Below are 55,875 nucleotides of genomic sequence, written 5' to 3' on the forward strand. Positions count from 1 at the left end.
TCCCCTCCAATTGCGCGCTTATTCAAAAGCGATCACCGCGCTCTAAGCAACCCTATTGCGACGCTTCTATGCCCAGCACATCCATCAGCGGGCCAAGATAGGCCTCGTAGCGCCGCCATTTCTCGACCGAGCTGCGATAGATCGGCTGCCGCACCTGCGTGATGCTCGCGGTTTTCACCCGACGCTTGGTCTGGTGGAAATTCAGGCAGGCCTCTTCCCATGGCAGATCACAATGCGCGAGCATGGCGCGGATATTGACCTCGGGATCTGCAACCATGGATTCATAATCCACAGTCAGGTAAGCGCCCTCGGGCAAAACCTTTTCCCAATGCGCCATCAGGCGTTGATACCCAAGGAAAAAGCGCCCCTGTTCGACCAGATCATAGCTTTGCAATTGGCTACGATCGAAATGGCGCGTGAAACAGGACAGGCAGATGTCCATCGCGCTGCGGCGTGTGTGAATGACCTTGGCATTCGGAAACAGAGCATGAATGACACCCAGCATGTGAAAATTGGCGGGCATCTTGTCGGTGACATGTGCGCTGTCCGGATCAACCGTGGCCAGCTTTTGCAGATAGGCCGTCAGCCGCTCTGCGATCTGAGCAGGCGTCATAGTGCGCAGGTTGGCGGGAAACCCGCCCTGCCCTTCCATCCCAAAGAGATGCTGCAGGTCGCCAAGTTCTCCAGCCCCGCTGACGGTGGAATGGCTGGCCAGAATGGTTTCCGTCATCGTCGTGCCAGAGCGCGGCATGCCCAGCACGAACATCGGCCGCAGGCTTGGATTGGCATAGGCGCGCAGGCTGTCGATGAACGCGGGCGTAAAGGTTGCGATAATTTCATCGACTTTGCGATCATAGGCATCGGCGTCATAGCTGATCGTGCCGCGTTTCAGTCGGGCCGCTTCGGCATATTGCGTGAAGGCCTCGTCGTAGCGTTTCAGCCCGTCATAGATGTCCCCCATGGCAAAGCGGTACGCCACTTGCCTTTGAACGGACATCTCTGAGGCCTCTGGCAACACCGCTTCCAGCGCCTGAAAGACCGCATCGTCCTCACTCTTGATCTTGGACACGCGGCTTAGGCCGACAAGTGCCGAGGTATCCTCCGGTTCAATCTCCAATGCCCTTTCAAAATAGGTCCGCGCGGTTTCACTCTCGCCATCCTCTAGCGCAAGCTGCGCGAGACCTTGCAAAGACGGCGTGAAATCAGGCGTCTGCTCCAGGGCTTTGTGATACCAGGCCGCGGTCTCCTGAGAGCTGCCGAGCTTGCTCACGGCAACCCCCATCTGGTGCAGCGCAAGGTCCGACGTCCCGTCGCACTCCAACGCCTTGGCCGCCATCCGCCGCGCCAGCTCTGGCTGGTTCTTTTCGACCATCACCTGAGACATGCCGGTGTAATTCCGCAGCTCCTCCGGGCTCTGCTGGATCGCACGCTGAAACGCGCGTTCAGCGGCATCCAATTCGCTGCGCGCCAGATGAATGCGCCCCTGACAGCGCAGGCCTTCCGCGTGGTTGGGATCCACCGAAAACAAGCTGGCCAGCGTAGACTGCGCCTCGGCCAGATTGTCGATCTCGATATAAAGCGTCGCCAGGTTCGCGAGCGTCTCTGCATTCTCCGGCTGAACTTCCAGCGCGCGGCGGTAGTAGCTGACGGCGGTGTCTGGGTCTTTTTCGTCCCGCGCGATACTGCCCAGATTGTTCAGAGACGCCAGATGGCGCGGCGCATGTTCCAAGGCTGTGTGATGCAACTCTTTCGCGCGATCCAAGTCACCCGCGTCGTAATGGGCAATGCCAAGGTTCGCGATCAAAGTGACAGTAGGAGACCCCTGCGCGAGGCCTGCTTCCCCGATCTGGATCGCCTCCTCCGTCTCGCCCGCTTGGCGGAACGTCTCGACCGCATTGGCACAGATTTCAGCATCCTTGGGGGCCGCTTTGACGGCCTCTCTAAGGGACGCCAGCGCGACCTCGGTCTGCCCCAAACGATAGGCCGCCAGCCCCTTGAGCTGAAGCGCCACCGCATGGGCAGGCAGTTTCGCCAAGATCTGATCACTCAGGTAGACAACGGCATTGAACTCCCCACGCTGAAAGTTCTGAACCGAAAGCGCAACCGCATCCTGTAGGGAAAGCTGTTTGGAGGTTGTGGGGGTGGTCATGGGTCGCCTCGGCTGCCTTAAAGTCATGGCCCGCAATCTGGCATTTTCCACGGTCAAGCTCCAGATCCTGCGCCCTATGGCGCCCAAATTCCGCCTATAAACATTTGAATTAACTCATAAACTTTCGGCCTAAATTGCCGTTTCACGCGAAACGAGTAATTGAATTCCCCTCTCGCACCCTTAGGCAGGGTTCTAGCGGATACCTAGCGGCTCGAAGACACGCGCCCAGGCTTTTGAGGAACGACAACAAATGAATAATAACCAACATCGGCATTCCGGCGGGCGCGTTACAAAGTGGAAAGGCAAGGTCGCAAGTATTGCACCGGCTTTGATGCTTGGGTCTGTATCGATCATTGCACTGTCCTCACCGGGCATCGCAGCCCCGTTTGGCGATGTCGACATTACCATCGCCGCCAATAATCCGATCACAGACAACCCGGTTTCCACCGCCATCATCGATATCAATGTTGCCGACTATACTAAGACACTCACGGTGGACGGCAATTTGACGGGCGTAGGAAACGGGGCCGCCATTGATTTTCAGCAAGACCTTTCAGGCACTGCGACAGTCAATGGCGATCTTTCCATGTCGGCCACTGGTACAGCCATCGGCGTCGACGTTCAGGGAGACGTGAAAGGCACGCTCACCAACACCGGCACGATCACAATGGACGTTTCCCATTCGGCCAGCAGCTCCGCCTATGCCGCAGGCCTGCGCGCCGCAAACGTCTCGGGGTCTCTGACCAATTCAGGTTCTCTTAGCATTCTTAGCTCCAGCACACTCAGCGCGACGGCTTCGGGCATCTATGCGAATACGGTTAACGCCGGCGGTACCGTCAACAACTCTGGCTCAATCGCTGTCGGAGCCTCTGCCTCAAGCAGCGCCGACGCCACTGGCCTCGGCTTCACAACCGTTAATGGTACTGTCCAAAACAGTGGCGAAATCATCGTCGGAGCCCTTGCGAGCTTTGCTTCTGCCACAGGTATTTACGCATCAACGATAGGCGCTACAGGTAGCCTTACCAATTCAGGCAACATCGCAGTGGCGGCCTCGGGGTCGTCCGCAAACGCCTACGGTATTCGGGCAACTGGAACCCTCAGCGGCCAGCTGTCGAATTCCGGGAACATCATCGCCGTCGGCTTGGCGTCCTCTTCCGCAAACGCCTACGGTATGCGTCTGGGCAGCATCGCGGGCGGAGCTTCCGTGACCAACTCTGGGGACATTATTGTTGGCGCTTTGGGAAGCACGGCGACAGGCTATGGCATCAGAGCGGGCGACACGGACGGCACCTTCAAAAACACCGGCACGATCCAGGTCGGCGCGGGTGGAACCTATTCATCTGCATCTGCCTATGGCATTCGTTTGGGCGAAATCGGCCGGACCAGCGCCAATGCATCCGTTGAAAACACGGGCGACATCACGGTCTACGCGGGTGGAAGTGCTGGAGGCTTCGGCTACGGTTTACAGATCGACCACGTCCACGGCACGTCAAAGGTCACGAATACCGGGAACCTTCTGATCACATTGACAGGCGACACGAGCGGTTGGGCAACTGGTGTTTCAGGTCGCACTTTGCAGGACAGTTCAAACTTTACAAACACAGGCGACATTACGATCACCGGCACCACGAAAAACCCAACCAGCGCGACCTGTACTGCCCCTTCACCAAGGCTTTGCCAAGGAAACCTGGGCGGTTCGGGAATGTACTTCGGCGGAACCAGTGTGGCTACCCCTAGCGGTATCAGTTTCCAAGCCGTTGAATCGGGCGCGAGCTTTAGCAACACAGGCAACATCACATTGTCCTTCGCAGGCCAAGGCCTGGCCGACGTGTCTTCCTACGGTATCTACGTGGCCGATACGCTCGGGACATTCAAAAACTCAGGCGACATCACTCTCAGTGCATCCGCACAGTCTGGCAGCGCCGATGCTACGGGCCTGAGCCTCGGCTTTATGCGCACGGGCGCAAGCGGTGAAAACTCGGGCAACATCACGATTTCCGTGAGTGCCGTCACCTCCGAAGTGAGCGCCAGCGGGCTTTACTTGCGGGGCGTTGAAACAGGGGCCAGCTTTGTCAACACAGGCAACATCTCGATTAATGCGACGTCGACGTCGGACTCAGCGAGTGGCACCGGTATTGGAGCGGGCGATGTGGCACAGGGCGGCACGTTCAGCAATTCCGGCAATATCACGGTCAAAGCCCATGCAGGTGGTACGGCTGGAGCCGAAGGCCTCTATCTTTCTGACATCGGCGGCACAGCGACGAACTCCGGCAACATCAGCCTTGACGTCAAAGCCGGGTCTTCCACCGCAAGTGCGCTGGGGCTCTACGTGCGCAGCATTACGTCCACAGGGGTCGTCGAAACCTCTGGCATCATCACCGTCAAAGCAGATGCAGTCACCTATTCTGGCTCTGCAGAAGGTCTGAGCGTTCTGTTTTTGGACGGCACAATGACCAACTCCGGCGACATTTCGGTCTCCGCAACAGCAAACTCATCGGCATATGCCTATGGTATGGATATAAACCGCATCGGCGGCACCATGAACTCAAACGGTAATATTACTGTCTCGGCCAATGGTGGCACAGCAGGAAGCACCGTCGAAGCGATTGGCATTCGTGTGCAAGACCACACAGGCACGCTCAACGTCACCGGAGACATCCTCGTCAGCGGCAATGGCACGAATTATGGCATTCACCTCGGCACCGGCTCTGGCACGCTGAACCTTGAAAGCAGCGCAAATATCGACGGAACGATCCGCGTGGCAGATCACACGGTCAACATGACCCATGTCGGCGAGGCCGCTGTCTATCGGTTTGAAGATGCCAATATCGATCCATCAACCGGCGGTGGGTTCGCGACGGCCACAAGCAACGCGAATTGGATCTGGGTGACGACCGCCGAAGGCACCGCCGCGCCGACTTATGCGGCCGTCAACACCACAGATTTCTCCAGCGGCACTAGCACGACCCAACTGGCGGGCGCGATCGGAGATACTCTGGCCGCGGAACTGGCAGAGCTGTCCACCGGCGAAACCACACGCTTGGACCTGACCGCTTCGGCGCAGCGTATTCAAGGCTATGCGGGCGCGTCTCTGTCGACCTTCAAAAGCGCTTCAACGGATGTGAATATGGGCCTCATTCAAGGTGGCTCGATGATGACATCGCAAAGCGGCAACCGCTTTGGCCTTGGGCTGAGCGTCATTGACTATAACGGGCGCGACGGCAGCACGGCTCTGGACGCACGCGGCGCGGCGCTGAGCGCGACTTATCTGGCGACGTTGGGCGGCATGGATCTTGGGTTCGGTCTCAGCTATGGCGCAATCCAGACAGACTCGGCGCGGACCGTGGGCGGCAGCCCCGATGCGCTTGCAAGTTTCGGCGGCGATTTCGCGACAGCGAGCTTCTCGGCCAGCCGGGAATTTGATGTTGGCGGCGAAGGCGTTCTGACAGGCTTTGGCAAGGCCCTTGTCGGTCAGCAAAAGGTGGATGGCTACACAGAGACAGGCTCTCTGGCCAATGCAACCGTTGGCGCGCAGACCGTGAACTTCCACCAATATAGCCTCGGTGCAGAATACCGTGTGCCACAGCCTGATGGCGTATTCACTGCCTCCGTCGAAGCGGTTCGCACGGAATCCTCGAATGCAGGCGGCTTCCAGCTGAGCGTGCTTGGCTCTGGCCTCACTGGTGGCGCGACCTCGGTCAGCGATACCTACGCCAAAGTCAGCTTCGGCCTCGATCAGGATATGGCGAACGGAGGCCTGCTGTCGCTGGGCATGGCGACCACTTTCTTTGGCGACACGACACAACAGTCTGTATCCGCGAAATATACCTTCGATTTCTAAGACCACACCACGCGACAAAAGAAGGGCGTCGGATGTTTCCGGCGCCCTTTTTATTTTGGGGCCTAAGCCCCCTGCCCCACGACCAGAAAAATCAGCGTCGCCAGTCCCCACAGCAGCATCTGGTAATGCGTGTTCTGCGCGCCCTCATGGCAGAACCAATAGCAAAACCAATTGCCCGCAATCAGGAACCCCGCCCAGATCGTCGTGAAGCTCATAACACCCAAGAGCGCAAAAACAGGCGCCGTTTCTGTACCCAGAAACAAGCTGATCGCACCGGTCCAGAGCAGAACCGTCGCCAAGAGTTCCGCGCTGACAATCAGGTAAAACAACCCGTGCTGCACCCGCTTGTTCGCAATCCGTCTATGCTGGACGTCCGCATAGACCTCGGGATAGACCTCTCGAAGGCGCGCCAGATCCAACACCTCGCTTGTGAACACGCGGTTGATGTCCGGATGGCGGATGTTCTCGTAAACTCCAATCGTCAGCCAAGCCGCCAGAAAGCTCACAGCCAGCGCCTGACAGAGGGTCAGAAACGTCGCAAAGTCGATCACAGCTCACCCCCGTCGCTTGAAAGGCGCATGTCTGTCACGCCATCGCTGTCGGTCATGGAACAACAGATGCTGGACAGGGTGCGTGGCTGCTCATAAGGCCAGGGCGTGCCCCGATGCAGCACGGCGCGCTGGTCCCAGATCAGAACGTCGCCTACGTCCCAGCTATGGGAATATGTGAAGGCGGGTTGGGTGCAAAATTCCATCAGCTCGTCCAACAGTGCCACAGATTCTGCGTCGCTCAGGCCATCCACTTTATAGGCGTGCGACGCGATATAGAGCGACTCTTGCCCATTCACCGGATTGGTCCAGACGGACTTCCAATGGGTTGCAGGCCATTTGTGAAACATCGGGTGTTTGGCCAGCTCTGGCGAGATTTTGGCGCGTGATACGGAATAATGATGCCAGATCCCACGGTCCTGAATGCGCGACTTCAGATCTTGCGGCATCGCGGCCCAAGCTGCACGGGTCGAGGCCAGCTCGGTCGCGCCTCCCTCAGTTGTCACCACCCGTGCGGTCAGAATATTTGTCAGCGCCGGGGTCGGCATGAAGGTGCTGTCAGAATGCCAGAGAAAGTTTGATTCCAGATGCAGCTTATGCATCCCGTCGTCCCCCTTCAGGGAACTGTCCGAGGCGACATTGGTGACTTTGGGGATCTCAAAGACCTCGCCTTTCTTGCGCTCGTCCGCCTTGCGATCCTCAATCGGCCCAAAGGCCAGAGCCAGTTCCATATGCGCCGCATCATCGAAATCCTGCCGCCGGAACAACAGAGCGGAATGTTCCTCAAACAAGGCACGCAGATCGCCGAAATGCCCCGAAGACACCACGTCCTTAAGCGCGATTCCCGAGACTTCTACACCGAAAGACGGCGTCAGTGGTTTGGTTTGAAACTGGGTCATTCTGAGGCCTCCACGGATTTGGCTTCGATCTCTTCGGGGCTGAGGTCTTTGACGATGGGCCAGGCCACGGACTTGGCGCTGTTCAAAAGCCCCTTTGGATCCATGCGTTTCTTCCACGCCAGATGGCTGTAGTCCGCGCTATGCAAGCCGCCCCGTTCCACAAGATTACTATGGGCGTCATAGACCGCAAAGCCGTGGCGTTCATAAAGCGCATTCAGCTCCGCCAGACGCTCGGGCGTCGAATACCATATGATCGGCAGGTCGATCGACACGACCTCTCCGTTCAGGCGATAGAACTCGTGATGCGTCCAGACCTCTTCGCCAAGGTCCTGCCGCAACCGCGCAATCGCCGCGGCATCGCTGGCCACAGGCACGCCGATTTGCTGATAGGTCGCGCTGCGATCTGATTTCAGCACCTGAAGCGTGGTGTGGTTGTAGCAGAACTCAAAGGCATGCGGGATCGACTTGGACTCGCGCTCGGTGTCGTCCATGGCAAGGTCGACCACGCCTCCGCCTGCTTCGGCCATCTGGGTGAAGGTGGCCAGATCTTCACGCGGCACATAGCTGACGACTAACTCTTTGCCCGCCCGCACATGACCTTTCAGGCGTGGGAAGTAATCCACGATCCGCGCATCGACGACGCTGACAAGCTTGGGTGCGATATGGTCTGTTGTCGCCAAAGCGTAGGCTGTCGCGTAGGCGGTCTCATAATCCTCGAATGTTACCATAGCGGCGATCCAATCGCGGGTTGGCACAGTACGAAGCGTGACTTCGGTGATGACGCCGTTCAGCCCCCAGGCATGGTGGATCTTCATCACGTCAGTCCCAGTAAACACGCGTTCTTGGGGGCTGGCCTCGACGCTCATCGCCGACAGAGCCATCAGGTTCCCCGCTTCGCGCAAAGCGCCCGTCGCCAGCGACCCGATCCCGACGGACCCCCCCGCCACAAATCCGCCAATGGTGGCGATGTCCTTGGTAGAGGGGAACATGGCCATTTCCTGCCCCGTCGCCAAAAGGGCCTCGTTGATGTCCTTCATCAAAGCGCCCGCCTGCACGCGCACAAAGCCCTCTCCGATCTCTAGGATTTCGGACATTCTGGTCATATCGAGGATCAACCCGCCCTCAACCGGAACCGCCTGCCCGTAGTTCCCAGTGCCGCCGCCACGAATGACAACCGGCACCTCGGCGGCAAAGGCTTCGCTCAGGCAGTGTGCCAGCTCTTGGGTGGTCTTCGGAAGCGCCACCAGATCTCCAAAGCACCGCTTGAGCTGGTCATTCAGGATCGGGCTGTACCAAAAGAAATCGCGAGAGCGTTTCTTGATCAGGACAGGCTCGTCAATCACTTCAACAGGCGCGAGCCTTTGGGCGAAGGCGGCCCAGTCAATCGTCGTTTTTCCAGATATGGAACTCATGTCTTAGCTCCTTTGAGGGCATCGCGCAAAGGCGCGGGTGTGGTGTGTGATGTGATGAAATTCGCAACAGAAGCCACGTCATAGATCAGCAGATCCTTGACGTCCGTCTGATCGATCCAGCTTGGGCTAAATCCCATCGCTTGCTCTGAAGTTGTTGTTATCATTGGAAGATAACTCCCAAACGGCGGATCCAGATGCGCGACAGACACGGCAAGGTCCAGCGCCGAGCGCGGATCAAACCGCCCCAGAGGAAAGAACGCATCCTCGACATTGTCTGTACCGACCACAACCGGCACACCGCCGGCTTGCAAGGCCCGCACGGGGGCCATGCCGCGCCCCATAGGATCTCCCCGCCCCTGCAAATAGAGGTTGGTCGTTGGCAAAACCGCAATCGTGATCCCAGCCCGCGCCAGCTTGTCGATGATGCGCGCGCGATCTGCTTCGGGTTTGGTGGCGAGGTTGCAGGCATGCCCGCAGAGAACCGGCCGATCCAGCCGAAATGTCAAAGCAGCATCGGCGATCAATTCTAGCCCGTGAAAGCTGGCGTCCAGGGTTTCATCCACGTGGAAATCCAGAGCCAGATCATGGTCCTTCGCCACAGCAAAGGCATTCTCAATCCCCTGCGCCTGCTCGGCTTGCCCAAACACAAACGCCCCGAGAACCTTGGAAGAGGCAGCACAGACCCGCGCAATGGCGTCGGCTGCTGCCCGGTCGGCCAGATCCTCAATCGATACCAAAGGCGCGAGCTGAATCTCGGCTTGGCCGCGAAACGCCTCGGCAACCTCGGCCAAAACGTGCCATGCCAGGGGCGGCGTGGCTGCATCCGGGCCATAGGACCAATCGACGTGGGTTCGCAGCCTGCGGCAGCCAGAGGCCAAAAGGTTGCCCACCGCACGTGTCGAACGTTGGCGGATATCCCCTGCGGTCCATCCAGCCCGATCCAGCGCCTGTGCCTCAATCGCGGCACTCAGGTCGCCGCCTTGGTAGGACAGGCGAGAGAAAGTGAAACACTTGTCCAAGTGGACGTGACATTCTGCCAGAGGCGGCATCACCAAGCGGGGTGGATGCGTCTGTGTGGGCTCGGTCAGCCCGATGATCCGCCCGTTTCGGACCGTGAGGTCTCCGTTCAGGCAATCGCCGACGGACTGGCCGCCCAGCCGGTCAGGATCGCGCAACAGGCTTTTCGGCAAGAGCGCGTTGGCGAAACTCAGAGCCTCAGTCATCTTGGGCCTTGCGATGATCGAAACGGGCAAAATTCGCGAGGAAGTCGGCAAAGCCCTTGCCCGCACTGTCCAGCAACGCCTGCCCTTTTTCCGCCGTCGCCGCAGCCGCGTTCCCACAGGCGCCGCTGTCAGACAGATCCCCGATGATCCAGCCTGGCCGCGCGGGCTGGCCCGCCAGACCGATCTGCGGATGACTCTCCGCCCAACCCTCCATCGCAGGGCGGAAGTCCTGTGCTTTGCGCATGTCCACCAGATGCGGTTTTAGCGCGAGCATCGGAGATGTCTCACTGTCGCCCGCGTGGATGTCATGTGCGAGGGATGCCTGATCAATCACGCCCTCATAGTCCGCAAAGCCAAACCACGAGGCGTGCACCACAATCATATCATGCGCGATGCGCAGATCCCGCGCGATGATCTCAAGAACCGCCGTATTGCCGCCGTGCCCGTTAAACAGCACGAGCCGCCGCACCCCTGCGCGTGCCAGCGACGCGCCAATATCGCGCAACACCGCCATCAGAGTGTCCGCCGTCAGGCTGAGCGTGCCGGGAAAGCGGTCATGCTCGCCGGATTTGGTCACAGTGAGGGCTGGCAGCACCAGAACGTTCTGCGCAGGGTTAAGCGCGGTTAGCATCCGCGAAGCCACCCCTGTGATCAGATCCGTGTCGACAGAGACCGGCAGATGCGGCCCATGTTGCTCGGTCGCACCAATCGGCAGGACCGCCACCAGATCCTCTGGCAGGTCCGCAAAATCCGGGGCCTTCAGGTCAGCCCAATAGCCCTGCACACTCATGGGGCGGCCCGAAAGCTGGCAGCAAAATAAATCCGGAGATCCGGCACGTGGTCACGCGTCTTCATATCGTCCTCCTTGACGAAAAAGATATTGCGTGGCCCTTTGGAAGCATCCGTGCCAGAGATGCGCCAAGGCTGACAAAAACGCAGCAAAGGGGCAAGAGGAAATTTCAAAGAGGCCTAAACGATATGAAAAGCCTGGTTCCGTCCAACATCCGCCCTCCCTTTGCCCGTTATGCGCATGGGGTCGAAATTCCTGCGGGCTGGCGGATCGTTCAGACCTCTGGCCAGCTCGGGATAACGGCTGAGGATGACATTCCAGAAGATGCGTTTGATCAGGCCGTGATCTGTTTTGAAAACATCCGCGCCATTCTGAAAGAGGCGGGTATGACCCCGGGAGACGTGGCGCATATCTCAGCCTATGTCACCGACCGCGCTCATATGGCGGGATATATGCAGGCCCGAGATCAATTCAAGGCAGATGTCGAGCGTTTGCCCAGTTCCACACTCTTGATTGTCTCGGGATTCACCCGCCCAGAGTTCAAGGTCGAAGTCGAGGTTCTGGCGGCCGCGCCTTAGAACACGCGATTTCTCGCCGCGTGATTTGCGCCAAAACCTTTGATATATAAGGAAAAATGGTGCCCCCACACGGACTCGAACCGCGGACCCACTGATTACAAATCAGTTGCTCTACCAGCTGAGCTATAGGGGCACTGGAGCGTCGTTTAATCAAAGCTTTCCGCCGACGCAAGAGGGATTTATCACGATCCGTCACAAGAGTTGACGAGACCCAAGTTGACAGCTGTCAACCGCAGGGCTTCAAGCAGCCTCCCCTGCCCTATGGCCGGTATCCGGCAGCAAGGCACGCAGCATGGGCCAGACGTGGAACTCTCCGCTTTCGGCGCGTTTCGTCAGATGGCGCAGATAGCCGCCTGGGTTTCGGATCGTATCGATCTTTTGCAGCATACAGGCCAGCGTTAAAGCCGCCTGATCCGCGCCCATGATCCGCATGGCACGCTGCCAGACCTCTGAGGTGATTCCCATCATCCCGTGCAATCGATGCGCGGTTTCGACCAGATCGTGGTTATGCGCCAGCCCTTCGATGGCATATGGCAAGATATCTGGGCAGGCTTGCTTGATCACCCCAATCGGGACGTTGGTTGGGGCCGCAGGTTTTTCATCCTGCGCTGTTTTCTCTGCGATTTCAGATTCTAATTTATTTTTATTTGAATTCTGTATGTGCCGCTCATTTTGATCGTCACAGGCGCTCGTTTCTTCTGGTTTTGGGGGTGTCGGTGTCAGGATATCCGTCAATTCATCCACAGAGGCGCTGAGGGCCTCACAGAGAGCATTTAGCTGGTCGACCCCGAGCTTGCGGCGCAATTGGGCTTGAGAGGCGTTGAGGGCGGCCTCCAGGGCCTCCCACGGACCTTCAATGCCGTTGAGCTTGGCAAATTCCAAAAGCTTCCAGGCGTCGCGTTTCAGCAGCATGGCTTTTTCGCGCAGAGCATGGATCTCTTCGGCGCGGTGATGCGCGTCTTGCGCGGCCATCGCGATCCGGTCTGCGTTTTGTACCAGAGGGGTTAGATCGAACCCAAAGGCGCGGGTGATGTCTTTGCCGCGACGCACTGCATAGCGTTTGCCGTTCGGGCTGTCGTGGCGCGCAATCAGTCCGGCTTTCACGAGGAGAGCCAGATTTCGACGCAGCGTGCTTTCGGGCATGCCATGGGCGCGGGTGGCGAGCGTTCGGTTGGATGGGAAGACCACAAGGCCGTCTGTGCCCAGCTCTGCCGATTTGTGAAAACTTAACAGGGCTTGCAGTACCACAAGGGCAGACCGGTTCAGGCCAAAGTCCTGCGCGGCCGTCGTCAGGTTTCGCAGAACCTCCCATTTGTTCACGAGGGGTAGGGGGCGATCCTCGCGCATCTGGGCGACCTGTTTCATCAGGCCAGCCGTCACCGGCTGCCGCCCGAAAGGCGTCATTGTCAAAGCTTCCATAAATTTTCACGAGACAAAGATTTTTTGCCCGTCGGAGTCCGACGCCTGTTGACAGCTGTCAACGCGGGGCACTAGATTCGGAGGTGCTAAAACACGAATTAGGGCCTCTTGGGATTGATCCTCAGCGATTACTTTCCGAGGGGCTTTAATTTTTCTCCGTCTTGGTCGTGCCTCCGTTCTGCTCGTTGCTCATCCAAAGGGGCAAGGGGGTCCCCTGCCCTATTCTCCAGTCTGATTTTTCCAGCTCTGGTGAATCTCCGTCAGGTTGTCCGCTAGCCAGCGATCAAAGCCGCCGTCTGCTTTCAACGTCATCGTCATTTTGCCGCCAGCCCATTTCGCGGTGGCAAGCTCTGCGCCGCTCTCGTCCTTGACCGTGGCGGCTTCGATCTTGGGGGCCGTCTTCGGTTTCCTCATCCGGGCTTCAAGCGATTCAAGCAGCGCTTTGAAGCGGTGGTCCGAGGACATTTCGGCGTCGATCAGGCCAATCGCGTCCTCAGCCGCAACGCTGGTGCGATCCATCGCGTCTTTCAGCGCGAGCCAGCGATCTCGACCCACAGAGGGGGCAGGGCCGATGGCCTCGATCAAAGCCACAGGGATCACATCCGCCACCGACAACATCCGAGAGATCACGGTCTTGTCCACATGCAGCGCGTCGCCGATGACTTTGCGGTCATAGCCACCGTCCCGCATCTGACGGGCGAAATTCGCGCGTTCGATGAAGGTCAGGTCCTTGCGGGCGGTGTTCTCTTGGCCTTGGGCAAGGATCAACGCGCGGTCGTCCAGATCGCGGATCAGCGCTTTGACCTGCAGCCCCAGCTCTTTGATCGCGCGCAGACGGCGGCGGCCATAGACGACCTGATAGCGTTCCGGATAATTCGGGTTCGGGCGCAGAAGCACCGGCACTTGCTGACCATACTCGCGGATCGACTCCACGAGGGCGGCATGATCCGCGTCATCCTCTTCCAACCGGTCCGCAACACCGGCAGCATCCACCATCCGAGGATCGACCTCGATCACCGAGCGCGCTTTCAACTCTTGGATCGACTGAGACACCGCCCCAATCGCCCCCTTGGTATATTTCGGCGTCGCCGTTGTCTTCGCTGGCGCGGGCGCGTCGCCCTTGGCCTCATCCATCAGACCTTGCAACAGGTTCTTCCGTGCCATCAGCTACGCCCCCATGCTTGCTGCACCAGCGCTTCGATCTCGCCATTCACCGCGTTCAGGCTTTCCATCGCGCGGTCATAGGTGCTGCGTGTGAACTGAGATTTCTCGACCTCGTAGAGGGTCTGCTTGGTGATCCCCGCATCCGAGATCGCGGTGGATTTCAACACCGGATGGTTCAACACGTGATCGCCAAACATCGAGCGCATGAAGCTCACCATCTGGTTCTGCGGCCCATCACCGGGCTCGTATCGCGTCACCACATAGCGCATCCAGTCATACGACATGTCTCCGCCAGCCTCGGCCACAACCCCCAAAAGGTTAGATGTCATCAAGAGGAACTGGCACATGGACATCACATCCAGCATTTGCGGATGGACGGTCACAAGAACGGCAGTGGCGGCACTTAATGCGCTCATGGTCAGGAACCCCAGTTGAGGAGGGCAGTCCATGACCACAACGTCATAATCTGCCTCGATCTGACCTAAGACGTCGCCAACCCTGGTAAAGAAAAGGTTACCGGTGCGTTCCGAAATGGCCCGAGGGGTCTCATGTTCGAATTCCATAAGGTCCAGGTTGCCAGGGATGATATCGAGGTTGGTGAAATATGTGTTTTGTATAATGCTCTCGACGGGAACTGGGTCCTCATATCGGATCGCATCATAGAGGGTTCCGCCGTCCAAGAGGTCAAATTCCGGTTGGAATCCATGCAGGGCGCTGAAGCTCGCTTGAGGGTCCAGATCAATGGCCAAAACGCGATACCCATCCAGCGCCATCTTCTGCGCGAGGTGGGCCGAGGTGGTGGTTTTACCCGATCCGCCCTTGAAGTTGATCACGGTGATCACCTGCAGATGGTCGCCTTCGCGGCGTCCAGGCAGGTAGGTGCCCGGAATTTTCGCCCCAATTTCAAGGAGTTCACGCAGATTTTGCACATCCTCAGGCGAATAATACCGACGCCCGCCGGCGCGGATCTCTGGTTCTGGGCCGCGGCCTTCCAAATGCAGTTTCCGCAGGTAGGCATCCTTAACGCCTAGCAGCTCCGCAGCTTCACCAGAAGTGAATTTTCTCAATTGTTTCCGAGCGTTAGGGGGAAACAACTGCTCACGATGCGCTTGCAGACGTTCTGACAAGCGCGCGGCGTGGTCTCCCACCAATACATCAATGCGTTCTTGGCCCGAGTTCATTCTGCCCTCTGTATTTTGGCCCGGTCTTGTTTTAGGTTGCCTCAAGTCGGGGTCGTTATTATCAGCTTCTGCCGTTTGTTACGGTTAAACCCGTTTTAAACAGTATTTTGCGTAATTATCTTTTGGGCAGGAGATTCTGGCAAGGGTTTTTTCCACAGGGCTGACTCGCAAAAGTTGCGCCCGATTTTGGCCAGATCGAAAAGTCGGCGATCAGGGTCTAAATTGAGGAATTAGAGCCTAAACCAGAGTCTAATGTGGGCACTAAACCGCGCCAGTTGACAGCTGTCAACCGCGCTGGTTTGCACGCTCAACGGCCAATTCAGCGACGCGCAGGACATCGGGGCTTAGCGGGTATTTCCCCGACTTTAGCTCCTTAAGCGACATCCAACGGGCGTCGGCCGCGTCATCCATCGCCGTCGGTTCACCGCTCTGATAGGCACAAAGCACGGCGGCAATCAGATAGTGATGCCCCTGCCCGACCACATCCACGCAAGTCAGATACTCCAAGGCCGCGGCTTCAACCGTGGTTTCCTCTCGCAATTCTCGCACCGCCGCGGCCTGAGCTGTTTCGCCAAATTCCACGTGGCCACCGGGAAAGCCCCAAAGCCCGCGTCCCGGGTCTTTGCCCCGTTGCGCCATCAGGAATTCTCCGTTGCGTAGGACAACGGCAATGGCGCCGACCTTGGGGATCTGCGTGCTCATTTGGCGTTGAAGGTGAAGAGAGTCTCACCCTCCAAAGTGTAGCCATCGATCAAGTCGCGGGCGGAGTCCGAAGTCAGCCAGCCCTCAAGCTGCGCCGCAGCCTCCGCGTTCACATGAGGAAAGGTTGCGACATTCACAGGCAGGTAAGCGTACTGATTAAACAACACCGGATCGCCTTCAAACAGGATCGCGAGGTCTCCTTTGTTGCCGAACTTCAGCCAGCTTGCCCGGTCGGTCAGGATATAGGCGTTCATCGCCGACGCCGTATTGAGGCTCGCTCCCATGCCCGCGCCCACCTCGCGATACCAGGCCGGATCAAATGCGTCAGGGTCCAGATCCGCCGCTGCCCAAAGCGCGCGCTCTTTCTTATGCGTGCCGCTGTCATCGCCACGCGACACATAGAGCGCGCCCGCGGCTTGGATCGCTGTCAACGCCTCGGCGGCCTGTGCAACGCCCGTTAAACCAGCGGGATCTTCGCTCGGTCCGACGATCACAAAATCATTGTACATGATCTCTGTGCGATGGGTGCCTGCGGGGCTTGCGACAAAGTCCTCCTCGGCGGATTTGCTATGCACAAGGATCGCATCCACGTCGCCAGAGGCCCCAAGGCGCAGCGCTTGCCCCGTGCCGACAACCAGCAAATGAACCTCTAGATCCAGATCGTCTTTGATCTCTGGCAAGAGAACGTCACTCAACCCAGAATTGTGAAATGAGGTGGTCACGGCCAGCGTCATCTCATCGGCTTGTACCGAGCAACCAAGCGTCAGCGACAGGGCGAGGGCTGTCCATTTCATGCAACAATATCTCCGGCAATAAAGGCTTTGGCCTCAGGTGTTTGGGGGGTCTCAAAAAACTGCGGGGCAGGGGTCTGTTCCAAAAGCTTGCCCTTGTGCAGGAACAAAACCTCACTCGCCAGCCTGCGCGCCTGCCCGTGGTCATGGGTCGCCATCACGATCCGCATGCCGTTCTTATGGGCGTCCAGCAAAAGGCTTTCGATCTCGCGGGTGGCCTGACCGTCCAGATTGGCGCAGGGCTCATCAAGCAACAGAACCTCAGGCTCTGTGATCAGCGCCCGCGCCAGAGCCATCTTCTGACGTTCCCCACCGGAAAGATCCGACGCCCGCTGCGCGGCCGCTTTGCTGAGGCCCACCACAGAGAGCCAGCCTTGCGCGGCCGCCTGTGCCTCGCGTTTTGATAGGCCTCGCAGGGTCAGAGGATAGGCGACGTTGTCCAGAACAGTGCGGCGCATCACGACCGGGGTCTGAAAGACGAAAGCCTGCCGTTTCAGCGCCTCGGTTTCAGGCACGGCCCAGGTGCGGGTGCCGCCTCTGACGCGCTCCATCCCGTGCAATGTCTTAAGCAAGGTGGATTTGCCCGCGCCATTGGGGCCCATGACGATGGTAAAGCCCTCAGGCGCAAGGGTCAGGTCCAGCGGGCCCAGCAGGCATTTGCCGGACCTGCGCACCTCGACGCCATCTAAGTTAATGGGGTATATTGCTACCATCGCCCACGCACCTCGGTCTGGCTGAGGCTATGGATCAGCAGGTTGACGATGATCGCAAGGAAGATCAGCACAAAGCCTAACCCAAGCGCCAGCGCGAAATCGCCCTTGCCGGTTTCCAGAGCAATCGCAGTGGTCAGAACCCGCGTCACATGGTCAATATTGCCGCCCACAATCATGATCGCCCCGACTTCGCCAATACCGCGGCCAAAGCCTGCGAGCGCGGCCGTTAACAAAGCCCGCCGACCGTCCCAGATCAGCGTCCGCATGCGCTGGCCGCGCGTGGTGTTCAGGGAAATCAGCAGGTCATGGTACTCCGCCCACAGCTCTCGGATCGCCTGATGGGCAATCGAGGCCACCAAGGGTGTGATGATGATCACCTGCGCAATGATCATGGCCGTGGGCGTGAACAACAGGCCGAAGACGCCGAAAGGCCCGGATCTGCTGAGCAAAAGGTAGACGATCAGCCCGACAACCACCGGCGGCAAACCCATCAGCGCGTTCAAAAGCGCAATGACTGACCGGCGATAGCGAAACCTGCGCACCGCCAGCCACGCGCCCATGGGTAACCCGATCAGCGCAGCAATCGCCACAGCCGTCAGGGTCACGTAGAGCGACCGAAGTGAGATTTCGAGCAGGTCCGCATCCAGCGTGACGATCAGCCGTCCCGCCTCGTAAAGACCCTGAAGAATATCGCCCATTTAGGTGGCAGCCCCTGTGACAACGTGGGTGGGTCTCAGCTTTAGACCCGCAAGGGCAGGGGAGGCCAGTGCAAAACCGACCGAATGGGCGCGAAATCAGCCTTTGGCGATGAAATCCAACGTGCGTTGCGCGAGCTCGGGGCCGACGTCTTCTTGCAGGAAATGGCCCGCACCCGGCAAAACCGCGTGATCCTGACCCTGCGTGCCCGGCAAGAGTTTCTGGAACACGCGCTCGACCCCCGCCATGATTCTATCATCCGCTCCAAAGAGCGTGAGGATCGGGATATTCAGGCCCATGAGCGTGGCCCAGGCCTGCCGGTTCGGCTCGGAGGCGGGGTTGTCGGGGCTTATGGGAACCAGCATCGGGAGCTGCCGCGCGCCGGCTTGATAGGAGGCGTCGGGGTAGGGGGCGTTATAGGCGGCGATCTCGGCTTCGGTCAGCTTAGAGGTGGTGCCCCCGTGGACGATGCGGCCTGCGTTGAAATGCTCGACGTCCTGAGAGTATGCGCGCCAGCCTAGGAAGGCTTCGCCCATCGGGTGGTCTCCGGTCGGCAGGGCTGTGTTGGCCACAACGATCCGCGCAAAACGGGAGGGGTTCAGGGCCACAAGCCGCAAGCCGATGAGGCCGCCCCAGTCCTGACAGACCAGCGTGATGTTTTGCAGATCCATCTGCGCAAGCCAGTCGTTCATCCACATCACATGGCGCTGATAGGTGTAGTCAGAGCGTTCCGTCGGTTTGTCGGATTTGCCAAAGCCGATCAGGTCCGGGGCGAGGGCGCGATGGCCTGCTTTGGCGAAGATCGGGATCATATGGCGATAGAGGTAAGACCAGCTCGGCTCGCCATGCAGCATCAGGACGGGGTTCGCGAAATCGGGCCCTTCGTCGACGTAATGCAGGCGGAGCTGACCGCCTTCGGTGTCAGGCACTTGGGCATAGTTTGGGGCGAAGGGGTAGTCGGGGAGGGCGGTGAAGCGGTCGTCGGGGGTGCGTAGGGATTTCATGAGAGCTCCTGTGCTGGTGCACATATGGTCTGTGCTTTGGGCCCATCTGTCTATGTTTTCCAAGAATTTCACGGCGTCAAAGCGCCTGCCACTTGCCAAAAATGTTCATTCGCACTAAATCGCGCATGAAACGAACATTCAAGCATGCGAGTCGCTATAAATGTCCCTCTCTGATCGCCAAGAAGAGATCCTTGATCTGATCCGCACCGAGTCGCGGGTGGAGGTCGACGACTTGGCGGCTCGATTTGACGTGACAACCCAGACCATCCGCCGCGATCTGGGCGAGATTTGCGACCGAGGTCTGGCAACACGGACCCATGGCGGGGCGCGGCAGCTCGTGTCGGCTGCGAGCTTTGCTTATGAGGACCGTCGTGCGCAGAACACCAAGGTGAAAGCGGCGATTGGGCAGAAGGCGGCGGCCCTCATCGCGGACCGCTCTTCGGTTATTTTGAACATCGGGACCACGACGGAACAGGTGGCAGCGGCTTTGACCGCGCATCAGGGGCTGACGGTGATTTCAAACAACATCAATATCGTCCACATCCTGCGCGAAGCCCGGCTTGCGAATATGATCATCGCAGGCGGCACTGTGCGCCAAAGCGATGGGGCGATTGTGGGGGCCGAGGCGGTGGAGTTCATCGGCAACTACAAGGCGGATTTTGCGGTGATCGGTGCGTCCTCGATGGATGCTGATGGTGCGATTTTGGATTTTGACGACCGAGAAGTCGCCGTCGCCCGCGCGATCCTCAAGAACGCGCGCACCAAGATCCTTGTGGTGGATCACACCAAATTCGACCGCTCCGCGCCGCATCGGATTTGCGATGTCGCAGATCTGGATGTGGTGATTATGGATCAAACCCCGCCCGAAAGTTTCATCAAAGCTGCCGATGCGGCTGGTACCGAGTTACTCATTCTGGACGCGTAACATGTCTGACAAAACCTACGATCTTTTCATCATTGGCGGCGGCATCAACGGCTGTGGTATCGCGCGGGACGCCGCGGGGCGCGGGCTGTCAGTGGCTTTGGCCGAGATGAATGACCTCGCCTCGGCAACCTCTTCGGCCAGCACCAAGCTGTTTCATGGCGGGCTGCGGTATTTGGAGTATTTCGAGTTCCGCTTGGTGAAAGAAGCGTTGGAGGAACGTGAGACGCTCTTGCGCGCGATGCCCCATATCTCTTGGCCGATGCGCTTTGTGTTGCCCTATCACAAGGACATGCGGTTTGATTCAACCACGCCAACGTCCAAGCTTTTGACCACCGTGATGCCTTGGATGAAGGGCCGTCGTCCGGCCTGGCTGATCCGCTTGGGGCTGTTTCTCTATGACAACCTCGGCGGCCGCAAAATCCTGCCCGCGACCTCGACCGTAGACCTGACCACGGCTCCCGAAGGCGGCCCTATCGAGGATCGTTTTGCCAAGGCCTATGAATATTCTGATTGCTGGGTGCAGGACAGCCGTCTGGTTGTCTTGAACGCACGCGACGCTGAAACGCGCGGGGCCAAGATCATGACCCGCACCAAAGTCACCTCTGCGCGGCGGGTCGGCGATCTTTGGGAGGTCACCACCGAAGGGCAGGGGACCTTTAGGGCCAAGATGCTGGTCAATGCTGGCGGCCCTTGGGTGATGGATGTCATTCAGGGGATCGCGGGGATCAATTCCTCTGAAAACGTGCGTCTGGTGCGGGGCAGCCATATCGTCACCAAACGGCTTTATGACCACGACAAATGCTATTTCTTCCAGGGCACCGACGGGCGGATCATTTTCGCCATTCCCTACGAGCAGGACTACACGCTGATCGGTACGACAGACGCGGATCACAGCAGTTTTGACGAAAAACCCGCCTGCTCGGACGAGGAACGCGACTATCTGATCGACTTCGCCAACGGCTATTTCAAGCAGGAACTGACGGCGGAGGACGTGGTCTGGACCTATTCCGGCGTGCGGCCTCTTTATAACGACGGGGCCTCTAGCGCGACGGCGGCAACGCGGGATTATGTGTTGCGGGTGAACCGGGATGGCGGCGCGCCGATCCTGAATGTCTTTGGCGGCAAGATCACGACCTATCGGCGTCTGGCGGAATCCGCGATGGAGGAAATCGGGGCGTTCTTTCCGGAGTTGCCTGGCAAATGGACGACAGGCGTACCGCTTGCGGGCGGCGATTTTGCGACCGATGGGGTTGAGGCTCTGACCGCGCAGATTTCCGAGCGTTATCCGTTCCTGGACGCCAAAGAGGTGCAACGCTTGCTGCGCACCTATGGCACCGAGGTGTTTGACGTGCTTGCGGGCGCGCAGAGCCGCTCCGATCTGGGCGAAGACTTCGGCGCAGGGATCACGGCGGCGGAGCTCGATTGGGCGAAGGACAAGGAATGGGTGACGACAGCAGAGGATTTCCTCTGGCGGCGCACCAAGCTGGGTCTGCGTCTGAACGCGGATCAGGTCGCGCGGATTGGGGCTTATCTGGAGACCTCGGCGCAGTAGACTGCGGGAATGACGCGACTTCGATTCTCGGCCAATCTCGGCTTTCTGTGGAACGACCTGCCCTTGCCCGACGCGATCCGGCGCGCGAAGGCGGCGGGGTTTGCGGCTGTGGAATGTCATTGGCCCTATGACACGGATCCGGCCGAGGTCTCGGGCGCTTTGGCGGAAACGGGGTTGCCCATGTTGGGGATCAATACGATCACAGGGGGCGCTGGTCATTTTGGTTTAAGCGCTTGCCCTGGACGCATCGATGATGCCCGCGCCGCTATTGAGCAGGCAGTGAGTTATGCCGAGGCAATTGACGCACAGGCGATCCATATCATGGCAGGGGTGGCTGAGGGGCCTGAAGCACGCGACACCTTTCTAGGCAATTTGCAGTTTGCGGCGGGGCTTACGGATCGGATGCTTTTAATCGAGCCGCTGAATGCCTTCGATGTGCCGGGGTACTTCCTGCGACGCACCGATCAGGCGATGGAAGTGATCGACGACGTTGCCGCGCCGAACCTCAAGCTTATGTTTGATTGCTATCATGTGGCCCGCACTGAGGGGGATGTTGTCGAGCGGCTTGAAAAGCTGTTGCCGGTGATTGGCCATATCCAGATCGCCTCAGTCCCAGACCGTAGCGCACCGGATCATGGTGAACTTAACTATCTAAAGGTGTTTTCAACACTTCTCGCGTTTGGCTGGACCCGCCCGATCGGTGCCGAATATCGCCCGGATGGCCCGACCGAAGGCTCACTGACCTGGCTCTCGTCTGCGACCGCCTAAATCCCAAAACCGTCTTCACAAAGTCGGTTTCAAACTGGACTCCCCAAACGCGCCTGCTAACCTCCTTCTCAAAGGGGGCTCTGCCCCCATGCATGCGAGGGAGGCACTATGCGCTATCACACCCCAGCCAGCTTTGACGATGCCATCGCCATTGCGGCTCAGGCCGAGGGGATCACGCGGTTTTTGGCAGGCGGCACGGATGTGCTGGTTCAGCTGAGATCCGATCTGGTCACGCCGGATGATCTGATTGATATCAAACACATTCCGGGCACTCATGACATTGTTCAGAACGCGGATGGCAGCTGGACATTGGGAATTGCAGTTTCAGGCGCCGAGATGACGGAACACGCGGGGCTTTGTGCCGCTTGGCCGGGTTTGGTTGAAGGAATGGATCTGATTGGCTCCACTCAGGTTCAGGGCCGTGCAACCTTGGTGGGCAACCTCTGCAACGGGTCTCCGGCGGCGGATTCTGTACCGGGCATGATGGCGGCTGGCGTGACGGTGACGGTCATGGGGCCAAATGGCACGCGCGAGGTTGCGGTCGAGGATATTCCAGCGGGGCCAGGCCGCACGAATTTGGCCAAAGGCGAGCTGATCGCCGCGGTCAATATTCCGGCACGCGGCGAAAACGGAGGCGATGCCTATCAGCGCTTTATTCCACGCACCGAGATGGATATCGCGGTTGTGGGCGTCGGCGTCAGCCTGCGTCTGGACGGAGACATCATCACCGAGGCGCGTGTGGCGCTTGGGGCGGTGGCTCCGACGGCCTTGACGGTGCCTGATGGGTCGGCGGCTCTGATCGGCTCGACGCTGGATGAGGCGGCCAAAGCGCGCCTCGCGGAAGCGGCGAGCGCCGCGTGTAACCCGATTGACGACAAACGCGGCACGATTGAATTCCGTACTGATGTGGCGGGCGTTCTGGCAGCCCGCACCGCGCAACGCGCCTATGATCGCGCCCAAGGCAAGAAGGTGGCCAAACATGTCTAAGATCCACGTTTCTACCACCGTCAACGGAGACCCTGTAGATTTCCTCTGTGATCCGCGCGAGACGCTGTTGGATTGCCTGCGCGACAAGCTCGCACTGACCGGCGCCAAAGAGGGCTGCGGTACAGGTGACTGCGGTGCCTGTTCGGTTGAGGTCGATGGCCGTCTGGTCTGTTCCTGCCTGATGCTGGGCGCTGAGGCCAATGGCAAATCTATCGCCACGGTCGAAGGCATCGCGGATGGCGACACGCTGCATCCGCTGCAAGAGAAGTTCATCGACTATGCGGCCCTGCAATGTGGGATCTGCACGCCGGGCATTCTGGTGGCGGCCAAGAACCTCCTAGAGAAAAACCCGGACCCGACCGAGGAAGAAGTGCGCTATTGGCTGGCGGGCAACCTCTGTCGCTGCACCGGCTATGACAAAATCATCAAAGCGGTGATGGACACCGCAGCAGATATGCGGGAGGCCTCGTGATGGCTCTGGACGACGATCTGAAGAAAGACGGATTTACCTTTGTCGGCACGCGCCCCAAGCGGCCGGATGGTTTGGACAAGGTCACGGGTCGTGCCAAGTTCGGCGCGGATATGGTGGCTCCGGGCATGCTGCACGGCGCGATTCTGCGCAGCCCGCATGCCCATGCGCGGATCAAGGGCATCGATACCTCCAAAGCCGAAGCGCTTGAGGGCGTCAAAGCCGTCGTCACCCGCGCCGATTTCCCGGATGCGGTGCAACACAAACCCGGCCTCGCCGGCGAGATGTGGAACGTGTTGGAAAACGTCATGGCAGGCGAAAAGGCGCTTTATGATGGCCATGCGGTGGCGGCAGTGGCCGCGACCTCCGCGCTGATTGCCAAGGATGCGTTGAAGCTGATTGAGGTCGACTATGAGGTGCTGCCCCATGTCACCGACGTCGACAAAGCCATGGCGGCGGATGCGCCTGTGATCCGCGAGGGCTCGGCCGATAGATCTGTGCCCGAGGGTCTGCACCCGAATGTGGTGCGCTATCACGAGTCCGGTCACGGCGACGTCGACGCAGGTTTTGCCCAGGCCGATCTGGTCATGGAGGACACCTACAAGACCGAGGCCACTCACCAAGGCTATATCGAGCCCCATGCCTGCCTTGGCATGCTCGGCGCGGATGGCAAGGGCGAGCTTTGGTGCACCACGCAGGGGCATTTCTATTTCCAAAAGGTTTGTGCGGCGGTGCTGGGTCTGGAAACCAGCCAGCTGCGGGTGACGGCGTCGGAAATTGGTGGCGGTTTTGGTGGCAAAACGACTGTTTTCATGGAACCGGTGTCCTTGGCGCTGAGCCGCAAGGCCAATCGACCTGTGAAAATGGTCATGAGCCGCTCTGAGGTGTTTCGCGCCACGGGGCCTACCGCCTCGGCCTCGATGGACATCAAGATCGGTATGACCAAGGACGGCACGATCACAGCGGCTCAGGCTGTCTATCGTCTGCAAGGCGGCGCCTTCCCCGGGGCGCCTGCGGATATGACCGCCATGTGTGGTTTCGCGCCCTATTGTTTGGAGAACGTGAAACAGATTGGCTATGACGTCATGGCCAACCGTCCCAAGCAAGCCGCCTACCGCGCGCCGGGCGCGCCGATGGCAGCCTTTGCGGTGGAAAGCGTGATTGACGAGATGTGCAACAAGCTGGGTCTTGATCCGGTCGAAGTCCGCCTGAAAAACGCGGCGCGGGATGGGACGAAATCCTCATACGGTCCAACTTGGGACGCCATCGGTCAGGTGGCTTGTCTTGAGGCCGTGAAAGCGCACCCTCATTATTCTGCCCCTCTGAAAGAAGGGCAGGGGCGGGGCATCGCGTCGGGCTTCTGGTTCAACCATGGGGGCGAGACCTCGGTGTCTCTGGCGCTGTCTGAGGATGGCACCGCGCAGATCTCTGTCGGCACGCCGGATATCGGTGGGTCACGCGCCTCGATGGCGCTGATGGCCGCCGAGGTGCTGGGCATCCCTTATGAGAACATCCGCGTGACCATCGCCGACACAGCAACGCTTGGATACAACGACGTGAGCCACGGCTCGCGCGTGACCTATGCCTCAGGGCTGGCCACCATCAAAGCCGCGCGGGATGCGGTCGAGAAACTCAAAGGCCGCGCCGCCGCGGAATGGGGCATTGATCCGGAGGCGGTGACTTGGGAAGACGGCTATGCCAAGCCCTCTGGCCCAAATGCGGGCGAGTTTGAGCCGATGCATATCACCAAAATCACCGGCAAGATGGGCCGCACGGGGGGGCCGATCTCGGGCCACTTTGAGGCGACACCCGAGGGTGCGGGCGTGTCCTTTGGCACGCATATCGTCGATGCCGAGGTTGATCCTGAAACCGGCAAAACCAGCATCATCCGCTATACGGTTGTGCAGGATGCGGGCAAGGCGATCCACCCGACTTATGTGGAAGGTCAGTTCCAAGGCGGCGCGGCGCAGGGCATCGGCTGGGCGCTGAACGAGGAATATATCTATGGTAAGGACGGGCGTCTGCAGAACTCGATCTTCTTGGATTACCGGATTCCTGTGGCCAGCGATCTGCCCATGATCGACACCGTGATCGTAGAAGTTCCGAACCCGGGCCACCCCTATGGCGTGCGCGGTGTGGGGGAAACCGGCATCGTGCCGCCCTTGGCAGCGGTTGCGAACGCGGTCTCGAATGCGGCTGGTGTGCGGCTGAAAGAATTGCCCATGTCACCGCCCCGGATCCTGAAGGCTTTGAAGGATCAAAAGGGCTAACCAAAGGACCAGCGCGTGCAGAAACTCATATGGTTGTCTGATCTCCACTATGATGCGCAGGCGCTGGTGCAATCCCATGACCCTCGGGTACGGCTTGAGGCGGCGGTTGATCTAATCAACGCGCACCATACGGATGCGGTTTGTTGTGTTGTGACGGGGGATATGGTCGAAACCGCCTCTGATGCGTCCTACGCGGCGCTCAAAGCGGCTCTAAGCCGCCTCAGCGTCCCAGTGCTGCCCCTGACCGGCAATCACGACAGCCATGCTCTGTTGCGCGCACATTTGCCCTTGCCCGACGGCGCCATGCCCGATTTCGTGCAATATGCGGTGGCGTTGGACGGGCATGTGCTGATTGCACTCGATACGCTGGATGAGGGCAAGGATTCGGGCCTTCTGTGTGAGGCACGCCTGAGCTGGCTGGAAACTGCGCTTGAGGCGGCTGGCGAAACACCCGTGTCGATCTTCATGCACCATCAGCCGGTGAAACTGGGGCTTGCGATGCTCGACCCGGATAACCTTACGAACGCGGAGGCCTTTTGGCAGATCGTCGACCGCTACCCATCTGTGCGCAACGTCTTTGCCGGCCACGTGCATCGCCCAACCACCACGCATCGCAAGGGTGTTACGATCACAACCCTGCCATCGGTACTCTACCAAGCGCCACCCGAGCACCCACCCTGGGATTGGACCACATTCGCGCCCGCCCGCGAAGCGACTCGTTTGGGTGTCGTGCATTTGGGGCCCGAGCAGACCACCGTCCATTTTGAAAAAATTTGTGCTTACGACCATGGAGGCGCGCCATGAAACCGCGTGTCACAGTCCACCTCTGGGCAGGCTTGCGCGCCCTGACCGATGGCGCAGAATCCGTCGAAGTTGAGGCGGCGACCATTGGACAGATGCTCTATGCGCTCGGGAAAGCCTATCCTGCGCTGGAGGACTACCTTGAAGACAACGTCAGTGTCTCCGTCGATGGTCGCATCATGGCGACAGATCTGACGCATCCGCTGACCGAGACATCAGAGATCTACCTGATGCAACGCTTGCGCGGCGGATAACGGCTCTGTGAACCGATTCGCATTGGTTTCTGCTTGACCCTCCACTTACTGGAGGCACTAAACCTCGCAAAAAAGCGAGAGAAATCAATGCGAAGAGTTTTGTTGATCGGGTGTTTGGTTGTTGCTGCGGGCCTTTTGATCGTCCTTAATGAAAGGCGACCCGATCAAGCGCAGGAAGCGTTCTCTGAAGAGTCCACCGCGCTGGTGTCTGTCACCCTGCCGAGTGCTCTGTCTGACCAAGCGCAAGTTGGCGCCAAAATATTTGAGGCAAAATGCGCGGCATGCCACGGACCAAACGGGCAAGGACAGGACGGGGTGGCGCCACCGCTGATTCACAAAATCTACGAACCCTCGCACCACGGGGATGAATCGTTTCAAAGGGCCGTTGCGCTCGGGGTGCGTCAGCATCACTGGCCTTTTGGAAACATGCCGAAAGTAGAAGGGCTAACACGCGCAGATGTCGCGATGGTCGTCAGCTACATTCGCGAAGTGCAACGAGAAAACGGAATAAACTAGAAATGAGAACGCCAATGAAACGCGTAATTTTTATGTGCACCTGCCTAGCCGCAACAGCCGTCGCAGCGCATCAAGGTGTCCAGAATCCGACGGTCAAAGCGCGCATGGACAACATGAGCGCAATTGCTGAGAACGTTAAAACTCTTGGATCAATGGCGAAGGGGCAAACAACGTTTGATCAAGCCTCTGCACGCGACGCAGCGCTTGCGATTGCAACGCACGCGGTGGAAACGACCACCCTTTTCCAAGATCCCGCGACGGATCCTAAATCTGAAGCCCGCGCCGAAATCTGGGAGAACTTCGAAGATTTCACTGCCAAGGCAGACGAACTTGAAATGGTCGCGCGGCAGCTTTCCAACTCGATTAGCGTTAAGGCGGATTTGGGCGTTGCAATGAAAGACCTTGGAGCCACGTGTAAAAGCTGTCATGCGGACTATCGCAAATGACCCACCGATCCCGATCCTCAGCTTTTGCAGTTTTGTTCCCTGTCTGCACATTTAGCATCCCCTTTGCGGCGCAGGCCGATCATGAACTTGAGGGGCGAGATATTTCGCGCGGAGAGACGCTATATCAAGACAACTGCGCGGCCTGCCATGGCGCGAATTTGGAGGGACAGCCCGACTGGCAGTACCCGGATGAAAACGGTGTCTTGCCTGCGCCGCCGCATGACCGGACGGGACACACCTGGCATCATGACAATCAACTGTTGTTCACCTATACGGCGCTTGGCGGGGCAGGCACGCTCGCGGCGCGCGGGATCACAGATTTCAAAAGCGGCATGCCCGGGTTTGCAGAGACCCTTTCTGAGGACGAGATCTGGGATACGCTGGCCTATATAAGGTCGACCTGGCCGCAACGTATTCAGGACATTCAAGCCAGCCGCAATCCAGCGCATTAAGCCCCTTGAACGCCAAAAGCCCCCGCTTGCGCGAGGGCCCTTGGTTGGGAGGAGGTCGGGTTTGTTGGTCTTAGCGACCAACAGAGCGGGAACGGGATGGGCGAGAATTGTCGTCGTCGTCATCATCGTCGTTCTGAGCGTTGAAGCGCTTGCTTGTATCGATCAGCTTCCATTTCAGGCCGCCTTTGGTTGGGCGCACTTTGATTTTGTCAAAGCTCATGCCCGGGATCGAGCTTGCGAAGACTTCGTCACATTCATCCATGCCGCCGCCTGCACATTCCTGAGCGTGGTTCGGGTGGGTTTCGTTACACCATGTGATGACCGCGTTGTAGCATTCACCCAAAGAGCCGATAGCGGCGTTTGCTTGCAGAGGTGCGAAAGTTGCGGTGGACAGGGTTGCGACGGTGGCCAGTGCTGCGAAGGTGGTTTTCATGATCTTTCTCCATTTTCTATGTTGCTGTGTCTGCGGCTCTCAACCGCGTTACAGTCATAGGTCGTGGGAGATCGGCGAATGGTTCAAAGAAAATGCGATTTTTTTGGAGAAAAGTTGTAAATATCTGAAAATAAACGATTTAAAAACGCATTTTCTTGTGAACCTAGCACCCTTTGCCGCGAATAAGGCCCCAGCCAAACTCTGAATCCCGCCCTGGCGAGCCCAGATCTACGGCGGAGGCGCGCAGGGATTTGCGCAAACTGTCGGCAGTTCGCGCGCCGAGCCGTGCTGCAAAGGCGGTGACGATGGGGGCGGCGTAAGAGGTGCCTGTGGCATAGCCCCCTCCGCTGCGTTCCGCGACATAGAGATCCACGCCGGGGGCGGCGAATTCGATATGGCTGCCCCAATTGGCGCGCCGGTATTTGCGCATGCGGGCGTCAACCGCGGTGACGGCAATCACAGACGGCGAGGCCGAGGGGTATTTCGCCAGTTTGCGCCCATCATTGCCTGCCGCTGCAATCATGACTGCGCCCTTGCGTTGCGCTTGCCGCAAGATATCCTCGAACGCGCGGTTGCTGGGGCCGGCGAAGGACATATTGATGATCTTTACATTATTGGCGAGCAACCAATTAAGGCTTGCCCCAATGCGGTCCACATCGGCGCGAATGCCTGCCTTTTCTTTGCCAAAGGCCCCTGCTGCATAGAGATGCGCGCCCGAAGCAAAGCCCGCGAGCGCGCCGCTGGCGTCCTCTCCGACGATCAAGGCGGCGACTGCTGTACCGTGGCTGGTGTTGTCAGATTTTGTCTTGCCATCAAGCGTCGACGCGACCGTGACACGCGCGCCCTTCAGGGCTGGGTGGCCGGGGTTCACCGGTCCGTCGATCACGCCAATGCGTCGGGATCCAGAGATCCGACAGCCGCCACTCGGCACCCCCACCAGCGTCGGCGCATAAAGGCGCGGCTTGCTTTGGGCGTAGCGATAGAGGTGATGATAATCCAGAAACTGCGTCGGAGCGGCATTGTCCAAAATGTCCTGCGCCCGCTCCAGTGACAGGCGATTGCGGAAATCAAAGATCAACACGCGCCTGTTCAGCGACAACAGGTTGCGCGTGGAAATCAACTCTGCACCCGCGCCCGTTAATGCAGCAACAGCCGCGTTAGAGGTCGACGGCGGCCCGCTGACCACAAACTCCGCGCGGCCATTGCGAAAGACCGCGACCTCCGAGGGCACGCGGCTGCTTGGGCGATCGTCATCGTCCCGGGGTGTCGGCGTTGCCACGCGCCCTTGCGCGGCAAGATCTGCGGGGCCTGCAAGCAAAGCCGCAAGGGCAATCACGAGTAGATGTCTAAGTGCCATAGCCCCTCCGCGATGTTACTCCGCCTGCTCCACCGTATCGATCACGCCCGTTGCGGCCGCGAGGCTGCCGATGGCTTCTTCCAGTGTAACACCGTCCAGAACGGCGAGCTCATAAAGTCCAAGGGCCGATGGACCAGCCGTGATTTCCACACCGGCATCCAAAAGCGCATTCCTCAGCTGTTCTTCTGTCGCATTGGGCACAACGGTTATAACCAGATCGGCCGAAGCGCCGCCTGCCAGTTCATACCCCGGCCCCGAGCCCGATTGGCCTAGCATCAATGCGCCTTGCCCAATAACCACGGCTAAAAGGACCGCCGCCGCAATTTGCCAGATCCGCCCACGCGGAGCGCGTTGCAGCTGCACAGGTTCGGTTTCAACATCCCGCATCAAACGGGCGAGGCCCATCTCTCCGGGGCTAAAGCCTGTGTCGGCCTCTTGCATCGTCGTGCGAATGGCGCGCAGCGTGGCCACATCTGCAGCAAGGGCCGCGTCGTTGTCGATAGCGGCCTCAACCTCGGCCAGCTCTTCGCCCTCTAGCGTGCCATTTACATAAAACGGCAAAAGCGCTTCGATCTCGTCGCGGGGCAGGGTCATGACACCACTCCTTCCAAGCGGCCAGACAGGCAACGCATCAAGAGTTTCTTGGCATGGAATATCCGCGTTTTAATAGTGCCTTCGGCGGTCTTGGCAACCTCGGCAATCTCGCGATAGCTCATGTCCTGCCAGAAGGCCAAAGAGATCGCGCTGCGGTGTTCGTCGCTGAGCGTGCCCAGACAATGCTGCACATGTTCGGCCTCTTGCCCTGCGGCGAGGCAGGCTTCGGGGTTGGCGCTGTCATCCACCAGATCGGGGGTTTCATCCGTCAGATCTGTACGCCCGGCTTTGCGATGGCGGTCGATGACTTTGCGATACGCGATGCCAAATATCCATGTCTGCACTTTCGATCTCCCTTCAAACCGGCTGGCAGAGCGCCAGACTTCGATGAACACGTCATGAAGTATGTCGGATGACTCGAAGGGATCGTTCAATCTTGACTGAATAAATCTGTAAACGGGTTTTTCCAGAGCGCGATAAAGCTCGGCCAGCGCCGTGCGATCTTGCTGCGCGATCCGCGCGATAAGGTCAGAATGAGTGGTCACAGATTACTCGCAACGATGAAGGTGATCCCAAGGTTAGGGCAGGGCGCGCATCTGGGGAAGGGTTTCTTTACGCCTCTGTCTGCGGGATGTCGCATTTGGCAAAGTCAGATTGGCGCGGCGCGGCGAGGGTAAAGAGACGGAGGACCTCTATGACGCGCGGCATTTGTTTCTGCAAAAAAACATCCTGGGAATTTGACGGAGACCCGACCTGGTCCTGTTATTGCCACTGTGACGATTGCCGCCGCAACTGCGCGGCCCCCGTGGTGGCGTGGCTGGGCGTGCCGGCGTCCCGGTTTCGTTGGACAGGGCAGGCGACCAAGGTTCTGAACAGCTCTCCGGGGGTGGAACGGCATTTCTGTGCGGATTGCGGGACGCCGATGGCGTTTGTCGCCTCGCATTACCCCGGTGATATGCAGCTCTATGCGGGAACCTTAGGTGATCCCTCGGATTTCAAACCCGAGTTCCATGTGAACTATGAAAGCAAGCTGCCCTGGCTTGAGATGAACGACGACCTGCCCAAGTATATCGGCACCCTGGCAGAGCAGGATGCCGAAAGTGTTAAGTATTAAGCCATCGCCATTCGCGCTCGCAGCTCGAGCGCCTGAAGCGTCGCGGTGAGGCCTTTGTTGAGCACGGCCTGCGCCTGTTCGACCTCCATCGCGCCGGGTTTGACCTCAAAGGACAGCGTGACCGAAACGGCGTTTTCAGACACCTCATAGCTTGTGAACGTGCGCGAGAACGGGCCTGAGTCTGCTGTCACATAGGCGAAATGCTGGTTTTCGACCCAATGCGTGACCTCGTGGAGGATGACGCCAAACTGCGCGGTGGTCACAGCGCGGGTCGCGCCGATACCCGAGATGGTCTCGGATGTGACGTCTGCCGCATCGATGCCCGGCGCCCAGTCCGCCAAAGCGGGCAAATCGCTCAGGACTTTCCAGATCGCTGCGGCGGGAACAGAGGTGTCGCGGGTGACGGTGACCTTCGGGAGGGTGGTGAAATCTTGCATGGTGCATCTCCTTTGTTGATGCAATCCAAGATATATCGTGCCAAAAATGGAACTAGATAGCCAAAGTAGAACCACATGTTGCTCTCAGAACAACAATCAACCGGACGTTTCCGGGCTGTACATTTCAGCCATCTGCGCCATCTTGCGATGTTTGCGCTGGTGGTGGACAGCGGGTCGTTCACCATCGCGGCGCAGCGTTTGGGGGTCGGGAAGTCCTCGGTCAGTCGCCATATTTCCGAGTTGGAAACTTTTGTCGGAGCGAAACTGCTGAACCGATCCACCCGCGCCCTGTCGCTGACGGATGCCGGGCGGTTGATCCACAGGGATTGCGCCGGTTTGGTCGAAGCTGCGACCAGTGCGTTTGACAAACTCGACGGAGATCTGCCGCTTGAGGGCAAACTCCGCATCGCCTCGACGGTGGAGCACGGGCAATATGTGTTGCCACCAATCGTGGCGGATTTCGTGGCGCGCAATCCCAAGATTGATGTGGATCTGGTGCTCGGAGATGCCTTTGTCGATCTGGTTGACCACGGCATTGACCTCGCGATCCGCGTGGGCTCGCCCGGGCCAAGCCCGCAGAACATCTCGCGCAAGATTGCAGAGCTGGAATATCAACTTTATGGCCATCGCGACATAATCACCTCGGGCGCGCCAAAGACCCCCGAAGCCGCAGCGCAACTGCCTTGGCTTTTGAACTCGGGCGGGCCGCAACGGACATATTGGACCTTTGAAAAGGATGGGGAAACCGTTGAGGTGCGGGTGCCTTCGCGCATTGTGTCCAACGCCTTCAACGCAAGGATCGAGATGGCCAAACACGGTGGCCACCTGATCGCGATCCCAAATTTTATTCCCAAGGCGTTTCTGGGGGATGACCTGATGCCGATTTTGACCGACTACAAAATCGTCCCGCGCTATCCGATCTATGCGGTCTATCCTGACGCACGTTTTCTGTCGCCCAAGGTGACAGAGTTTCTGGACGCCCTGATCGCCGGACACCCGTAACGGATTATTAAAAAAGGAGCCGCCGATATGCAGGATCTGCGCTTTCACATCCTTGACCAAGACACAGCGCATATGCTGATGGGCGCTGACGTCTTTGATAATCCGGTCGATCCGGATCAATGCGCGGGGTTTATCGCCGATGCGGGACATATGATGGTCTTTGCAACCCTCGCGGATCGAGTGGTTGGTATGGCCTCTGGCACGGTTCTGCGGCATCCCGACAAGCAACCCGCCTTGTTTGTGAACGAGGTCGGCGTGGATGAAGGGCTTCGCAATCAAGGCATCGGAGCCGCCCTGACCCAGCGGCTTTTGGACATGGCACGAGAGCAGGGATGCAAGGGGATCTGGCTCGCTACCGAAGGGGACAATGCACCAGCCCGCGCGCTTTATCGCAAGCTTGGCGCGCGCGAGACCGAAGAGATCGTGGTTTATGATTGGGATGGGGCGATGGACGCCTAGCGGCCCCTACATCCGGTTTCCGGAGTTTTCAACGAACAGGGGCCGCGCATCCCAGCACGACCCCTATGCTTTCGGCGACGTCCTCCTATCCCTGACGCGCCAAATGCCTCCCTGAGCTAACAAGGAACCTCACCCTTGCCTGTCGAATCACTTTTGTCAAACACTGCTTTACGTCTGGGCATTTCGCCTATGCTTTAGGCAGGACCTAGAGCGCGATTTTCTAAGCGGCGCGATATTGGGCAAGCACATCCCCTGCCGCGTAGAGGCCACCGAACTCGGTGCCCATGAAATCAGCAAGTTTGACCTGTTCCTGCCGTACAAAGCCGGCGCGTGGCAGTTTTCCTTGACGCATGAGGTCCACGACCCCAAGCACCCCTGCGGCTGTGGTCACTTGAATGGCGCTCCAGACCTCTCCGCCGATTTCGCGTGAAAAGCTCTTGTTGATGTAGCTCTTTTCCCGAAGCTGGCCGTTCTTAGAACCCTTCGCAGTGCAGAACACCAGAACCACGTCCTGATTGGTGCGGGGCAGGGCGGTTTCAAAGATCTCTTTCAGCAGGTCACGACGACGTTCCAGACCAAGATCATGCAGCAGCAGTTTCAATATCTCGCAATGGCCGGGATAGCGGATGGTGCGATAGCTGACGTCCCGGACCTGACCCAAAAGGGTTTCCGGCAAGGTGCCAAGGCCGCCTGAAGTGTTGAAACATTCATAGTCCACGCCGTCGTGGCTGAGGATCTCATAGTTCTCGAGCGGCGCGGTCTTGACCAGCTCGCCACTTGCGATGGCATCACACGGGTTGCAGTATTCGTTGATCAGCCCATCGGTGGACCAGGTCAGATTATACTTAAGCGCGTTGGTCGGAAATAGCGGCAGGGCACCGACGCGCATGTGCAGGCATTCGAGCGTATCAAATTCCTCGGCCAGGGCAGCCCCCGCGATGCCGACGAAGCCTGGGGCCAGACCACATTGCGGCATGAAGGCGGTTTTCGTGTCTTTGGCCATTTCACGGACGGCGTTAGTAGCCGCGACGTCTTCCGTGAGGTCAAAGTAATGCGCGCCTGCTTTGCTGGCGGCGGCGGCAATAGACGGCGTCAGAAAGAAAGGGGCGGCCGAGATGACGGCGTCAAAGCCGGTCAAGGATGTCGACAAAGCATCGGCGTCTGAGGCATCGACTTGCTTGGTGGCGATACCTGCGGCTCGGATCAAAGCCAGCGCGCTGAGATCCTGATCCGCAACGGTCACGCTATAGTTCACCGACTGCTGCAAAAGCTGCGCAATCATTTGGCCGATCTTGCCGGCTCCGACGATGCAAATATTCCAACGCATGGCGTGCTCTCCTGTTATGCCCCAGGAAAATTGTGGCAGAGAGCGCTGTCATATCAGAGAGGGAAAACTGACGATCTGTTCAGATTGACCGTCATATAGATGGAAATTTCGACGATCCGTCAGTCACGATCAATCCTGCGCCCGAAAACCACATGGGTTTTCGTACGGTTCACGCCGGGGATCAAACCCAGCTCATCGACCAGAACGTCGAGGTCTTCGATCCGAGGCGCTTCGACGGACAGCATCAGGTCAAATTCGCCGTTCACAGACAGGCAGAGTTTGATTTCGGGATAATCCTCAAGACGCCGAATGATCTTGGGCGTGTCCTGCTGCGTGACCGCCAGCATAACGATCACTTGCACCATGGGCAGAGCATCGCTGTCGCCCAAAACAACGGTATAGCCCTTGATCGTTCCCTCACGCTCCATCCGAGCGATACGCTCGTGCACCGTGGTGCGCGCAACGCCAACTTGGGCGGCAATCTTAGCGGTAGATTGCCGCGCATTGGCCTGAAGCGCGGCAATGATCTTGCGATCCAGTGCGTCTTTCACTGGCTCTCTCCTGATGGTTTGGGTGCGAGGGTGCACCGGAATATCCCGTCAGAAAAGCGGTTGCCCCGTAAAGACGCCGAAAGGGCGGCGGATTGGCAACAGAGTCCGGCGATCTGTCACCTAGTCCACAGGTTTTGGCAAAGGTTCCTTAACGCGACCAGCCTCCACCCGCTGGCGCACCCCATCGCACTGCGCTTGCCGTGCGTCGGGTGACAGGTTTTCGCCGAGGGCCTGCAGTCGCAATCCCTCTGTGTTGATCCGAGGGAGGCCTGCCGCTTCCATCCCCGACAAACGCGCCTCCACAGCGTGTTTCTTGCGAACCTGATGCGGCTGGAAATCGTTGAACATCTCAGGTGTAATTGCATCACCAACCACCAAATGGCCCTGCGCAACGGCGGCTTTCACAATGGCCTCACCCGCCTCTGAACGCAGAATGATCCCATTGAACCCTTCATCCTCACCAGTCGGACCACCTCCGGGCCAGACATCCGCGGCGGCAATATCAGCGGCTTCTCCCAAAGCATCGGGGCAGAGCTTGCAGCGGGTCTCAAGCTCCCAGGTGCCCTCATCTTCCCAAAGGTCATTATATGAGGTGGTGAATTCCCGCCCGTCTTTGGTTTGCACGGTTGTCAGCCCCGGATTGCCAAAACCGCGATAGCGGAACAGCGACAGCTCGTCCTCGCGCACCCCGAAATCCGACAAGAGTTTCCGCGATTTTCCGATCCGAGATTGTCCGCCGCAGACCATGACCATCCGCGCCACGCACAGCGCGTCAACTCGAGGATCCACCTGCGCATAGGCATGCACGGCGGCCACGTCGCAGGGCTTTGCAATGATCGCAAAAGGTTCGCCGCGATCCAGCGCCACTTTCAAACCTGCCAAAGGCGCGGCAGGCCCATAGCGCGACCCCGCATGAGCCAAAACTTCGTCGGCTGTTTCGCTCATAACCCATTCCGTGCGCATCGGTTGGTCTGGCTTTGCGCGCACATGCAAAATGAAAGTGGCTTGGCCGCTGTCCAACAGATGCATGCCAAGCGCCGTCAAAACCCCACCTGTCGCGCCGCGATGGCGAACATCAGCGTCCGCCGCCCATGCATATCGCATGTCAGAATAAGCACCCCAGATGTCATCAAATTGCGCCTCTGTCTGAACTCGAGGCCGCGCAATTGCGCCGGGGCAGGCGGATAGAATATCTTTCTCTTCCGTGACCGAGAACCCATCGACGGGCACAGGACGCAAGCCACCGACCTCCGCCAATTCCATACGAACCCGCCCGCCGGTGACGGCTTCGCAAAGACCACAGCCAATGCACAGGCCAGATGTCGCGACTTCGGAAATACTCTGAGCTATTCGCATGGCCGCGTCTCCTTTTTCGACCACTCTACGAACGTCGAAAAATCACGCAAGGCTCTGCGTTTCATCTTGCCCCAAAACTCCGGGGTGAGACCGAAGGCCGAGGGGCAGAACCCCTCAACCCAATTTTTTTAGACCAAGCTGGGCAGCCACAAGACAATACCCGGGAAAGCCACCAGCAAGGCAATCGTCACGCCGTCTGCGATAAAGAACGGAGTCACGCCCTTGAATACATCCTGCACGGTCAGATCATCCCGCACACCGGCGACCACGAAACAGTTCAGACCAATCGGCGGCGTGATCAGGCAGAACTCTGCCATTTTCACCACCAAGATCCCGAACCAGATCGCGCACATCGGCCCGCTCATACCAAAGGTGCTGTCAGCAGCAGACACAAACTCGCCGCCATTCAGCGCCATAACCGCCGGATAAACCACAGGCAAGGTCAGCAAGAGCATTCCTATGGCGTCCATGAACATCCCCAGGACCGCATAGGCCAGCAGGATACAGATCAGGATCAGCATCGGCGACATAGTCAGACTGGTGATCCAGTCGGCAAAGGCTCCTGGCAGGTCGGCAAACCCAAGGAAGCGTACATAGACCAGAACGCCCCAAATGATCGTGAAGATCATGACCGACAGTTTAGCCGTCTCAAGCAAAGCGTCCTTCAGCTGCGGCCAGCGCATGCCGCGATAAAGCGCCATGAGGAACACCACAAAGGCTCCGATCGCGCCACCTTCTGTTGGCGTGCCCCAAGCGTCTCCGCCGAAGGGGTTGTAGACAAAGAAGATGATGGTCACGACCACAAAGACAATCGGCAGGGCAGGCGGCAAGGACGCGAAACGTTCGCGCCAGGTGAACCCTGTGACCCGCGGGCCGAAGTCTTTGATGACCAGCGCCAAGCCAATGATCAGCAAGCCATAGACGAGCGCCGAAAACGCGCCCGGAATAAAGCCAGCCAGCAGCAACTTCCCAACGTCCTGTTCCACGATGATGGCATAGATCACGAGAATGGCGGAGGGGGGAATCAAGGATGCGAGAGTTCCCCCCGCCGCAACAACGCCCGCCGCAAAGCGTTTGTCGTAGCCGATCTTCAACATCTCTGGGATCGCGATCCGGGCGAAAACCGCCGATGTCGCAACAGACGCCCCAGAGACAGCCGCAAAGCCTGCGGTCGCAAAAACGGTGGACACCGCCAACCCCCCTGGCACCCATGCAAACCACCGCTTCGCTGCTTCAAATAGCGCTTTTGTCAGTCCTGCGTAATAGGCCAAATAGCCGATCAGGATAAACGTAGGGATTAGACTCAGCGCCTGAGAGCTGACTTTCGAGTGCGGGACCTGTCCTGCGGTTTTCACCGCAACCGTCACAGCCCAGCCGAAGTCTTCGGGATCCATGCCTTTCTTGGCCCAGAAAATCCAGATCAGTCCGACCATCCCTGCAAGACCGGCAGCAAAGGCCACGCGCATGCCCAGAACGACCAGAACCAACAAGCCGCCCGAGACGACCAATCCAATATCAATCGGTTCCATTGATCAGGCCCCCTTGTCTTCTTCGAGGCCAGACACAGTGTCGGCTTCCATCGCTGCCTGTGTCGCAGCATCTGCAATCAAAGGCACGGCGACCGGTGTTTCTGCATTCGTCACAATCGCCCGGCAATAGCCCCAGACCTGCAGACACAGCCGAAGAACCAGCACGGAAAACGCCACCGGCGCGAGCAGTTTCGCAGGCCAGATCGGCAGGGCGATGTCCATCGAGCTGTCACGGCTCCAGAGCGGGGCTGCGAAGTCAAAGCTGCGCTCAAAATGTGCCCATGTGCCCCAGACCATCAGGACCATCAGCAGCAAGATCGCCAAAGTTGTGATGAGTTCTGCGATCCATAGAACACGGCCGCGCAACCGACCCACCAGAATGTCCATGCGAATATGGCCGCCATCGCGCTGCGTATAGGCCACGCCCATAAAGGCAATCAGCGGCATCGCCTGTTCGATCCAATCCACATAGCCGGGCAAAGGCTGCCCCAGAAAATTTCGTCCACTGACCGAGACCACCGCCAGAACCATCAGCGAAAACACCGCCAGCCCGCTCATTAAAGCGAAAACCCGTTCCAACCGATAAAGAGATGCGTCCAGCCTGGACAAAGTGCTGTTGTCCGACAGCACCAGAGATCCACCCGCCATGGGTTCCTCCCCCAAGTAAAAGGCCCCGGAGGCGGTACCCCCGGGGCCGTTTCGTCAAAGTGATTAGCTGCCGTTCGCAATCATGCCGGTCACAAGATCATAAAGCTCTTGTGCTGGCAGGCCTGCGGCGGTGTTGCTTTCCAGCCAAGCGGCTGCGGCTGGCGCTGCGGCGGCTTCTTTGAAGGCTGCGATTTCAGCATCCGAGAAGGTTACGCGGGCAATACCACGCTCGTCCAGAGCTGGGCCCCAAGCGGCCATGGTCTTGTTGTTGTAGTTGTCGATGTAATGCGCAAGCGCCTCATCAACAGAGCCCAAGAGCGCGTCGCGATGCGCGTCAGACAGATCGTTCAGCGCGTCGGTGTTTACAACAACGGGGCAGTTCACGGTGCCTGGGTTCAGGTTCGTGGTCCACCATGTGCCGTTCTCGATGGTGCCAAAGGACATATGCGCGTGTGGTGCAAAGCTGACCGCTTTCACAACACCACTGTCCATCGCCTGACGCACTTCGGTCGCCGACATAGAGGTCGGAACCGCGCCAACGGTCTTCATTGCAGCACCAATACCACCGGTTGCGCGCACGGACAGGCCTTCGAAGTCAGCCAGAGTGCTTGGCGCGTCGCCCACACCGACGATGTTGTACTGTGGCAGCGGGGATGGCATCAGCAGGGTCGCGTTCCAGCGGCCAAGGTCGGCCACGGCAGCAGGGTGCTGGTAGACGGCCATAGACAGCTCTACCTCTTGCTCAAGGCTGCTCACGCCGAGGAATGGCAGTTCCAGAACAGTGATCGACGGGTTCTTGTCACGGTGATAGCCCGCGCAGAACTGCGCCATTTCAAACGCGCCAATAGAGATACCATCGAGGTTTTCACGGTTCTTGGACAGACCGCCATAGGACAGGTTCAAGGTGAACTCGCCACCGGTTTTCTCGCTTACGAGCTCGGCGATTTTCTCAACGTGCTCGGTGAAAGCACGGCGTTTGCCCCAAAGGGACACATTCCACTCGGTCGCCATGGCCTCGGTGGCGAAGGCCAGAGAAATGGCGGCAACAGTAGTTTTTGTCAGAAGATTGCGCATGGTTTCCTCCCGTTTCATGCGTGATGCTCGGGAGTGTGCCGGATTCGTTAACACTTCGGTATGAGGAAAATTGCGCGGGCGGGGCAGGGTGCCCATGCGGATTTCCGCAGAGGACACCCTGAGGCGTTATTTGGCAACCGGGTGCAACTGCCCACGGATGTCCCCAAAGAACATCTGACCATGGGTGTGCAGGTTGAAATAGAGCTCTCGCTCAAACGCGATCTGGGCCATGCCCGCAACGGTCACCACTTTGTCCAAGGGCACAGCAGGCGTGATCGGGCACCCGGCGGTGAAGGCTGCCACGAGGCCATGGCCGTGGTCTTTGGTGGCCACAATGTCTTCGTTTGTGATTTCCAAAGACAAAACGCCGTCGTCAAACAGGCTCGGCAGATCATTTTCCAACCCAAAATCCACGATGATGGGGCCTAGCTGACCAGGACGACCGCAGTGAATATGAAACATCGCGATGTCCTCGGGGTTCACGCCTTCAATCGCGACATGGGCATAGGCTTTGCTGAAATCTTTGGTGAAAGACAGCGTGCCATGGCCGCGAGACGGACGGTCGTTGCGCGCCACGGACGGCGCCGTTGATTTGAACATACTCGGGATGAAGGCAGGCGTGTCCTCTTCCTCGCCGCCCTCTTGTTGCGGGCTCAGCCACGCCTCAAAAACATATCCGATGTCAGAGCCAGCGTTGGTCTCCAGCGTGACACCGCTCACCGGCGCAATCTCTTGGGCGGACAGGGGCAGGGCGGCAACAGCAAGACATAAAAGCAAGGCGCGCATTTCACAGTTCCTTTTTGTGATTCTCCGAAATTGCAGTAGCTTTACCCTGTGGGAGTATCCCTACAGTCAAGCGCTTTGTCACAAGGACCGCCCCATGTTGATCGGAGAAGTCGCCAAGAAGTCTGGCTTGTCTAAAGACGGAATCCGGCATTATGAGTCTTTGGGCCTGCTGCATTCCAAGCCGATACAGGCCGGCAGCCGGACCTATCGCGATTATGACGACACGACGCTCGAGCGACTGATGATTATCTCGCTCGCCAAACGTCTGCACTTCAGTTTGAAAGAACTGGTGGATCCGCTGAATCAAATCCTGTCGGACACGGTTTCACGCGAAGAAAGGGCTTCGGTTTTGGCCGATAAAGTCAAAGAGATCGACGCAAAAATCGCAGAGCTCACTGCTGCACGGGATCTTTTGAAAATTTTTGTGAAGAACCCCGACAAGAGCTTTGTGGATGCAAGGCTCAAAGAAATGGGCCTTTGGCTCGAATGAAATCCCGCGAAAAAATGGGGGCCCTTTCGATTTCAAAAAGGACCCCCCAGGGACGACCGTGAGTTGGGGGATGCTCGGGTCAACGTGAGTGTGGGTTTAGACCACGACGATCCATACGAAAGCCAACATGATCACCAGATAGACGAGTGTGTTGACCATCCAGCGAATGAGGCCTGCATCACTGTCAGGATCGATTCCGTAGTGTTCACAGACTTTGGTGCCGGGCCATAAAATCAGTTCCGCGAGTGCCATTTTGTGGGTCCTTTCATATACACATCCTAAATGCATATTATAATACGCATTGTCAATGCAAAATATCACTCAGGTGAAGTTCAGGCGCTCATTTCCGTAAAAATCTGCGAAATGCCTAAACGTCAGGGCGTTTTGATGTCCAATCGACGGCTGTGTGATAGGCCTCTGCCATCTGCAACAAGCGAAAGTCAGACCCACGCGGACCAATCAGCTGAAGCCCCATCGGTAGCCCATGCGACCCAAAACCTGCAGGCACAGCCAATGCCGGAAGACCGATCAGACTAGCGGGAACCACAACCTCCATCCAGCGGTGATAAGTGTCCATCGACTGACCCGCGATCTCTTTGGGCCAGTCCATATCCACATCAAACGGCCAGCATTGCGCGGTTGGCAGGGCCAGCACATCCACCTGTTCAAACAAACGCGCGGCCTGCGCAAACCATTGGGATCGCGTGACCGAGGCCTTGTGGACCTCCAGCGCCAACATCGCCTTGCCACGATCCAGCTCCCAGATCGCTTGGCGATTCAGGTGCGCGCGTCCATTGGGCAGAGCCTCAAGCGGGGCAAGACTGGTGGCGACTTGCCAGGACCTCAGAGTGATCCAACTGTCCCAAAGCGCATCGGCGGCAAAGCCCGGCGACAGAGGCACGATCTCGTGCCCCAAAGCGTCCAGCGCGACAATGGCGTCAGAGCAGACGTCCAAGATGCCGGACTCCATGGGGAAGGCGCCTTCCCAATCCGCAAGCCAACCGATCCGCAACGGGCGCGACGGGCCTGCTTGATCAAGCGGCGTGTGATGGGGCTGACGCGGGTCCCGACCGGCCTGAACCGAGAGCAAGAGCGCAAGGTCTTTTGGATTGCGCGCCATGGGGCCGTTGGTGGAAAGCTGTGGCAGGAAACTATCGGCATGGGGCTCGGACGGGACGGCCCCAAAACTGGGGCGCAACCCGTATGTGCCGGTCCATCCCGCAGGATTGCGCAGGGATCCCATCATGTCCGATCCATCCGCCAAGGCCAACATGCCCGTGGCCAAAGCAACCGCTGCGCCGCCTGAAGAACCTCCGGCGGTGCTCGACACATCCCACGGGTTGCGCGTGGGCCCGAAAACCGGGTTTGTGGTGTGGCTGCCAAGGCCAAATTCCGGCGTGTTGGTTTTGCCGATCACGATCGCTCCGGCATCGCGCATGCGCGCCACCATGATGTCATCAGTTTTCGCCGCTTTGGCCGAGGCAAACAGTGGCGACCCCATCGTCGTCACAAACCCTGCCGCATTCGCGAGATCTTTGACCGCGATGGGCAATCCATGCAGCGGTCCGACGGGCTCTGTTTGATCTGCTTGATGTGCCAGCTCAAGGGCGTCTTCGCGATCCAAAACTGAGACCAGAGCATTTACGCCTGGGTTCGCGGCCTCAATCCGGTCAAACGTCGCCGCCATAAGGTCCGCCGCTTTGGTGCGCCCCTCACGGATCCCGCGCAAAATATCTGTCGCCGTGGCATTTAGATTGATCATGTCTCGCTCCCGGATACATTCCTACACGGCATGGCTTTTGTCGCAAGCTGTGTGACAAGGGGATCCGAAGTCTGAGGGAACATAGATGAAAACGATTGGCATTCTTGGTGGCATGTCCGCAGCCTCTACTCAGGTCTATTATCGCGAGCTCTGTGCCCTGACTCAGGCAAAGCTGGGCGGGCTCCATTCACCAGAACTCCTGATCCGCTCACTGGATTTTGCGCCCATTGCAGACTTGCAGGCACAAGGAGACTGGGCGGCAGCCGGGCGGATCCTGAATACGGAGGCGCTGAAACTACAGGATGCAGGGGCCGAGGTTCTGATCCTTGCAACAAACACAATGCACAAATTGGCGGACGAGATGCTGGCAGATGTGTCCATCCCATTTGTGCACATCGCGGACGCGACAGCGCAGGCCATTGCCGCTCAAGGTCTTTCATCTCCCGGCCTGATGCCCACAAAATTCACGATGGAACAGAGTTTTTATACAGACCGGCTGCGAGCGGCGGGATTGACGCCCATTATCCCCAATGACTCGGATCGGGCAGAGACTCATGACATTATCTATAATGAGCTCTGCAAAGCCGTTCTGCGCCCGGAAAGCGAGGCCGCGTATGTCGCGATCGCTGAACGGCTTGCAGAGCAAGGTGCAGATAGTTTGATCCTTGGGTGCACTGAAGTCGGGCTTTTATTGAACGAAAGCAACGTCAAGGTGCCAGTGTTTGACACCACATTGATCCATTGTCGCGCGGCCTTGGACTTGGCCCTCGACTAAAGCAACGCATCCTTATCGAGGCCCAGCTTCACGATCTTTTCGTTCAGCGTCCGGCGACCGATCCCGAGCGCTTCGGCCACCGCATCCATACGGCCTTCATGGGCCTTGATCGCCTTGGAAATCAACTCGCGTTCATAGGCGGCCACAGACTCTCGGAGCGTCACCGGCACGTCTTCGGGCAGACCATCGACTTGGATCGCAGCACCCATAGACCCCGCGCCACGTCGCGCCGCGAGCACCCGACGCTCGGCCACATTGCGCAGTTCGCGTACGTTGCCGGGCCAATCGTGGGCCATCAAGGCGGTCAGATCCTCGGGTGTCACATCCGGTGGCGTCGTTTCATAAACCCGCGCGAATTCCTGCATGAAATGCGTCACCAAAAGCATGATGTCGTCGCGCCGCTCGCGAAGAGTCGGCAAAGCACAAACAACGCGGTTGATGCGGAACAAGAGATCTTTGCGCAAACGGCCCTCAGCGACTGCGGTGTCCGCGTCTTCATTCGTGGCCGAGAGCACGCGGAAGTTAACCGGCACAGGCGTGTCTGCGCCAAGGGGGCGGACCTCTCCGTCCTCGATCACGCGCAACAGCGCCGCCTGAACCGGCATCGGGCAGGCTCCGATTTCATCCAAGAAAAGCGTGCCACCATCAGCCGACAAAAGTCGCCCGCGCGCGCCGCCTTCGCGACCGAACATGTCTTCCTCAAAGGTATCCGCGCTGAGCGTTGCGCAGTTGATCGCCAGAAACGGCCCATCGGCGCGTTTGCCCAGATCATGCAGAGCGCGGGCCACCAGTTCTTTGCCGGTGCCGGTTTCGCCTTGCAACAAAACCGGTACGTCGATCTCTGCCAGATCCAACACCTCATCCCGCAAACCCCGCGTCCGCGCGCTGGCTCCTAAAAGGATGCGATCGAGGCCTGACAGATTGAGCAAACGATCCTTAAGGCGCTGCGTTGTGCGCCGCATCCTATGTTGGTCGCTGGCATGGGCCAGAATGTTCAACAGGCGGCGCGGCTCATAGGGTTTTTCGATGAACCCATAGGCCCCATCCTTGATGGCTTGCGTCGCCATTGGAATGTCCCCATGCGCCGAAATCAGCACCAAGGGCGGAGAGATCTGAGGGTTCAGGCTCGCCAGCAACTCCAGCCCCGACATGCCCGGCATCCGCACGTCAGACAGGATCACATCGGGTTGAAATTCCACCATACGTTCCGCGACTTTTTCCGCCCGCGGAACGGCCTCAACCCGCCAGCCTGCGGCCTCCATCAGATCGATGAGGCTTGTGCGCATCGAGCGGTCGTCTTCGGCGATCAGCACGCTAGGGGTCTCGGACGTGTCGCTCATTCTGTTGCCTCGTCTTGGGCCATGCTGCCGTAAAGCGGCAGGTCTACTTTAAAGATGGCCCCACCATCGGGCGCATTTTCTGCCGTCAGATGACCGTCATGTTCCGCCACAATATTAGAAGAAATCGCAAGGCCCAGCCCCATGCCACGCCCGCTTTCGCGTGTGGTCACGAAGGGTTCCTGCAAGGTCGCCAGAGTGCTGTCCCCCAGCCCATGTCCCGAGTCCCGAATGGTGAACCAAGCCCGTCCGTTGCTGCCGATCTCGACGGTCAAAAGCCGAGTGTCCTCGCCCTCCATCGCGTCAACCGCATTGCGCAGAAGATTGACCATGACTTGCTCGATCCTCAGCTTGCTGCCCCAGATCAACACCGGCTCGGGCGGAGGCGCGAACTGCAGGTCGACCTCGCCACTCTCTATATTGGGGGCCACCAGCGACAGGCTCGCCGACAGGGCTTCGCGCAGATCGACCACGGCGAAACCCTCGCCCTCGGTATGGGCAAAGAACTTAAGCTGGCGCGTGATGCCTTCCATGCGGTCCACCAGTTCTTCGATCTTGGGCATGGCGCGGGTTGGGCCTGCGTCCGACATTTCAGCCGCCGCGAGGTGGTTGCGCATGGCCGCAATAGGCTGGCCGAGTTCATGGGTCACTGAGGCTGAAAGCTGACCCAAAGCCGCCAGGCGCCCGGCGCGTTCCAACTCGTCCTGTGTGCGTTCCAGTCGCCGTTCCGCCGTGCGACGCTCTTCGATTTCCACCGCCAGTCGTTCGTTGGCCTGCCGCAACTGCGCCTCTTCGGCCTCGGATCGCCGCAAAGCCGCGCCGATGCGGCGACCATAGCGGAACTGCGTAAAACTCAGCGCCAGAATGGCAAGGATCGTGAAGAGCCCCGCGCCCAACAGGCTGCGCGTCAGGGCAGGGGAGTAGTCCGCGAAATAATGCAGCTGCCAGCCGTTCGGAATGTCTTTGGCTTCAAGGTGCAGCAGTTGATCGCCGGCGAGGACCGCACGGTCCTCGTCCAAGACGCGCCAATCCAAAGTGGTCAGGGGTTCATTCATGAACTGCCGGGTTTCGCCGATTTTGGCGCGAGCGGCGGGGGTCAGATCTGCGAGGGACTGATAAAGCCACGACGGATCAGACGCCAAAAGGATCACGCCGTTCTCATCGGCCAGAAATACATCCTCGCCGGCCTCGCGCCAGCTGTCTTCCAACGCATCCAGATGCAGTTTGATCGCAATGACGCCCAGTACGTCACCCGCTCGATCCCGCACCGGATCGGCGATGAAATACCCGGGCAGCCCCGTCGTCGCGCCAATCGCATAGTATTGGCTTTGCGTACCTGCAAAGGCCTCTTGGAAATAGGGTCTAAACCCATAGTTCTGGCCCACATAGGTCACGTCGTGATCATGGTTGGACGCGGCAATCGTCAGCCCCGTCGGGTCCATCAGATAGATTGCGAAGACACCCGCCTCATCGGCAAAGCGTTCCAGCCGCGCGTTCAGCAGCCCACGATCGCCGCCTTTCGCGGTGCCAATCACAAAGGGATCGCGCGCCAGCACATAGGTCAAATGCGAGAACTTCTCGAGCTCGGCCACGATGGTTGAGCGATACAGCGACAACTGCCCCTTGGCCCGCGCCTTTTGCTCGCCCTCGAAATAGACAAAGGACGCCCAAAAGATCCCGATGGCCGCCGCCAGCACGGCGACAAAGGCCAATATGACAATGCGTGTGCGCAAATGCGTCCCCTCCCACAGCGGGACTATAGCGGTGAATTGCGACTTGTCACCTCTGCCCCTCTTTCCTCTCGCGTGAAAGGCTTTAGGGTTGACCCCGTCTAGCAGGAGTCCCCCATGTCCAACGCCCCGCTCAAAGGCCTCAAGGTCGTCGAACTTGCCCGCATTCTGGCAGGCCCGTGGATTGGGCAGACACTGGCAGACCTGGGCGCCGAGGTCATCAAGGTCGAAGCGCCCGAGGGCGACGACACCCGAAAGTGGGGCCCGCCGTTCTTTGACCGCCCCAATGCGCTTGGGGGCAACGAACGGGTCGCCAGCTATTTTCACGCGGCCAATCGGGGGAAGACCTCTGTCACCTGCGATCTGAAAAACGACGAGGATCTGGCGCGGCTGAAGGCGTTGATCGGCGAGGCTGACGTCTTGATCGAGAACTTCAAAGTCGGAGGTCTCGCGAAATACGGTTTGGACTATGACAGCCTGAAGGCGGACAACCCGCGACTGGTCTACGCGTCTCTGACGGGCTTCGGCCAAACCGGTCCACGGGCGCAGCAGGCGGGGTATGATTACCTTTTGCAAGGCATGACCGGTATTATGGATCTGACCGGAGACCCCGATGGCGATCCGCAAAAAGTGGGCGTGGCTTGGATTGATGTGTTCACAGGGCTTTATGGCGTCATCGGAATTCAAGCCGCTTTGCAAGAACGCGTGGTATCGGGGTTGGGGCAGCACGTGGATCTGTCGCTCTTTGATACCGGGCTGGCGGTTCTGGCGAACCAAGCCTCGGCGCATCTTTTGGGCGGCGCGAGCCCCAAACGAATGGGCAATGCGCATCCGTCTATTGTGCCCTATCAGGTGTTTGAGGCCAGCGACGGTCATCTGGTGATCGCCTGCGGCAATGATCGCCAGTTTGCGATTTTGGCTGAGGTCTTGGGGCAAAAAGATCTGGCTGAGGATGAGCGGTTCGCCACAAACCCTGCGCGAGTGGAGAACCGGGATATCCTTGTGCCGTTGCTTTCAGACCTGACACGCCAATGGACCAAATCGTCTCTGATCACAGCTTTAGAAGAGGCTGGCGTCCCAGGCGGTCCAATCAATTCGGTTGCCGAGGCCTTGGACGACCCGCAGGCCAAGGCGCGCGGCATGAAGATCACGCCCGAAGGATTGCCGGGGCTGCGCACGCCGCTTAGGTTTTCCCGAAGCACATTGGCCACTGACAAGGCCGCGCCGGTTTTGGGCGAAGGGGAATGGGGTTTTGAGGCGGATTAGGCCCCGGCCGTCACAAAATTAGTAAAGAGTATTGAAATGTCGTCACCACTGTTGGTCCGCAATCGCAACTACCGCCTTCTGTTCACCGCTGGCGCTTTGACAAACCTCGGCGACGGCCTCGTCGCATTGGCGCTCCCTTGGCTCGCAACACTCTTGACACGAGAACCCATCGCCATTGCCGCCGTTGCCGCTGCGGGCCGCATCCCATGGCTTTTGTTTTCCCTGCCTGCGGGCGTTATCGCCGACCGCACCGACCGGCGGAAACTGATCGCCCGCGCGGACCTGTTACGTGCCTTCATCGTGGGTGCAATCCTGATCCTTGCCCTCAGCAATCCCGGCCCAGGCGCGATCTGGGTGCTCGCAGGCCTCGCGCTTTTGTTGGGATCGGCGGAAGTCCTTCGCGACAACGCAGCCCAAACCATCTTGCCCGACATCGTCGCCCCCAAAGACCTTGAAGCCGCCAACGGCCAGCTCTGGAGCGCCGAGCAACTGACAGGCCAGTTCATCGGCCCGCCTTTGGCCGGGCTTTTGATCGCAACAGGGATCGCCGTGCCCTTTGGCCTTGATCTGGCAGTTCTGGTTTTGGCCGCAGGGCTGGTCTGGATGATCTCGCTTGCCCCGAAAGAGCCCGTGCAGACCGGGTTCATGAAAGCTCTGAAAGAAGGCATCGCCTTCATGCGTTCAGATCGCGTGTTGCTGCGGCTAGCGATCGTGTTGGGCTGCGCCAATTTTCTGGCGATGCTGACGATCACGGTGCAGGTTCTTTTTGCCCAGGACGTGCTTGGCCTCAGCGCGGCGCAGTATGGTGTCATCCTTTCGGTCGCCGCAGCAGGTGCCATCGGAGGCAGCCTTTGCGCGCCATTCCTAATCCGCAATTTGGGCGCGCAGCTCTGTTTGTATCTAGCCCTTGCGACTTGGGGCATCGGCTATGGCGTGGTTGGCATCAGCCCGAACGGCGTCGTCATGGCGGCGGCCCTGTTCTCAATCATGTTCGCGGCCATGGTCTGGAATGTGATCACCGTCAGCTGGCGGCAACGTCGTATACCAGCAGAGCTGCTGGGGCGCGTGAATAGCATTTACCGCTTTCTCGGCTGGGGCTCGATGCCATTGGGATCGCTTGCGGGCGGTGTGATCGTGTGGCTCGTGGAACAAGAGGCCAGCCGCGAAACCGCCCTGCGAGCACCTTTCCTCTTTGCCGCTTTCGCAAGCGCAGTCCTGCTGATTTACGGGTTGTTCAGCCTGCGTCTGGATTGACACAGCTCTGGATTTTCGCCGCCTTCTGAGTTGAGCAACCCCTCCGGCTCTCTTACATCAGCCTTACGCTCACCGTCTGAGCGATGGAGATTTTATGTCTAGCCAAGAGCCCCGGCTCTAAGGTCCGCAAAAGGCGGGCCCTGAACCCAAAGCCTTCCGCGCGCGATGCCGGGAGGATTTTCGGCTGACCTAAACTCAAGAGACAATCCCGTGAATATCTCAAAACACGAACAGCGTGTTTTGCATGCTTTGGCGCAGGGTGGAGCGATCCACTATGACCGGCTGTCAAACGGCAAAATACATGCTGTCAGATGCTTTAACCGCGACGGTCATGTGCTGACAGATTGCAGCCTGGCCACCTTTGATCGCCTCAAAAAACGTCGGTTGATCAGATCGACGCGCGGCCAACCCTATCGCATCACCCATTTGGGTCTGCGATCGGTCAATGCGCAACTCGACAATCGATAGGTGGAAAACCCCGGGATCTTTCTCGGGGTTCTTTCATTTAGAAATCCGCGACAGCACCCGCGTCGCCTTCAAACACTGGGCGCATGAAATAGCGATCATAGCGTTTGATACAGCCGGTTTTCTCGGCGAACTCAAAGGCAGCCACGCAGTCCGCGTCGGTTTTGATCTTTTCGCGGTACTCTTCATAGGCCGCAAGGCTTTCAAACGAAAACGCCGCCGTCGCCAGATCATTCGGCCCTTCGTGTGGCAGGAAATACCCGTGATGCTGCCCACCGTATTTCTCGACCAGTGCAATCCAGCTTTTGCCATAGGCCTCAAACGCCGCCACTTGGGTCGGGTCGATTTGGTAAGAGAGATAGCAGGTGATCATTGGGGCCTCTTGGTTTTGGGTTGCCCGTAGATTTGCGCCCAGCGGTCCCCCCGTCAATCGGCGATCTGTGATGGAATGCCTCACGATCCGTGATCTTCGAATTTGGTCGCAAACAGGCTATTCAAAACGACCCCGTTGCTACTAGTCTCGCCTCAAGTAGGGGGGCGCATATGACACAACCGAATATTCTGATTTTCATGGTGGACCAGCTGAATGGAACCCTGTTCCCTGATGGCCCCGCCGAGTGGCTCCACGCTCCAAACCTGCGCAAATTGGCCGAGCGCTCCACGCGTTTTACCACGACCTACACCGCCAGCCCGCTCTGCGCACCGGGCCGTGCGAGTTTCATGTCCGGTCAATTGCCCAGCCAAACCGGCGTCTATGACAATGCGGCTGAGTTCGCCTCTGATATCCCAACCTACGCGCATCATTTGCGCCGTGCGGGGTATTACACCTGCCTGTCGGGCAAGATGCATTTCGTCGGTCCGGACCAGCTTCACGGCTTTGAAAGCCGCTTGACCACAGACATTTACCCGCCCGATTTCGGCTGGACTCCCGATTACCGCAAACCCGGTGAACGCATCGATTGGTGGTATCACAACATGGGCTCTGTCACCGGCGCAGGCGTCGCGGAGATCACCAACCAGATGGAATATGACGACGAGGTCGCCTTTCACGCCACACAAAAGATCTATGATCTGGCGCGCGGCAAGGACGGCCGCCCCTGGTGCCTGACCGTCAGCTTTACCCACCCACATGACCCCTATGTCGCGCGCAAGAAATACTGGGATCGCTATGAGGACTGCGAACATCTGCTGCCCGAGATCGCGGACCTTGGCTATGACAACCAGGACGCCCATTCCAAACGCATCTTTGACGCCAATGACTGGCGCAACTTCGACATCTCGGAAGAGGACATCAAGAAATCCCGCCGCGCCTATTTCGCCAATATCTCTTACCTTGACGATAAGATCGGCGAAGTCATGGAGGCGCTTGAAGGTACGCGCCAAGAGGCGATCATCCTCTTTGTCTCTGATCACGGAGACATGCTGGGCGAACGCGGCCTCTGGTTCAAAATGTGTTTCTATGAGGGCTCGGCCCGCGTGCCCTTGATGATCGCAGCCCCCTCCATGGAGCCCGGTCGCGTGGACACGCCGGTGTCCACAATCGATGTCTGCCCAACGCTCTGCGATCTGGCAGGGGTTTCGATGGACGAAGTCATGCCCTGGACCACCGGCGAAAGCCTTGTGCATCTAGGTCAGGGCGGCGAACGCACCACACCCGTTGCCATGGAATATGCAGCCGAGGCTTCTTACGCGCCGCTGGTCTCGCTGCGCTATGGGCCATGGAAATATAACCGCTGCGCTTTGGATCCGGATCAGCTCTATCATCTGGAGGACGACCCGCACGAGCTGACCAATCTGGCCGAAGATCCGGCCCATCAAGGAACGCTTGCCTCCTTGCGCGACAAATCCGAAGCCCGCTGGGATCTAGAGAGGTTCGATTCAGATGTCCGCGCCAGCCAAGCGCGACGCTGGGTGGTCTATGAAGCTTTGCGTCAGGGCGGCTATTTCCCGTGGGACTACCAGCCACTGCAGAAAGCCAGCGAGCGCTATATGCGCAACCACATGGATCTGAATGTGGTCGAGGAAAACGCGAGGTTTCCGCGCGGGGAGTAGTAGAACGCTTTCGGCAATGTTTTCTCAACCTTCAATTAGAGTAAGGAGAACTAACAAGGGACGCGAGTGACCCAGCCCCCGTTTTCGGAGTGAGTCTTTTCAATGTGTTGGCGCTTGCAACGCGGGCTGACATACGTAGCACGGAACCTGTTCCGCAAAAGAACTGGCCGGTGTTGATAGTTTCCCAGAGTGTATCGAAATCCAGCTTGGCTTCTTACAGTTTCTGCTTCACGTTTTTGAGGATTGTATCGCCCCAATGGGGAGTAGCGCTATTGGGGCGGCTAGATCAGAAACCCTCATGAGAAATTGCCATTCTGCCCCCAGTCGTAAGCAATCCCTGCAGTGACACTCGGCCCTAAACTAGCGCGATATCGCGGCCTTGGCGGTGTGAGGCTTCAAAGCTTCCCACAACCTTTATCACATTAATTGCACTTTGGACTTCTTCGTCAAAGAAACGCTTTTCGGCCAGACCGGCAAAGAAATAATCCAGCTCATTCTTGAGCGGCTCGGCTTTGACCACCTCAAGCTTGACCGGATCACCAGCCCCAATGGCCGTCAGGCTTTGCCCAGCCTCATGGCTTGGGTTTTCAACGAAAGTGACCTCTTGGGCGATGAAATCGATGCTGAACATGCCCCAGGCCCCAAACACGCGCATCTCGCGGCGTTTCAGTGGCGTAGTCCAGTTGGTGTTCATCACACAGTCAAACTTTCCGTTGTAGTTCAGGATGGCCAGCACACCGTCTTCTTGGGTGGCGTGAATATTCTGGGCGCGGCGGCAATAGACCGATGTTGCGGTTTCGCCTAGCAGAAAGTTGATTGCATCCAGGTCATGAACGCTCAGATCAGCCGCGACGCCGACATCGGAAATCCGCGGCGGAAAAGGCGAGCAACGCACGACTTCAACTCGGTAGACGCTGCTGAGATCCAAGGCCTGTAGCTGTTGTTTCAAGTGAATGACCGCAGGGTTATAGCGTTCAACATGGCCGGGCAGAATCCGCACGCCCTTGGCCTTAGCGATCCGTGCCAATTCCTCGGCAGCTTCAAGCGTATCGCAAAGCGGCTTTTCCACCAAGAGGTCAATGCCTTCTTGGATCAGCTGTTTGGCGATATCAAAATGCAGCGAAGAGGGCGCGGCGACCACAGCGAAATCATAGCTGTCGCTCGCCAGCGCGGCGTCCAAACTGTCGTAGATCGCCTTCATGGTCTCGGGCAGATCATCGCGATCCGCGCAGGAGGGTTCCACGAGGCTCAACTCATGTTCGGTCTGCAACAAGAGCCGTGCATGGTTGCGGCCCATATTGCCATAGCCGATCAGCAATCCGTTCATATTTAGGACTCCAGCGCTGCGGTGTAGCAGGATTTAAAGGTCTTAATGACCTCTTGGATCTGAGCCTCATCCATGAAGGGTTCGCAGGGAATCGAGAAGACGGTTTCGGAAGCGTGGGTCGCCTTCGGACAATCGCCACGCCCGCCTGCCTGTTTGAAAACCGAGATGTTTGACAACGGGGTCGGGTAGTAGATTCCACAACCGATCCCGGCTGCTTTGAGCGTGTCCACCAGAGTGTCGCGCACAGCATTGTTTGGCGCGGCCATCGTGTAAAGGTGATAGACGTGATCGCGGTCGTTAGAAGTCAGCGGAAGTGTCAGACCCGGCAGAACCGCGAAAGCGTTGTTATAGCGGCGCGCGATGTCGATACGTTTGTCGTTGAACCCGTCGATCCGATCGAGTTGAGCCAGGCCGATGGCTGCGTTGATATCGGTGGTGCGATAGTTGTAGCCAAGCTCTTCGTAGTCATACATGCCGAGACCCGACATACCGTGCTGGCGGAAGCGCTTCGCAGAATCCGAGACCTCTTGCGAGTTGGTGACGACCATGCCGCCTTCAGCCATCATCATGTTCTTGGTGGCGTAAAATGAGAACCAGGCCGCATCAGCGAAATTGCCGGACATAGTACCCGCGCGCGAGGCGAAATGCGATTGCGCAGCGTCTTCAAGCAGGATCAGGTTGAGGCGATCGCAGACGGCGCGCAGCTCTTCCCAAGGGGCGAGGCGGCCGAAGAGGTTGACGCCTACAACGGCCTTGGTTTTCTCTGTCACCGCTGCCTCAACTGCGGCAGCGTCAATGTTGAAGGTGTCCGGGTCTATATCGACAAAGACCGGCGTTGCGCCGCACATCAGAATTGGCGTGGCAGTAGCGATAAAGCTAAAGGAGGTGCAGATCACTTCGTCACCCGCCTTGATGCCATAGGCGTTCATGATGGCATGGGCCGCGGCCGTGCCAGAATTCACCGCTACGCCAAAACTCGCGCCGCATTTAGCGGAAAATTTGGCCTCAAATTCAGCAACTTTCGGCCCCTGAGCCACGATGCCCGATTTCAAAACATCGGTTACGGCGGAACATTCTTCGTCACCGATGTATGGCTTTTTAATAGGGATCATGCTGCGACTCCTTGGTTTTGCTCGTTTACTGGAGGTGTTTCCCCTCAAAGGCAAATCCAAAATTTACCGATTTCTCGGCAGAGCCTGCTTTCTCACAGATTTGAAACAGAATGTGTAGCTTTAGGCAGAGACGCGCTTATTTGGGGCGCGTCCTGGAGAAACGGGCTAGTCTTGTTTTCACGCTCTAAACCGTCGATTGCGTGGTTGTTGAATGCGTACGCGACTTCTCGATGCTGGCACGGCGTTCGTTGAAAATCCTGTTTCGGAATTCTTGGAGTAAAAGATCATTGGCGGATAAGGCGGATTGGGCCAGAGAGAAAAACAGGACGCCTTATAGCTATTCGACTCTTTGGTTGTAGATAAAGAACGAAGGCAATGTCCCGCCTTTGACCGGATCCAGATTGTTTCTTTTGGCTCCAATAATCTCATTTTCAGCCACTACAATCGCATCAATCAATAGCCGCAGAATGGACGTGTTGAGGTTTGATGCCGATCCATTGATTGCATTTACGTTGGGTGATCGGCTGGGCGGTTAGCAACCGCATGAAACGCGATCTGGCGATCCGCGCATTGAAGATAGCTGTTACGCTGCGGCAGCCACCGAAAGAATGTATCCATAATACGGACCCCGAAACCCAATACTGCTCCCATGATAGTCAGTAGCTTCTGCGCCAGCGCGGATTCCAAGTGTCGATGAGCGGCAAGGGCAACTGCTATGACAACTCGGCTGTCGAGACGCTTTTCAAGACGATAAAGGCTGAGGTGATCTGGCTCAGGTCGTGGTAGACGCGCAGAGAAGCCGGGCCGTCTTCCAATACATCAACGGTTTCTACAATCCACGTCGTAGCCACTCAGCTTTGAACTGGAAAAGCCTGGTCGCTTTCGAACGGAAAGTGGCCTAAACGAGCACTTGTGGCGGCACACAAACGGGACGCGTCCGCAATGGGCTCGCGCGGATCTGTCATTCCATCCGATATTTCGCTACCAGATGGCTTTGAACTTCCAATTGCCTATCCTCGCTTGACCCGCTTCATGATCACACTAGAGCAGGGAGACGATCTGGTACGGCATTCGTACGGAGACGTTAC

At 58.4% G+C, this 55,875-nt stretch carries 56 protein-coding genes, 1 tRNA gene and 1 pseudogene (1 of these 58 only partly in view); 24 read left to right on the plus strand and 34 right to left on the minus strand.

Annotated features, from left to right (window positions below; all coding sequences use genetic code 11):
- Positions 1–52 precede the first annotated feature (52 nt).
- Complete coding sequence (locus WG622_RS16800; protein ID WP_339404571.1) at positions 53–2,149, minus strand: tetratricopeptide repeat-containing sulfotransferase family protein; 2,097 nt, start codon at positions 2,147–2,149, stop codon at positions 53–55.
- Between the two features lie 250 nt (positions 2,150–2,399).
- Between WG622_RS16800 and WG622_RS16805 the strand changes: the two genes are divergently transcribed.
- Positions 2,400–5,990 carry a beta strand repeat-containing protein gene (locus WG622_RS16805; RefSeq protein ID WP_339404572.1) on the plus strand — a complete coding sequence of 1,197 codons (3,591 nt, stop codon included), beginning with the start codon at positions 2,400–2,402 and terminating at the stop codon, positions 5,988–5,990.
- A gap of 62 nt (positions 5,991–6,052) precedes the next feature.
- Here the strand turns inward: WG622_RS16805 and WG622_RS16810 are convergent, their stop codons facing one another.
- Genes WG622_RS16810 through WG622_RS16830 form a run of 5 tightly spaced genes read right to left on the minus strand, consistent with a single transcriptional unit; the run spans position 6,053 to position 10,862 of the window.
- Positions 6,053–6,541 carry a DUF2165 family protein gene (locus tag WG622_RS16810; RefSeq protein WP_339404573.1) on the minus strand — a complete coding sequence of 163 codons (489 nt, stop codon included), beginning with the start codon at positions 6,539–6,541 and terminating at the stop codon, positions 6,053–6,055.
- On the minus strand, positions 6,538–7,437 hold the full coding sequence (locus WG622_RS16815) for a TauD/TfdA dioxygenase family protein (RefSeq protein WP_339404574.1): 900 nt from the start codon (positions 7,435–7,437) through the stop codon (positions 6,538–6,540). Before WG622_RS16815 ends, WG622_RS16810 begins: the two co-directional genes overlap by 4 nt.
- On the minus strand, positions 7,434–8,849 hold the full coding sequence (locus tag WG622_RS16820) for an FAD-binding oxidoreductase (RefSeq protein ID WP_339404575.1): 1,416 nt from the start codon (positions 8,847–8,849) through the stop codon (positions 7,434–7,436). The genes WG622_RS16815 and WG622_RS16820 overlap by 4 nt, the downstream gene beginning before the upstream one ends.
- Positions 8,846–10,072 carry an amidohydrolase family protein gene (locus tag WG622_RS16825; RefSeq protein WP_339404576.1) on the minus strand — a complete coding sequence of 409 codons (1,227 nt, stop codon included), beginning with the start codon at positions 10,070–10,072 and terminating at the stop codon, positions 8,846–8,848. The genes WG622_RS16820 and WG622_RS16825 overlap by 4 nt, the downstream gene beginning before the upstream one ends.
- Positions 10,065–10,862, minus strand: a complete 798-nt coding sequence (locus WG622_RS16830; protein WP_339404577.1) for a creatininase family protein — start codon at positions 10,860–10,862, stop codon at positions 10,065–10,067. The genes WG622_RS16825 and WG622_RS16830 overlap by 8 nt, the downstream gene beginning before the upstream one ends.
- A gap of 188 nt (positions 10,863–11,050) precedes the next feature.
- Here WG622_RS16830 and WG622_RS16835 point away from each other — a divergent pair, with 188 nt between their 5' ends.
- The gene (locus WG622_RS16835; RefSeq protein WP_339404578.1) at positions 11,051–11,440 is read left to right on the plus strand and encodes a RidA family protein; all 390 of its coding nucleotides are present in this window, start codon (positions 11,051–11,053) and stop codon (positions 11,438–11,440) included.
- A 57-nt stretch (positions 11,441–11,497) separates the two neighbouring features.
- On the opposite strand, the gene WG622_RS16840 is transcribed toward WG622_RS16835, so the two are convergent.
- The 9 genes from WG622_RS16840 to WG622_RS16880 form a co-directional block, all read right to left on the minus strand.
- A tRNA-Thr gene (locus WG622_RS16840) sits at positions 11,498–11,573 on the minus strand.
- A gap of 107 nt (positions 11,574–11,680) precedes the next feature.
- Positions 11,681–12,859, minus strand: coding sequence for a plasmid replication protein RepC (gene repC, locus WG622_RS16845; RefSeq protein ID WP_339404579.1), 1,179 nt, complete (start codon positions 12,857–12,859; stop codon positions 11,681–11,683).
- Positions 12,860–13,078: 219 nt separating this feature from the next.
- On the minus strand, positions 13,079–14,023 hold the full coding sequence (repB, locus tag WG622_RS16850) for a plasmid partitioning protein RepB (protein WP_339404580.1): 945 nt from the start codon (positions 14,021–14,023) through the stop codon (positions 13,079–13,081).
- A complete protein-coding gene (gene repA, locus WG622_RS16855; RefSeq protein ID WP_339404581.1) occupies positions 14,023–15,204 on the minus strand; it encodes a plasmid partitioning protein RepA in 1,182 nt (393 codons plus the stop codon). The genes repB and repA overlap by 1 nt, the downstream gene beginning before the upstream one ends.
- A 285-nt stretch (positions 15,205–15,489) precedes the next feature.
- Positions 15,490–15,906, minus strand: coding sequence for an NUDIX hydrolase (locus WG622_RS16860; protein ID WP_339404582.1), 417 nt, complete (start codon positions 15,904–15,906; stop codon positions 15,490–15,492).
- On the minus strand, positions 15,903–16,700 hold the full coding sequence (locus WG622_RS16865) for an ABC transporter substrate-binding protein (protein WP_339404583.1): 798 nt from the start codon (positions 16,698–16,700) through the stop codon (positions 15,903–15,905). Before WG622_RS16865 ends, WG622_RS16860 begins: the two co-directional genes overlap by 4 nt.
- The gene (locus tag WG622_RS16870) at positions 16,697–17,410 is read right to left on the minus strand and encodes an ATP-binding cassette domain-containing protein (RefSeq protein ID WP_339404584.1); all 714 of its coding nucleotides are present in this window, start codon (positions 17,408–17,410) and stop codon (positions 16,697–16,699) included. Before WG622_RS16870 ends, WG622_RS16865 begins: the two co-directional genes overlap by 4 nt.
- Entirely contained in the window at positions 17,404–18,108 is a 705-nt protein-coding gene (locus tag WG622_RS16875; RefSeq protein ID WP_339404585.1) for an ABC transporter permease, read from the minus strand. Before WG622_RS16875 ends, WG622_RS16870 begins: the two co-directional genes overlap by 7 nt.
- A gap of 96 nt (positions 18,109–18,204) precedes the next feature.
- Complete coding sequence (locus tag WG622_RS16880; RefSeq protein ID WP_339404586.1) at positions 18,205–19,110, minus strand: haloalkane dehalogenase; 906 nt, start codon at positions 19,108–19,110, stop codon at positions 18,205–18,207.
- A gap of 160 nt (positions 19,111–19,270) precedes the next feature.
- Between WG622_RS16880 and WG622_RS16885 the strand changes: the two genes are divergently transcribed.
- The 11 genes from WG622_RS16885 to WG622_RS16935 all read left to right on the plus strand — a co-directional run bounded on the left by WG622_RS16885 (position 19,271) and on the right by WG622_RS16935 (position 28,550).
- Complete coding sequence (locus WG622_RS16885; RefSeq protein WP_339404587.1) at positions 19,271–20,035, plus strand: DeoR/GlpR family DNA-binding transcription regulator; 765 nt, start codon at positions 19,271–19,273, stop codon at positions 20,033–20,035.
- Between the two features lies 1 nt (position 20,036).
- Positions 20,037–21,587, plus strand: a complete 1,551-nt coding sequence (gene glpD / locus WG622_RS16890; RefSeq protein WP_339404588.1) for a glycerol-3-phosphate dehydrogenase — start codon at positions 20,037–20,039, stop codon at positions 21,585–21,587.
- Between the two features lie 9 nt (positions 21,588–21,596).
- The gene (locus WG622_RS16895) at positions 21,597–22,355 is read left to right on the plus strand and encodes a hydroxypyruvate isomerase family protein (RefSeq protein WP_339404589.1); all 759 of its coding nucleotides are present in this window, start codon (positions 21,597–21,599) and stop codon (positions 22,353–22,355) included.
- Positions 22,356–22,463: 108 nt separating this feature from the next.
- Positions 22,464–23,342 (plus strand): FAD binding domain-containing protein, encoded by an 879-nt coding sequence (locus tag WG622_RS16900; protein ID WP_339404590.1) that lies wholly within the window; start codon positions 22,464–22,466, stop codon positions 23,340–23,342.
- Positions 23,335–23,814, plus strand: coding sequence for a (2Fe-2S)-binding protein (locus tag WG622_RS16905; RefSeq protein WP_339404591.1), 480 nt, complete (start codon positions 23,335–23,337; stop codon positions 23,812–23,814). Before WG622_RS16900 ends, WG622_RS16905 begins: the two co-directional genes overlap by 8 nt.
- Positions 23,814–26,081 carry a xanthine dehydrogenase family protein molybdopterin-binding subunit gene (locus WG622_RS16910; protein WP_339404592.1) on the plus strand — a complete coding sequence of 756 codons (2,268 nt, stop codon included), beginning with the start codon at positions 23,814–23,816 and terminating at the stop codon, positions 26,079–26,081. The genes WG622_RS16905 and WG622_RS16910 overlap by 1 nt, the downstream gene beginning before the upstream one ends.
- A 15-nt stretch (positions 26,082–26,096) precedes the next feature.
- A complete protein-coding gene (locus tag WG622_RS16915; RefSeq protein WP_339404593.1) occupies positions 26,097–26,885 on the plus strand; it encodes a metallophosphoesterase in 789 nt (262 codons plus the stop codon).
- A complete protein-coding gene (locus WG622_RS16920; protein WP_339404594.1) occupies positions 26,882–27,136 on the plus strand; it encodes a MoaD/ThiS family protein in 255 nt (84 codons plus the stop codon). Before WG622_RS16915 ends, WG622_RS16920 begins: the two co-directional genes overlap by 4 nt.
- Positions 27,137–27,223: 87 nt before the next feature.
- Positions 27,224–27,652 (plus strand): c-type cytochrome, encoded by a 429-nt coding sequence (locus WG622_RS16925; RefSeq protein WP_339404595.1) that lies wholly within the window; start codon positions 27,224–27,226, stop codon positions 27,650–27,652.
- Positions 27,653–27,666: 14 nt separating this feature from the next.
- The gene (locus WG622_RS16930) at positions 27,667–28,098 is read left to right on the plus strand and encodes a c-type cytochrome (RefSeq protein WP_339404596.1); all 432 of its coding nucleotides are present in this window, start codon (positions 27,667–27,669) and stop codon (positions 28,096–28,098) included.
- Complete coding sequence (locus WG622_RS16935) at positions 28,095–28,550, plus strand: c-type cytochrome (RefSeq protein ID WP_339404597.1); 456 nt, start codon at positions 28,095–28,097, stop codon at positions 28,548–28,550. The genes WG622_RS16930 and WG622_RS16935 overlap by 4 nt, the downstream gene beginning before the upstream one ends.
- A gap of 70 nt (positions 28,551–28,620) precedes the next feature.
- Here the strand turns inward: WG622_RS16935 and WG622_RS16940 are convergent, their stop codons facing one another.
- The 4 genes from WG622_RS16940 to WG622_RS16955 all read right to left on the minus strand — a co-directional run bounded on the left by WG622_RS16940 (position 28,621) and on the right by WG622_RS16955 (position 31,479).
- The gene (locus WG622_RS16940) at positions 28,621–28,983 is read right to left on the minus strand and encodes a hypothetical protein (RefSeq protein ID WP_339404598.1); all 363 of its coding nucleotides are present in this window, start codon (positions 28,981–28,983) and stop codon (positions 28,621–28,623) included.
- A 163-nt stretch (positions 28,984–29,146) separates the two neighbouring features.
- Positions 29,147–30,340 carry a S8 family serine peptidase gene (locus tag WG622_RS16945; protein WP_339404599.1) on the minus strand — a complete coding sequence of 398 codons (1,194 nt, stop codon included), beginning with the start codon at positions 30,338–30,340 and terminating at the stop codon, positions 29,147–29,149.
- Positions 30,341–30,355: 15 nt separating this feature from the next.
- Positions 30,356–30,934, minus strand: coding sequence for a hypothetical protein (locus WG622_RS16950; protein WP_339404600.1), 579 nt, complete (start codon positions 30,932–30,934; stop codon positions 30,356–30,358).
- Positions 30,931–31,479 (minus strand): RNA polymerase sigma factor, encoded by a 549-nt coding sequence (locus WG622_RS16955; protein WP_339404601.1) that lies wholly within the window; start codon positions 31,477–31,479, stop codon positions 30,931–30,933. Before WG622_RS16955 ends, WG622_RS16950 begins: the two co-directional genes overlap by 4 nt.
- A gap of 149 nt (positions 31,480–31,628) precedes the next feature.
- Between WG622_RS16955 and WG622_RS16960 the strand changes: the two genes are divergently transcribed.
- The gene (locus WG622_RS16960; protein ID WP_339404602.1) at positions 31,629–32,048 is read left to right on the plus strand and encodes a GFA family protein; all 420 of its coding nucleotides are present in this window, start codon (positions 31,629–31,631) and stop codon (positions 32,046–32,048) included.
- Here the strand turns inward: WG622_RS16960 and WG622_RS16965 are convergent.
- Positions 32,045–32,485, minus strand: a complete 441-nt coding sequence (locus tag WG622_RS16965; RefSeq protein ID WP_339404603.1) for an SRPBCC family protein — start codon at positions 32,483–32,485, stop codon at positions 32,045–32,047. The two genes, WG622_RS16960 and WG622_RS16965, sit on opposite strands and share 4 nt — an antisense overlap.
- A gap of 75 nt (positions 32,486–32,560) precedes the next feature.
- Between WG622_RS16965 and WG622_RS16970 the strand changes: the two genes are divergently transcribed.
- A complete protein-coding gene (locus WG622_RS16970; RefSeq protein WP_339404604.1) occupies positions 32,561–33,487 on the plus strand; it encodes a LysR family transcriptional regulator in 927 nt (308 codons plus the stop codon).
- Between the two features lie 27 nt (positions 33,488–33,514).
- The gene (locus WG622_RS16975; protein WP_339404605.1) at positions 33,515–33,946 is read left to right on the plus strand and encodes a GNAT family N-acetyltransferase; all 432 of its coding nucleotides are present in this window, start codon (positions 33,515–33,517) and stop codon (positions 33,944–33,946) included.
- A gap of 220 nt (positions 33,947–34,166) precedes the next feature.
- Here the strand turns inward: WG622_RS16975 and WG622_RS16980 are convergent, their stop codons facing one another.
- From WG622_RS16980 to WG622_RS17010, 7 genes are all read right to left on the minus strand, one after another.
- Positions 34,167–35,273, minus strand: a complete 1,107-nt coding sequence (locus tag WG622_RS16980; protein ID WP_339404606.1) for a saccharopine dehydrogenase family protein — start codon at positions 35,271–35,273, stop codon at positions 34,167–34,169.
- A 119-nt stretch (positions 35,274–35,392) separates the two neighbouring features.
- The gene (locus WG622_RS16985) at positions 35,393–35,824 is read right to left on the minus strand and encodes an Lrp/AsnC family transcriptional regulator (RefSeq protein WP_339404607.1); all 432 of its coding nucleotides are present in this window, start codon (positions 35,822–35,824) and stop codon (positions 35,393–35,395) included.
- Between the two features lie 120 nt (positions 35,825–35,944).
- Positions 35,945–37,180: a Coenzyme F420 hydrogenase/dehydrogenase, beta subunit C-terminal domain gene (locus WG622_RS16990; RefSeq protein WP_339404608.1), complete on the minus strand. Its 1,236-nt coding sequence runs from the start codon at positions 37,178–37,180 to the stop codon at positions 35,945–35,947.
- A gap of 128 nt (positions 37,181–37,308) precedes the next feature.
- Positions 37,309–38,709 (minus strand): TRAP transporter large permease, encoded by a 1,401-nt coding sequence (locus WG622_RS16995; RefSeq protein WP_339404609.1) that lies wholly within the window; start codon positions 38,707–38,709, stop codon positions 37,309–37,311.
- A 3-nt stretch (positions 38,710–38,712) separates the two neighbouring features.
- Positions 38,713–39,357 carry a TRAP transporter small permease subunit gene (locus WG622_RS17000; RefSeq protein WP_339404610.1) on the minus strand — a complete coding sequence of 215 codons (645 nt, stop codon included), beginning with the start codon at positions 39,355–39,357 and terminating at the stop codon, positions 38,713–38,715.
- Positions 39,358–39,420: 63 nt separating this feature from the next.
- Entirely contained in the window at positions 39,421–40,431 is a 1,011-nt protein-coding gene (locus WG622_RS17005) for a type 2 periplasmic-binding domain-containing protein (protein WP_339404611.1), read from the minus strand.
- A gap of 126 nt (positions 40,432–40,557) precedes the next feature.
- Positions 40,558–41,217, minus strand: coding sequence for a CHRD domain-containing protein (locus WG622_RS17010; RefSeq protein WP_339404612.1), 660 nt, complete (start codon positions 41,215–41,217; stop codon positions 40,558–40,560).
- A 94-nt stretch (positions 41,218–41,311) separates the two neighbouring features.
- On the opposite strand from WG622_RS17010, the gene WG622_RS17015 reads away from it, so the two are divergent.
- Positions 41,312–41,707 (plus strand): MerR family transcriptional regulator, encoded by a 396-nt coding sequence (locus WG622_RS17015; RefSeq protein ID WP_339404613.1) that lies wholly within the window; start codon positions 41,312–41,314, stop codon positions 41,705–41,707.
- Between the two features lie 96 nt (positions 41,708–41,803).
- On the opposite strand, the gene WG622_RS17020 is transcribed toward WG622_RS17015, so the two are convergent.
- Positions 41,804–41,959, minus strand: coding sequence for a hypothetical protein (locus WG622_RS17020; RefSeq protein ID WP_339404614.1), 156 nt, complete (start codon positions 41,957–41,959; stop codon positions 41,804–41,806).
- 115 nt (positions 41,960–42,074) lie between these two features.
- Positions 42,075–43,469, minus strand: coding sequence for an amidase (locus WG622_RS17025; protein WP_339404615.1), 1,395 nt, complete (start codon positions 43,467–43,469; stop codon positions 42,075–42,077).
- A gap of 85 nt (positions 43,470–43,554) precedes the next feature.
- On the opposite strand from WG622_RS17025, the gene WG622_RS17030 reads away from it, so the two are divergent.
- Entirely contained in the window at positions 43,555–44,244 is a 690-nt protein-coding gene (locus WG622_RS17030) for an aspartate/glutamate racemase family protein (protein ID WP_339404616.1), read from the plus strand.
- Here the strand turns inward: WG622_RS17030 and WG622_RS17035 are convergent.
- Both WG622_RS17035 and WG622_RS17040 read right to left on the minus strand, forming a co-directional pair.
- Complete coding sequence (locus WG622_RS17035; protein ID WP_339404617.1) at positions 44,241–45,584, minus strand: sigma-54-dependent transcriptional regulator; 1,344 nt, start codon at positions 45,582–45,584, stop codon at positions 44,241–44,243. The two genes, WG622_RS17030 and WG622_RS17035, sit on opposite strands and share 4 nt — an antisense overlap.
- A complete protein-coding gene (locus WG622_RS17040) occupies positions 45,581–47,314 on the minus strand; it encodes a sensor histidine kinase (RefSeq protein ID WP_339404618.1) in 1,734 nt (577 codons plus the stop codon). Before WG622_RS17040 ends, WG622_RS17035 begins: the two co-directional genes overlap by 4 nt.
- Before the next feature lie 114 nt (positions 47,315–47,428).
- Between WG622_RS17040 and WG622_RS17045 the strand changes: the two genes are divergently transcribed.
- From WG622_RS17045 to WG622_RS17055, 3 genes are all read left to right on the plus strand, one after another.
- Positions 47,429–48,577: a CaiB/BaiF CoA transferase family protein gene (locus tag WG622_RS17045; protein ID WP_339404619.1), complete on the plus strand. Its 1,149-nt coding sequence runs from the start codon at positions 47,429–47,431 to the stop codon at positions 48,575–48,577.
- Between the two features lie 36 nt (positions 48,578–48,613).
- Positions 48,614–49,831, plus strand: a complete 1,218-nt coding sequence (locus WG622_RS17050; RefSeq protein WP_339404620.1) for an MFS transporter — start codon at positions 48,614–48,616, stop codon at positions 49,829–49,831.
- A gap of 210 nt (positions 49,832–50,041) precedes the next feature.
- Entirely contained in the window at positions 50,042–50,299 is a 258-nt protein-coding gene (locus WG622_RS17055; RefSeq protein ID WP_339404621.1) for a YjhX family toxin, read from the plus strand.
- Positions 50,300–50,336: 37 nt separating this feature from the next.
- Here the strand turns inward: WG622_RS17055 and WG622_RS17060 are convergent, their stop codons facing one another.
- Positions 50,337–50,669: an NIPSNAP family protein gene (locus WG622_RS17060; RefSeq protein WP_339404622.1), complete on the minus strand. Its 333-nt coding sequence runs from the start codon at positions 50,667–50,669 to the stop codon at positions 50,337–50,339.
- A gap of 170 nt (positions 50,670–50,839) precedes the next feature.
- On the opposite strand from WG622_RS17060, the gene betC reads away from it, so the two are divergent.
- Entirely contained in the window at positions 50,840–52,348 is a 1,509-nt protein-coding gene (gene betC, locus WG622_RS17065; protein WP_339404623.1) for a choline-sulfatase, read from the plus strand.
- A 355-nt stretch (positions 52,349–52,703) separates the two neighbouring features.
- On the opposite strand, the gene WG622_RS17070 is transcribed toward betC, so the two are convergent.
- Together WG622_RS17070 and WG622_RS17075 are read right to left on the minus strand one after the other, a co-directional pair.
- The gene (locus WG622_RS17070; RefSeq protein WP_339404624.1) at positions 52,704–53,675 is read right to left on the minus strand and encodes a Gfo/Idh/MocA family oxidoreductase; all 972 of its coding nucleotides are present in this window, start codon (positions 53,673–53,675) and stop codon (positions 52,704–52,706) included.
- Positions 53,676–53,677: 2 nt separating this feature from the next.
- Positions 53,678–54,787: a DegT/DnrJ/EryC1/StrS family aminotransferase gene (locus WG622_RS17075; RefSeq protein ID WP_339404625.1), complete on the minus strand. Its 1,110-nt coding sequence runs from the start codon at positions 54,785–54,787 to the stop codon at positions 53,678–53,680.
- A 501-nt stretch (positions 54,788–55,288) separates the two neighbouring features.
- Here WG622_RS17075 and WG622_RS17080 point away from each other — a divergent pair.
- Together WG622_RS17080 and WG622_RS17085 are read left to right on the plus strand one after the other, a co-directional pair.
- Positions 55,289–55,689 (plus strand): annotated as a pseudogene (locus tag WG622_RS17080) (DDE-type integrase/transposase/recombinase); the annotation flags it as partial.
- 40 nt (positions 55,690–55,729) lie between these two features.
- A protein-coding gene (locus WG622_RS17085; RefSeq protein ID WP_339404626.1) for a polysaccharide biosynthesis protein crosses the window boundary here: on the plus strand, positions 55,730–55,875 show its 5' portion. The gene runs 16 nt beyond the window's last position; only the first 146 of its 162 coding nucleotides appear in the window; the start codon lies at positions 55,730–55,732; its stop codon lies off the right edge, out of view.

This window comes from Cognatishimia coralii, assembly GCF_037478305.1.
Taxonomy (GTDB): Bacteria; Pseudomonadota; Alphaproteobacteria; order Rhodobacterales; family Rhodobacteraceae; genus Cognatishimia; species Cognatishimia coralii.

Excerpts from the sequence above, each read along its gene's own strand:
- WG622_RS16800 (WP_339404571.1), bottom strand. The coding sequence starts at position 2,149 with ATGACCACCCCCACAACCTCCAAACAGCTTTCCCTACAGGATGCGGTT.
- WG622_RS16805 (WP_339404572.1), top strand. The coding sequence starts at position 2,400 with ATGAATAATAACCAACATCGGCATTCCGGCGGGCGCGTTACAAAGTGG.
- WG622_RS16815 (WP_339404574.1), bottom strand. The coding sequence starts at position 7,437 with ATGACCCAGTTTCAAACCAAACCACTGACGCCGTCTTTCGGTGTAGAA.
- WG622_RS16820 (WP_339404575.1), bottom strand. The coding sequence starts at position 8,849 with ATGAGTTCCATATCTGGAAAAACGACGATTGACTGGGCCGCCTTCGCC.
- WG622_RS16825 (WP_339404576.1), bottom strand. The coding sequence starts at position 10,072 with ATGACTGAGGCTCTGAGTTTCGCCAACGCGCTCTTGCCGAAAAGCCTG.
- WG622_RS16830 (WP_339404577.1), bottom strand. The coding sequence starts at position 10,862 with ATGAGTGTGCAGGGCTATTGGGCTGACCTGAAGGCCCCGGATTTTGCG.
- WG622_RS16835 (WP_339404578.1), top strand. The coding sequence starts at position 11,051 with ATGAAAAGCCTGGTTCCGTCCAACATCCGCCCTCCCTTTGCCCGTTAT.
- repC (WP_339404579.1), bottom strand. The coding sequence starts at position 12,859 with ATGGAAGCTTTGACAATGACGCCTTTCGGGCGGCAGCCGGTGACGGCT.
- repB (WP_339404580.1), bottom strand. The coding sequence starts at position 14,023 with ATGGCACGGAAGAACCTGTTGCAAGGTCTGATGGATGAGGCCAAGGGC.
- repA (WP_339404581.1), bottom strand. The coding sequence starts at position 15,204 with ATGAACTCGGGCCAAGAACGCATTGATGTATTGGTGGGAGACCACGCC.
- WG622_RS16860 (WP_339404582.1), bottom strand. The coding sequence starts at position 15,906 with ATGAGCACGCAGATCCCCAAGGTCGGCGCCATTGCCGTTGTCCTACGC.
- WG622_RS16865 (WP_339404583.1), bottom strand. The coding sequence starts at position 16,700 with ATGAAATGGACAGCCCTCGCCCTGTCGCTGACGCTTGGTTGCTCGGTA.
- WG622_RS16870 (WP_339404584.1), bottom strand. The coding sequence starts at position 17,410 with ATGGTAGCAATATACCCCATTAACTTAGATGGCGTCGAGGTGCGCAGG.
- WG622_RS16875 (WP_339404585.1), bottom strand. The coding sequence starts at position 18,108 with ATGGGCGATATTCTTCAGGGTCTTTACGAGGCGGGACGGCTGATCGTC.
- WG622_RS16880 (WP_339404586.1), bottom strand. The coding sequence starts at position 19,110 with ATGAAATCCCTACGCACCCCCGACGACCGCTTCACCGCCCTCCCCGAC.
- WG622_RS16885 (WP_339404587.1), top strand. The coding sequence starts at position 19,271 with ATGTCCCTCTCTGATCGCCAAGAAGAGATCCTTGATCTGATCCGCACC.
- glpD (WP_339404588.1), top strand. The coding sequence starts at position 20,037 with ATGTCTGACAAAACCTACGATCTTTTCATCATTGGCGGCGGCATCAAC.
- WG622_RS16895 (WP_339404589.1), top strand. The coding sequence starts at position 21,597 with ATGACGCGACTTCGATTCTCGGCCAATCTCGGCTTTCTGTGGAACGAC.
- WG622_RS16900 (WP_339404590.1), top strand. The coding sequence starts at position 22,464 with ATGCGCTATCACACCCCAGCCAGCTTTGACGATGCCATCGCCATTGCG.
- WG622_RS16905 (WP_339404591.1), top strand. The coding sequence starts at position 23,335 with ATGTCTAAGATCCACGTTTCTACCACCGTCAACGGAGACCCTGTAGAT.
- WG622_RS16910 (WP_339404592.1), top strand. The coding sequence starts at position 23,814 with ATGGCTCTGGACGACGATCTGAAGAAAGACGGATTTACCTTTGTCGGC.
- WG622_RS16920 (WP_339404594.1), top strand. The coding sequence starts at position 26,882 with ATGAAACCGCGTGTCACAGTCCACCTCTGGGCAGGCTTGCGCGCCCTG.
- WG622_RS16925 (WP_339404595.1), top strand. The coding sequence starts at position 27,224 with ATGCGAAGAGTTTTGTTGATCGGGTGTTTGGTTGTTGCTGCGGGCCTT.
- WG622_RS16930 (WP_339404596.1), top strand. The coding sequence starts at position 27,667 with ATGAAACGCGTAATTTTTATGTGCACCTGCCTAGCCGCAACAGCCGTC.
- WG622_RS16935 (WP_339404597.1), top strand. The coding sequence starts at position 28,095 with ATGACCCACCGATCCCGATCCTCAGCTTTTGCAGTTTTGTTCCCTGTC.
- WG622_RS16940 (WP_339404598.1), bottom strand. The coding sequence starts at position 28,983 with ATGAAAACCACCTTCGCAGCACTGGCCACCGTCGCAACCCTGTCCACC.
- WG622_RS16945 (WP_339404599.1), bottom strand. The coding sequence starts at position 30,340 with ATGGCACTTAGACATCTACTCGTGATTGCCCTTGCGGCTTTGCTTGCA.
- WG622_RS16950 (WP_339404600.1), bottom strand. The coding sequence starts at position 30,934 with ATGACCCTGCCCCGCGACGAGATCGAAGCGCTTTTGCCGTTTTATGTA.
- WG622_RS16960 (WP_339404602.1), top strand. The coding sequence starts at position 31,629 with ATGACGCGCGGCATTTGTTTCTGCAAAAAAACATCCTGGGAATTTGAC.
- WG622_RS16965 (WP_339404603.1), bottom strand. The coding sequence starts at position 32,485 with ATGCAAGATTTCACCACCCTCCCGAAGGTCACCGTCACCCGCGACACC.
- WG622_RS16970 (WP_339404604.1), top strand. The coding sequence starts at position 32,561 with ATGTTGCTCTCAGAACAACAATCAACCGGACGTTTCCGGGCTGTACAT.
- WG622_RS16975 (WP_339404605.1), top strand. The coding sequence starts at position 33,515 with ATGCAGGATCTGCGCTTTCACATCCTTGACCAAGACACAGCGCATATG.
- WG622_RS16980 (WP_339404606.1), bottom strand. The coding sequence starts at position 35,273 with ATGCGTTGGAATATTTGCATCGTCGGAGCCGGCAAGATCGGCCAAATG.
- WG622_RS16990 (WP_339404608.1), bottom strand. The coding sequence starts at position 37,180 with ATGCGAATAGCTCAGAGTATTTCCGAAGTCGCGACATCTGGCCTGTGC.
- WG622_RS16995 (WP_339404609.1), bottom strand. The coding sequence starts at position 38,709 with ATGGAACCGATTGATATTGGATTGGTCGTCTCGGGCGGCTTGTTGGTT.
- WG622_RS17000 (WP_339404610.1), bottom strand. The coding sequence starts at position 39,357 with ATGGCGGGTGGATCTCTGGTGCTGTCGGACAACAGCACTTTGTCCAGG.
- WG622_RS17005 (WP_339404611.1), bottom strand. The coding sequence starts at position 40,431 with ATGCGCAATCTTCTGACAAAAACTACTGTTGCCGCCATTTCTCTGGCC.
- WG622_RS17010 (WP_339404612.1), bottom strand. The coding sequence starts at position 41,217 with ATGCGCGCCTTGCTTTTATGTCTTGCTGTTGCCGCCCTGCCCCTGTCC.
- WG622_RS17015 (WP_339404613.1), top strand. The coding sequence starts at position 41,312 with ATGTTGATCGGAGAAGTCGCCAAGAAGTCTGGCTTGTCTAAAGACGGA.
- WG622_RS17020 (WP_339404614.1), bottom strand. The coding sequence starts at position 41,959 with ATGGCACTCGCGGAACTGATTTTATGGCCCGGCACCAAAGTCTGTGAA.
- WG622_RS17025 (WP_339404615.1), bottom strand. The coding sequence starts at position 43,469 with ATGATCAATCTAAATGCCACGGCGACAGATATTTTGCGCGGGATCCGT.
- WG622_RS17030 (WP_339404616.1), top strand. The coding sequence starts at position 43,555 with ATGAAAACGATTGGCATTCTTGGTGGCATGTCCGCAGCCTCTACTCAG.
- WG622_RS17035 (WP_339404617.1), bottom strand. The coding sequence starts at position 45,584 with ATGAGCGACACGTCCGAGACCCCTAGCGTGCTGATCGCCGAAGACGAC.
- WG622_RS17045 (WP_339404619.1), top strand. The coding sequence starts at position 47,429 with ATGTCCAACGCCCCGCTCAAAGGCCTCAAGGTCGTCGAACTTGCCCGC.
- WG622_RS17050 (WP_339404620.1), top strand. The coding sequence starts at position 48,614 with ATGTCGTCACCACTGTTGGTCCGCAATCGCAACTACCGCCTTCTGTTC.
- WG622_RS17060 (WP_339404622.1), bottom strand. The coding sequence starts at position 50,669 with ATGATCACCTGCTATCTCTCTTACCAAATCGACCCGACCCAAGTGGCG.
- betC (WP_339404623.1), top strand. The coding sequence starts at position 50,840 with ATGACACAACCGAATATTCTGATTTTCATGGTGGACCAGCTGAATGGA.
- WG622_RS17070 (WP_339404624.1), bottom strand. The coding sequence starts at position 53,675 with ATGAACGGATTGCTGATCGGCTATGGCAATATGGGCCGCAACCATGCA.
- WG622_RS17075 (WP_339404625.1), bottom strand. The coding sequence starts at position 54,787 with ATGATCCCTATTAAAAAGCCATACATCGGTGACGAAGAATGTTCCGCC.